This is a genomic window from Variovorax sp. 10N432, from assembly GCF_056394465.1.
This window is the reverse complement of the sequence record NZ_JBFTHX010000044.1, coordinates 1-45,863: the sequence shown is the minus strand read 5'-3', so window position 1 is coordinate 45,863 and position 45,863 is coordinate 1. Positions and strand designations below refer to the sequence as shown.

Below are 45,863 nucleotides of genomic sequence, written 5' to 3'. Positions count from 1 at the left end.
CTGGGTCGTCGAGGTCTGCCATAGCTGGTTCAACCGCTTCCGCAAGCTGCTCGTGCGCTACGRGAAACTCGAGCGCAGCTTCGTCGCCCTCAACCACCTTGCCGCTGCCATCATTGCCTTCCGCAAGGTACCTGCCGACGTCAACATAATTTACGGATAAGTTCTTAATCCACCTGCCCAAACCCAATGAATACGAAGGGACCTCCTCGGGGTAGGTTCGACCGCTGCGCCATCATGTAGTGGCGGCGGCAGGCCGCAAACATGAAAGGAGCCCTTATGAATGCCATCGCACGGGTAGGCGTCGACCTGGCGAAGAATGTGCTGCAGGTGCACGCGGTGGATCTTGGTGGAACGGTCGTTGCGAATCGCGCGTTGGCGCGAGGGAAGTTCATCGAATGGTGCGCGCAGCTGCCAGCCGGTTGCTTGGTTGCAATGGAGGCGTGTTCTGGGGCGCACTTTTGGAGCCGGAAGCTCCTTGCGATGGGCCTGGATCCACGCATCATTCCGGCGCAGCTTGTCGGGCCATACCGCCTGCAGGGTCGCGGGGGCAAGAACGACGCGAACGATGCCGCGGCCATCTGCGAGGCGGCATCCCGCCCCCAGATGCACTTCGTGCCAACCAAGACCGTTGCTCAGCAAGGCATGCTCTGCGTGCACCGACTGCGCGAAGGCCTCAAGGAAGAACGAACAGCCTGCATCAATCGAATCCGAGGACTGTTGGGCGAGTTCGGTGTCGTCCTCCCGCAAACGTCGGCGGTCTTGCGTGCGCGAATCAGCGAAGTCGTTGAGGATGGAACCAACGAGATCGCCGGCGTGGCGCGTCTTGTGCTTCAGCGGGCAGCGGAGCATTGGCGGGAACTCGATGACCATATCATGTGGTGTGATGAGCGCATCGCAGCCCATCGGAAGAATGATGAACAGGTCAGGCGAGCTTCTCAACTCAAGGGCGTTGGCCCTGTCACTGCGTCCGCGCTGATCGCGACGGTTGGGGACTTCAAGCAGTTCCGCAATGGCGCGCAATTTGGTGCTTGGTTGGGACTGACACCCAACCAAAATTCCAGCGGCGGCAAGACGAGATTGGGTGGAATCACGAAGCGAGGCGATATGTACCTCCGAATGCTGTTGATCCAAGCGGCCCGATCGGCAGTTCTCTCGGCCGACAAGCGCAGCGATCCCATCTCAAAATGGGTCCAGCGCCTGCGCGAGCGGTCCGGTTGGCAGAAAGCGGCCGTCGCCCTCGCCAACAAGAATGCGCGGATCCTGTGGGCCGTTCTGGCCAAAAACCAGGTCTTCGACTGCAACCACGTGAGCGTCAAGCCCTGCGCTATGCCACCCGTTGCGTAACGAGGGATGATTGACCGACAAACTGAAATTCCTGACAGACCTGAGCTGAAGATACGTTGAACTGGTTAGACCGTCAGCAGGCAAGCTCGTGTCCATCCCAGTGGACACTCGACACCACGCGCAATGAATGGAGCCCTGCTGAGCGGTTTATATCTGGGCCCGCACCACGTCGTGCAACAAGGCCGCCTGTAGATGGGCAGTCTTCCCTGTTCAATCGTCCCGATGCTCGAGCCTCGAAGGATCGGTACCCAGAGCCAGACACCACGCTTGCCTTGACACAAGCGGAGGTCCCTGTAGGGATGGACGCCCCCACCCGAACCGTCATCGATGTGCCAAAGTGGAAGTGTCACCAACCACTTGAACCGAGAGGGGCGTCCCTCATGAAGATTACGACTGTTGGCATCGACCTGGCAAAGAATGTGTTCCAGGTTCACGTAGTGGATGAGCATGGCAAGTTCGCGCTGCGCAAGCAGTTGCGACGCGACCAGATGACCGCGTTCTTCGTGAACCTGCCTCCGTGCCTCATCGGCATGGAAGCCTGCGGCAGCGCCCACCATTGGGCGCGCCCCCTGCAGGGCTTCGGCCACACGGTGCGCCTGATGTCGCCGCAGTTCGTCAAGCTCGATGTGCCTACAGGAGCTGCGGAGACACTGGCTGCTGCGTCCTGAGTGGCACCAGGGGCGCCCGCGAGCAATGCTCGAGGTCGCCGACCAGCTGCTGCAGGAGGCCGATCAAAGTTTGGCGCTGCGCCGCGTCGAAAGGCGCCATCAGTCGTTCGTAGGCGTCTTCGGCCGGCGCGTCGGTTCGCTGCAGCAAGGCAAGACCTGCTGCCGTGACGGTCAGCACTCGTTTGCGCCGGTTGTCCAGCTGAACTCGTCGGTCCACCAGACCACGGGTCTCCAGCCCCCGCAGCAGCAACGACACCGTGACCTTGTCCAGCCCGATGGCGCGCGCCACCGACGTCTGGTCCAGGGTGCAGTCCGCCCGCAGCGCGGTGAGCACTGCATACTGTCCCGGTGTGATGCCCAGGTCGCTGCACGCCGACTCGAAAATCGACACGGAGATCTGGTGCGCCCGACGCAGCAGGAAGCCCGGCCGCGCGTACAGCAGTTCGTCGATGTCCTGGACCACATTCGTTGAGTCCTCACAGGAATCTTCGGACCGGACCGGAGCTGATAGGGCAGCCGACGGGAAGGACACCGGGGACATCAGGAGGCTTCTTTCGGGAATCGAGGGCACTCAGGCCGACGCACGGTGGCCGCTGAGTTCGCTACCGGAGTCGGCTGCAAGACGCAGGCAGTGCGGCAAGGCGGCCAGTGCAATCAGGGCCACCAAAGCAAAGGCCAGCGCGAAGTCGGCAGCCGACGGGTCGAGACGCGCACCAGCCCGCGCCGCACGGTCAACCACCAAGGCCGACAGGGAGATGCCCAGCATCACCGCGAGCTGCTGGCCCATGGTGTTCAGCGTCGTGGCAGCAGCGACCTTCTGCGGCGGAAGGTCGGCATACGCGATGGCAGCCAGCGCATTGAACTGAATCGAGCGGAAGAACCCCGCCACCGACACGGCCAGCGCGATGGCAGCAAGGCCCCATGACGCCTGGAAGAACGCGCACAGCGCCAGCCCCACCGCGCAGAACACGCCGTTGACGACCAACACGCGCCGGAAACCCCACCGACGCAGCATGCCGGCCGTCTGGGTCTTGGTCACGAACGCCACGGCGCCGCTCGCCAGCAATGCCAGTCCGCTTTGCAAGGCACTGAAACCCAGACCGATCTGCAACATCAATGGCAGTAGGAAGGGCAACGCGCCGTAGCCCACGCGCACCAGCGAGCCGGCCCAGAACGAGGTGCGGAACGTCGGCACTTTCAGCAGGGCGAATTCCAGCAACGGCGTGGCGGCGCGACGGCTGCGGACTTGATAGGCCCAACCCAGCGCGACTATCACCAAGAGGAGCCCGAGTCCGATGGGCCACGTCGCCACGTCCAGTCGTCCATGACGCGCCCACTCCAGCGCCGCGATGCTCCCGGCGAGCACCAGTGCAACAAGGGTCCATGCCAGCCCATCAAAGCGTCCCTGCACCGGATGACGGATCTGCGGCATCGCACGACCGGAAAACCAATAGCCGGCCAGGCCGATCGGCACATTGATCAGGAAGATCCAGTGCCAAGACAACCAGGTCGTGATGAGGCCCCCCAGCGGAGGCCCCAGCAACGGGCCCAACATCGCCGGGGTGATCATCCAGGCCAAAGCCAGAACCAGCGCGGCGCGCGGAGTGGAATGCACGATCGCCATGCGCCCGACAGGGACCATGAGCGCGGCCCCGACACCCTGCAGGGCGCGGGCGGCGGCCAGCGACCCAAGGTTGGGCGCCATCGCACACAACACCGAACTGACCACGAACAGAACCACCGCCGCGCGGAACACCGAGCGCGTGCCCCAGCGCGCGGCCAGGTGGCCGCTGGTCGGAATGAAGGCCACGCTGCACAGCAGGTACAGCGTCATCGTGAGGTTCAGGCTGAGCGAGGAGACTCCGAACGCATTCGCGATTTCGGGAATCGCGGGCGCAATGATGGTCGAGTCGAGCTGCTCCATGAAAAAAGCCAGGCCGACGAGCAGGGAGAGGGGGCGGTATGAGGGGGACGTCTGCATGCGATGGCGCTGCGCTGCCTCGGGGAGCACAGGAGCGTCATTCTCGGACTGCCTGACCGCATTGCTTGCTCGGTAAGCGCATATGCAATCTCGGAATGGTTCTAATGGGCCGCCCTGCTCCGGCCTAGCATTTGCACCTTCCCTCAGCCTTCTGCGGCCCGCACAGTTAGTTTGCTAACCATCACGGTCGTCAGCACCCTTCGCATGACATCCTTCACCCTCGTGGCGCCCGAGCCGGCGAATCTCTCCGACACCGATGCTGTCCTCATCGACACCCGCCCCGCGACAGATTACTGGCCCGCGCACCTGCCGGGCGCCCGTCATCTCGATCCCTCCCTGCTGACACTGCAGCGCACGGACGGCCCGTCCATTGCTCGGTTCCAGGCGCTGCTGACCTGGTCGCTGTCGGCGCTGGGAATCGGCACAGACAGCCGGGTCCTGATCTACGGCGCAGCGGCCGAGGTGAACGTGTCGCGTGTGGCCTGGGCACTGGGTTATGCAGGCGTGGCGCAGATCCGGCTGCTGGATGGCGGGCTCGCCGCGCTCGGGGCCGTTGAGCTGACGTCCGAAGCGCCCTTGTTCCAGGCGAAGCCATTCAAGATTCATGCTGTCACGTCCTTCCTGGCCACCGCCGAACAGGCCCAGGCCGCCGGCGACGCAAGCCAGGCCGGCCAGTTGGTGGATGCACGAGAGCACGACGAGTTTCTCGGGTTGCGCTCAAATGCACGGCGCAATGGCCGCATTCCGGGCGCGGTGTTCTGGGACGCACGCAAGGAGGTCGACGCGCGCGGCCGGTTCCGCGCGGCCAATGACCTTGACCGGGACTTCGCAGCGGTGGCAGCGCGAGACGAACCCCTGGTCGCCTATTGCGGCGGTGGCGGACGGGCGGCGCGCACGTTCGTCGCGCTCCAGTTGGCCGGTTACTCGAAGGCCGCGGTCTATCCCGCCTCCTGGAACGAGTGGGGCAACCAGGACAGCCTGCCAATCGAGACCGGCGCACCCCACGCCGTTGCGGCCTGAGCACCTGCCGGTCAACCCAACAACCTCACCGACGGAAACAAGACACATGGACTCCCTGCTGATTGAAGAAGAGCGCCTGGACGAGACCCAGCCCAAGATCCTCACGATCGACGAGTATGTCGGCGCCCCTGAGACCTTCGAGGGTGTGACCCTCCAACCCTATGCACCGGTCGTCGGCGCCAACGTGCGCGGCTTGCGCCTGGATGGCGTGTCACCGCCGGCCGAGGCCGTGCGCAAGTTCGTCTATGACGGCCTTCTGCGCTACGGCTTCCTGGCGTTCGAGCCCGGCACCGTCGCTGCCGAACACTTCGGCCAGCTGGTCGGACTCTTCGGCGAAGCGCGTCTCATGAACACGCCCTACACGCCGGCGTCGCAGGACGATGCGAAAGTCAACACAATCGACTCGAAGGTCAAGAAGACCCGAATGAACTTCATCTGGCACATCGACCAAGCCTTTCGCACCACCCCGCCCCGCTACACCGCCCTGTTCGGCAAGAAGGTTCCGCCGTTCGGCGGCGACACGCTCTTTGCCAATGCCACGGCGGCTTACGACCTGCTGGACCCGCTGCTGGCGAAATACCTCGAGACCCTCACCGCGGTGCACGACGTCGAGACCCAGGGCTTTCTGACACTGGCCTACCAGGACCGAGAGGAACTCGCGGCCCAGCGCGCAAAAACACCGCCTATCGAAGTGCCCCTCATCCGCGTACATCCGGAGACCGGCCGCAAGCAGATCTTCGTCAATGAGCTCTACACACTGCGCATCCTGGGCCTGTCCCGCACGGCCAGCCAGAGCCTGATCGACCTTCTGCTGGATCTGGTGAAGTCGCCCGACGTGCAGGCGCGTTTCCGCTGGCAAGAAGGCACGACGCTCATCTGGGACAACCGCACCGTGCAGCACCGCGGGGTGGGCGATTACGGCGCGGGCCATCGCGTGCTGCATCGTGCGGTGGTGCAGTAAGACGTCGCTTCTTCCGATTTGCCTTGGCGTCAAACGCCCTTCGAAAGACACATGAATCGCAGAGACCTCCTCCAGGCACTGGCGCTTGCCAGCGTCGCGCCCCTGGGCGTCGGACACGCCGCCTCGCAGGCGCGCCCCGTGCGCATCACCCTCCCTTCGCCCGGCAGCGCCGGCTCGGCGTGGCAGCCGCTGATCGACCAACTCAAGCTCAACACCGACCCGTCCCTGGTTCTGAACTGGGTGGTGGCCGATCCCGGAAAAATGCAGACGCAGCTCAGTGCGGGTGCACTGGACATCGGCGTGTTCGGCGCGGCAGGTCTTGCGACGCTGGCGGCACGCGGAAGCGACATCGTGCTGTTCGGCCCTGCCCTGAACAACCACGGCCGCTGGCTGGTGCCGGCGAACAGCCCCTACAAGACGCCGAAAGACCTGATCGGCAAGACCATCGCGTCCGCGCAAGAAACGACCGAGACCTACCAGCAGGCGCGTATTGCCGCTTCGCTCAGCGGCATCGACCTGAAGAAGGACGTGAAGGTCATCTTCGGTTCACCCACGGCCAATCTGGCGCTGTTCGAACGCGGCGACGTCGATGCCATCATCACGCTCGAGCCCACCGCGAGTCGCCTGGTGGGACGCGGCGCGCGTGAGATCGCCCGCGTCGCCGACATTTGGAAAGAGGCGACCGGGCAGACCGGGGACCCGATCCTGGTAGGGCTGGCAGCCAGCCGCAAGTGGCTCGATGCCAACCGCGAGACCGCCGCCGAAGTGGTGGCACTGTTCAAGCGCGTCAACGCCGCAATCCAGAAACAACCCCAGCTGCTGACCACGATCACCGCGGAGATGGGTCTCAAGCCAGACGAGACCAAGGCGGCTGCCCTGCTGCCGACCCGGCTCGCTACGGCTTATGCGACCGAGTGGAACGGCAAGGTGTTCGCCACCATCGACAAGCAGATCGAAGTGGCCGCGCGTCTGGGCATCATCGACAAGGTCCCGGCTGAAAAGCTCTATCTCCAGCTATGACCCAGCATGCCGCTGACGCGATTGCCGCGCCCTCTTCTGCCCTGACCGAAGGCATTGGCCAACGTGTCCTCGCCGCCATCGTCAGCGTATGGCCACAGGCCTTGTTCTTCGTCTTGCTGGTCGCCTGTTGGGAAGGCATGGCGCTCTGGCTGCACTCTCCGCTTGTGCCGGGCGTGGGGCCGATCTTCCGGGAGCTAGTAAAGATCACGGACAACGGCTTCGCCTTCTCTGAAATCTGGGTCACGTTCGTGCGCATGTCGCTGGGCTTCCTGCTCGCGTTGCTCGTCGCGCTTCCGATCGGCATTGCCGCCGCCGTCTCCCGTACGGCGGCTCGCTTTTTCGAGCCCGGCATCATTCTCGGTCTGACCGTGCCGGGTCTCGTCTGGGCGCTGTTGTGCGTAATCTGGTTCGGCGTGAGCATGTGGTCGCCTGTGATCTCAGTGGCACTGGGCGTATTGCCGTCTCTCGTGATCGCGGTCCAGCAGGGCGTTCGCTCGCTGAGCCTGGAGACTTCCGAAATGGCGCGGGTGTTCCGGCTCAAACGCTCCGCGGTGCTCCGGCGCATTTGGATGCCCTTGCTCTACGCCTTCCTCGTGTCCGGCTGCCGTATCGGCTTCTCGATCGCGTGGAAAGTGATCGTGCTGGTCGAAATCTTCGGCATGTCCAATGGCGTGGGTTACCAGCTCAACGCGCAGTTCAGCACGCAGAACGTGGAAGGGGTCATTGCCTGGACGCTCGCTTTCTGGCTCGCCATGATCGTGGTCGAGCACGGCATCTTCCGGCCGCTCGACCGGCATGCCAACCACTGGAAAAAGGGAGCAGGCCATGAGCAGTGACATCGTGCTGCAAGACCTAAAGAAGTCCTATCCGGGACGGGCGGGTCAACGGGATAAGATCGTTTTCGACGGCCTCGGCATGACGGTACGCGCAGGCGAACTCGTCGCCTTGGTCGGCCCATCGGGTTGTGGCAAGTCTACGCTGCTGAGCCTGGTGGCCGGCCTGGACCTGCCCACGCGCGGGGAGATTGCCTTCGAGCATCCGCGCGACGACATTGATCTGAGTGTTGTGTTCCAGCAGCCGCGTCTGGTCGACTGGCTCACAGTGCAGGAAAACGTGTCGCTGGTCTTTGAGCGGGACCGCCCGCCGGCGGGCAACCCTGCCACGGTCGCGACGCAGCTGCTGGCCAAGGTCCAGTTGCAGGATCTGGCGCAGAGCTATCCGCAGTTCCTGTCGGGCGGTCAGAAGCAGCGCGTGGCCATCGCGCGCGCATTTGCAATCCGCCCAGACGTGCTCCTGCTCGACGAACCGTTCAGCGCGCTCGACGAACTCACAGCCCGTCGGCTTCGCGTGGTGTTGCAGAACCTCTGGATGGACGAAGCGCAGCCGCGACCGACCGGCATTCTCGTGACTCACAACATGATGGAAGCGGCGTTTCTCGCGGACCGCATCTATGTGATGGGAGGACATCCGGCGCATTTCACGGCGGTGATCGATGTGGATCTGCCGCGGCCGCGCGACCCGGACGATCCAGCCGTGTTCGCAGTGCACCGTGCAGTGATGAAGGCGTTGACGCACTGAACATTGCGCCCTTGTTTTTGACAGCTAGCGGCGCGCAGTGCGGAGAGCGCAGAGCCTGCTTCCGGCCGAACAGCGCGAGCCAGGAAGCAAGCGGAATGACCGAGGCGACCCTTCTGATTGGGCGCGTCCAGCAGAAACGCATCTGCAACGGTGAGGCCTCGTATTTGGAATGTCGAGACCTATTGGATCAAGCGATAAAACAATGCGGCTCGCGGCCTCTCAGTTCACGATTGCCACCCTCACCTTCCCAAGAATCACTACGAATGATCCTGGGCAGCGAGCAGCGCTTCGCTGATATCCGCGATTGGTTCCCTCGGGGTTGGGTGATCGGGGGGTCACACCGTCCTCCGCGAGCCTAGCCCTTGCGCCATCAGAACTCCGTCCAGTCGCCCTCCCCGCCTGCGGCCGCCGCCTGCTTCGGCGCTCCCGTCGCCTCGATCCTTCGAGCGGGCTGCGCTGCTGACAGCGGCTGAACGACGGCCCGGTCAACCACGGGCTTCTGGCCGGCCGCGCCGTCGATTCCGAGATTGAACACGCTGACGGCCTGGACCAAGCTCGTCGCCTGCTCCTGGAGCGAACCCGCCGCGGCGGCCGCTTCTTCCACTAGTGCGGCGTTCTGTTGGGTCACCTGGTCCATCTGGGTGATGGCCTGGTTGATCTGCTCGATCCCCTGCGTCTGCTCCTGACTCGCTGCCGTGATCTCGCCCATGATGTCGGTCACGCGCTTCACCCCGTCGACGATTTCCTCCATCGTGCGGCCGGCATCCCCAACGAGCCTCGTGCCGGCGTCGACCTTCTCTACCGAATCGGCGATCAGGCCCTTGATCTCCTTGGCGGCCGAAGCGGAGCGCTGCGCGAGGCTGCGCACTTCCGCGGCGACGACGGCGAAGCCCCTGCCCTGCTCGCCCGCGCGCGCCGCTTCCACGGCGGCATTCAGCGCCAGGATGTTCGTCTGGAATGCGATGCCGTCGATGACGCCAATGATGTCCACGATCTTCTTCGACGAAGCGTCGATCGAGGCCATTGTTCCAACCACCTGCCCCACGACGTCGCCGCCCCTCACCGCGACCTCGGAGGCCGCGACGGCCAGTTGGTTCGCCTGGCGGGCGTTGTCTGCGTTCTGCTTCACCGTGGAGGTCAACTCCTCCATCGACGCGGCCGTCTGCTCGAGCGAGCTGGCCTGCTCCTCGGTGCGCGAGGACAGATCCTGGTTGCCGGTGGCAATTTGGCTCGAGGCCGTCGCAATGGTGTCGGTTCCCTGGCGGACTTCGCTCACGATGCGCAGCAGGTTCTGATTCATGGCCTGCAAGGCCAGCATCAACTTGCCAGTTTCATCCTTCGCGTCCACGGAGATCCTGGACGTCAGGTCGCCGGCGGCCACCTTCTCCGCGATAGTCACGGCCTCACCGAGCGGACGGGTGATGGAGTAGGTGATGGCCCAGGCCACGATCGCGCCTGAGGCAATCGCCAAAAAGCCAAGAACGAACATCATGGCTTGGGCACGGGCGTAGTCGGCCTCCGCCTTTTCAGCGGCGGTCTCGGCCAGATTGATCTGGTGCGCCACGAAGGCATCAATCTTCTTGATAGCGTTGTTGATTGCGGGCCGGGTCTCCCTGGTCAGCACCTCCGTTGCTTCTACATTTTTGTTGACCTTTGCGAGTTCGAACACCTTGTTGCTGAGCGGAACCGCAGCAGCGATCGCCTCGTCAATCTTCGCCATGAGGGCAAGGTCTTCGTCCGTAGCCAATGACTTCGTGATTCGTTCCTTAGCTTCACGGTACATCTTCCGCGCGCTGGCGACCTCCGCCAACTCGGCGTTGATCGCGGCCTCATCGGTCTGCAAGACAATCGTGCCCTGATATGCCTGAATGTCCCTAATCGAGTGGAGCATCTTGTTGGCCAGATTCACCTTGAAGTAGTCTGTGCTCACGATCTTGTCCAACCTCGCTTCGATGTTTCGCATCGAGTAGAGGCCAAGTCCGAGGACCAGGCCGAGAAGGACGAGCCCGGAGGCGAACACGATACCCAGGCGGGCGCCGATCCTGAGGTTGTTGAAGGATTTCATGTACTTTCGAGATTGAAGGTCAGGCGGGGGCGGTTGTCAGCTGCAACTCGTGTCTCAACCGGCACCCCATGCGCATCACTCGGACCATTGGGGCCGAGTACTACTCAGTTGCAAGAATCGCGTGCGGGAGACGCCCAAATTCGCGCTTGAACGCGCGACTGAAATGCGACATATCTGAGAATCCAGAACCGAGCGCTGCATCGGTGACAGTAGCAACCTGCTTCTCTGAAAGCGCCTTGTAGCTCGAGGCCAGACGCTGCTGCCAAAGCCACCGAATAGGCGTCGTTCCTTCGGCGGCAAAAACGCGATTCAATGTTCGCGGTGCGATGCTCTGAGCTCTCGCAATCGATTCCAGATCCAGATCCGTTTCGTGAAGGTGAGCCAGAATGTAGTTCTTTACCTGCGGTAGCAGGCGATGACGCTCTCTCTGCAAATTCTCGTTGCCGACAACTTCCAGGTCCAGCGCGGTCGCCAGAATGTCCATTGCCGATAAGGAAAGGCGATCCGCAACTTTGGTCTGCGTCATCACATCAAAAGTGCTCATGTGTTGCACGAGTGATCCAACGAGCGCTCCCATTTTCGAAGAGCCTGCAATGCGGTGGGCGGTGAAGCGGCGAACCTTTGGAATTCGAGAAACAAGAAGTGGACGCGGCACATTCACAATCACTACGCGCGAGCTATGGAATTCCAGACTGAAAGGCGTCGCTTGGTCATAGATGAACATGTCTCCCGCTGACGCGCTGGTGCGACGACGGTCTTGTTCGAGATCTACTCGCCCACTGAGTATGAGGTAGAGCATGAAATGGTCACGCTGGTCCACTCGGATCTCACCTCGGCCTCGGGTCATCAATATGCTCTCAGCTTGAAGCGACAGGGCCTCGCTCATGACAAGCGGGCCAAATTCCCGACTGGATACCCTTGCTCGAAAAGCTTGACCGACTGGCCTTTTGCAGACGGACAGGGAAAAGTTTTGACAGGTTGCCTGATGCCAATCGTCGAAACCATCCTCAGCGCTCCCGGTGGAGGTGTTGTCCATACTTAGCATTTCTTGCGTTTCCTACTGGAGATAAGGCGCTCTGAAACGGGCGTTCTTTCGCAACGAAAACTCCATCCTCGAGTGCGGGCGATAGGATATGACTCGAAACCTAACAGTGTCAACTTGACTAGGAACATCCCTTCCAGCCAGAGGGGCAGGCCACTGAATGCTGCTGGGTAAGCGACGCAATGCGATCCTGGGTGCGCGCTGCGTACTGCACCGGCTCCCACTGAGTCGCTCAGGAGCCCCTGCCGGGCTGGGCGATGCTTGCAGGCGTGATGCGACCGGCTAGCAAACAGTCCGTCCGCGTGTTCCAGGGCAAGTGGATGCCGCAAAGCGCTCATCCCATCTAACGGTTGATACTGGGCAGATCTCTGCATATCCATCCCCGCCTAACCCAGATCATAGAGGGCGATCTACCGGTGGTGTCAGGCTACTGAACGCCATGCTGTCCGGCGTGGTGGCAGCGACTTCGATCCGGACCTGCACGGGGCCGGGCATGCTGAACGCCTCGATGCCGGCCTCAACCCGGCCCAAAACCTGGATCGCCCCGCTGATCGCTTGCCCGTCGTGTCTGTGGAAGATTGTGAGGTCAGGGCCGGGTGACCAGCAGATCATGTCGCCGACCTCGTAGCTTTTCGTTCGCATCCCACTGCCAGTGATCGACCTGGGCAGCGGACCGAACTTCTCGCGTCCGAACAGATCGTGCATGGTGATCGTCATCGGAAGCATCGCAACGAATTCTCGGGCTGTGTCGTTGTCAGCAAGCGTGGCCGCAACCACCTTGTCATTCAAGATCAGGTGAACCTTCATGGTGAACCTCGACCGCTGATTTGCTGCGATGGGCGCGAAAAGCACTGGCTTTGCGCCTCACCGTGTGAGCCGCGGATGAAGGAGGATGCCTTCAACATCAGCCCACCCGGTCCCGGAAGGCGGCGTATCAACATGACGTCTGGTCTTCGTTCGGGAGTCATGAGCAACGGTCCCCGGGCGAGGTTCGACAACCCATTTCGCGAAAGGGTGCTGGCGAACCTGATCGCCGTAGGATGCGGAAGGGGCGTGACAACAATCGCTAGGTTGTCGGATGTCGGCTTGAACGGTGATGAATCAAGGATCATGTTGAACTCATGTTGCATGTGATGCGTGAAGGGCATCCGGGCCTTGGAACTTGGCAGTTGAGATTTGGGATGATTGGCTGCGCTAGTCCCGCGGTAGCAAGACATCATTGCCGTGCTGTGAGGCGATGGGGTGCACTCCGCAATTTGTTCGCCGACGGAACCCCTCATCGGAGATGACCGCATGCCGAGAAACGCCGCTCGACTTGAGCACGCTTTCGAAGGCGGCGGACCTGCTGTTCAACACGGGCCCATTTGCAGCGCTGGACACATCCTGTCTAGGCGATCGCAGGACTCTGGACTTCGATGTGTGCGCCACCCGTAGTTGTCGTCGTACTGATGCTCAGGGAGCCCTCGGCCGGACGGGGCCTAGGGTCCAAAGCTCGACCGTGCCTGGATCCCCCAACGCCCGTCCACCAGCGTCATGATGTAGAGCGACTCGTACATGCCGATGATGGTGTGGTCGGTCCGAAAACGCGTGTACGACAGCGCCACATGCGCTTTTTCGGCGTTGTGCTGGATGACCCTTCGTGATTCCCAGCGGCTGTAGGACCAGCCATCTTCTGCCTCCAGGCGCGCAAAAAGGTCCATGGGATTGCCACCCGGAGCCTGATAGACCTTAATCGACCGGCCGGCGTAGCGCGTGTGCGGAAAGTGCAGGCACGCATCCATTCCAATTGCATCGTGTGCGTTGAGCGCGGACATGAAATCGTCCAGCACCGCGTTGCACAGTTCCTGGATCGCGTCGCGGTCCGTCGGGTCAGGTGCGTAACTCGTGTGCATGCTCAATCGATAGTGATGCCGGCCTGCTTGATAACCACGCTCCAGATCTTGTCTTCCGCTTCCAGGAAACGTGCGTAGTCGGAGGGCTGGCTCGAGATTAGTTCGAGCCCCTGACTTGCGAATTGCTTCGCTACTGCAGGGTTGTGCGTGAACTCGTCTATTTCCCTTTGCAGGCGATCGATCACTTTTGGCGAAGTCTTGCCGGGCACGTGAATGCCGTACCACGCCATGAAGCTGAAGTTTGGTACCCCTGCCTCGGCGAAGGTCGGCACGTCGGGGAGCAACGGGCTGCGTGTGGGCGAAGTGACGGCAAGCGCACGCAGCTTGCCGGCGCGGATGTGTTGCAACGAAGTGATGAGGCTGTCGAACATGAAGGCGGTTTGCCCGCCGAGCAGATCGTTCATCGCAGGCGCGGCGCCTTTGTAGGGAATGTGCGTGAACTTGGCCCCGGTTCTCTGCATCAGCAGCGCAGCTTGCAGGTGCGGCGACGACCCATTTCCGTAGGATCCGAAGGTGAGCAGTTCCGGCGACTTCTTCGCTGCCGCGAGCAAGTCCGCTACGGATTTGTAGGAACTCGATGCGTTTACGACGAGGACGTTAGGACCTTGTGCGATCAACGACACGGGCGCGAGGTCCGCGTTCGGGTCGTACGGGAGCTTCTTAAACAGATGCTTATTGACGACCGCCTGCCCGATAGCCGCGAGCAGAACCGTGTGGCCGTCCGCCGGCGACTTGGCCACGAGGTCGGTCGCAATGACGCCACCGCCGCCGGGCCGGTTGTCCACAATTATGGGCTGTCCCATGGCCTGCTGGGCATGGTTGGAGAGGCTGCGCGCGATCGCATCTGTGATTCCGCCCGGTGGGAAGGGCACAAGCAGCTTCACCGGCTTTTCCGGGTAGCCCTCGGCCATGACGATGGAAGGCATGCCGATGGCTGCTGCAATTGCACTAGCCGCAATGGCGGTCGAGAGGATCAGTCGTTGAAGTCTCATGATTTTTCTCCACGGGATCAGGATGCAAGCGAAGGGGAAGGAAGGCGAAAGCGCGAGAGCTCCGAGAGCGCCTCGCGCATCTCCTGCTCGATACGCGCGACGATGTCCGCGAGCGGCTCGATGCGATCGGCGAAGGCCACCGCCTGGCCAAGCGACACTGTGCCGCTGCGACTGTCGCCGGTCTCATAGATCTTGCGGCCGAGTTGACCTGAGACATGGGGGCGCAGTACTTCGAAATCGCCGCCGTGCGAGCGCTCGAGTTCGTTCACCAGATCCGTGGTCTCGTTGCGGAGGGCGCGGACTGTGTTGCGCACGCTCTGCATGATCAATGCGGTGTCGGTCTCGCTCGACCGCACCAGCATTTCCTTGTACCGACGATGCGCCCAGATTTCCTCGGCGACCAGAAAGCGCGTGCCGATGGTCACGCCATCGACACCGAGCGCTAACGCCGCCACGACCTGTGCGCCCGTACCGATGCCGCCACCCAACAGGACGGGAATGTCGAGGCTCCTGCCCGCCAGTGCGCCCTGAACCATCGTGCCGACGAGATCGACCCCAGGATGGCCTCCGCACTCGGCACCTACCACGGAAACGGCATCCACACCGATTGCCTGCGCCTTGAGTGCATGGCGCAACGACGGCGCCTTGTGCAGCACCTTGATGCCGGCATGGTGCAGCAGCGGCAAATAGGGTTCGGGATTGCGCCCTGACGTCTCTACGTAGCGAACGCCGGCGCGCACGATTTCCTCAAAGGTCTCCTGCACGCGCTCGCCCGCCGTGGGCGCGGGCAGCATCGAGACGTTTACACCGAAAGGCAGGTCGCCCACCAGGTCCTGGCAGCGCGCGATCTCGTCGCGCAGCCCCGCCGTGGTGGCGTGACTCGACGCGGTGATGAAGCCCATCACGCCGGACTTGGCCGCCGCGGCCACATAACTCGCATCGGCAAGCCACTGAAGACCACCAGCGACGATGGGAAGACGGGTGCCGAAGAGGTCTGTGATTGCGTTGCTTGACTGAAATTGCATGCGGGCTCCGACAGTGTATTTAATGGAACGCCTGTTCCATTGTGCAAGTTTCCTACACTTAAGGCTCGATCGTCAATCCGCACCCTAAGACCCGCACGGCAGTAAGGCCTGGCATCAGCCCTTGCTTTTCCTTGAGTGCTCGCCAATAATGAATCCACTGTTCCATTTTACGCATCATGAAGCCATCTAGGAAACCCACCTCCCAGTCTGCCGATGAGGCGGACAAGGATCAGGTCTCCGCGCTCGCGCGCGGACTCCAACTGCTCGATGCCTTTGGTTCGGCCGAGCGATTCCTGAGCGTGCAGGATCTGGTCGAGCGCAGCAGCCTTCCTAAGGCGACGGTGTCGCGGCTGGCGCACACGCTGGCTGCCAACGGATACCTCGAGTACTCGGAAGATAAAGGCCAGTTCTATTTGGGTGCTCGCGTTATCTCGCTTGGCTTCTCGACACTGGGGGCGCTGCGCGTGCGCCAAGTCGCACGGCCCTTGATGCGGGATCTGGCCGACAGCTGTTCGGCCTCGGTAGGCATCGGCTTGCGCGATCGGCACACGATGCTCTACATTGAGAACGCGGCCAGTGCGGCCAACCAAAATTTCAGGCTCAACATCGGCTCACGGGTCCCGTTGGCCGCCTCCGCGTTAGGGCGGGCCTACTACTGCGGTTTGAACGACGGTGAACGCGAGCAGCTGCTTTCCCAGCTGTCGCAACGCGCCGGTTCCGAATTCGGGCAGATCAAGGCCTCGCTGGATGCCGGGCTGAAGGCTTATTCTGAACTCGGCTTCTGCCTTTCGGTAGGCGAATGGCAAAGCGACGTGAACGCGGTCGGCGTGCCGTTCCGCCCGGCTGACGGCACCGTCGTGCTGGGCTTCAATTGCTGCGGTCCGGCCTTCCAGCTGCCCGAACGTGACCTGCGCGAGACGTGGGGTCCGCGTCTGGTGAACATGGTGCGCAACGTCGAGGCGGCCGCTTCATTCCTCTGACCCGCAACGATCATGACAACCCCTTCATTCCTGCGCCTTCACGACGTGCCCGCATGGTGGGCCATACAGACGCCCGGGGCCATTGCGCTGCTTGAAGGTCGTCGCACCCTGACATACGCGCAACTCCAGCGCGCCGTCGACGACGCGAGGGCTGCCCTCACCGGGCTCGGTGTCATGCCGGCACAGCGCGTGTTGCTCGTAGCCGAGAACAGCATTGCCCTGGTGGCATTTGCACTCGCTGCCAGCAGTCTCGGCGCCTCATTCGTGCTGGTGAACGCGCGACTCTCGGCGCAGGAGATCGACGCCATTATCGAGCACGCGCAGCCGCAGGCGGAGATCTACATCGATGCCGGCTTCAAGGAAGGCGTCGCCCATGGGCTGCGACGTCGCGCGATCCCTCTGAACTGCGGCCAGGCAGGCCACGTGCGAGCGGTTGCCGCGACAAGGAGCTTCGAGCCCCAGCCTAGCGACGTGGCGGCGCTGATCTACACCTCGGGGTCCACTGGCAGGCCCAAGGGGGTCATGCTGACGCATGCGGGGCTGTTGTTCGTGGCGACAACCATGGCGAGCTTTCGGAAGCTCTCGCCCGCGGACCGCAGCTATGGCGTGCTTCCCATGTCGCACACGATGGGCCTGACGAGCGTGTTGCTCAGCACGCTCGCTGCCGGCGGCTCGGTGCTGTTGAGCGCGCGCTTCGAGGTCGAGGCGCTACTCGACGCCATCGAGACGCAAGAGCTCACGCACTTCCAGGGCGTGCAGGCGATGCACACGGCGCTGCTAGCACACCTCCGGCGCGTGGGACGCGCATTGCAGACGGGTCGAATGCGGTACATCTACGCGGGAGGATCGCCGCTCGACCCCACACTGAAAGCCGAGGTCGAGGCGCTCTTCGGACTTCCGTTGCACAACGGCTACGGCCTCACCGAGAGTTCGCCCACGCTCTGCCATTCGCGCTTGGGCGAGCACAGCAAGGAAGCCGCCGTCGGTCCGCCGATCCCGGGAGTCGCCATCCGCATCGTGGATGTCCAAGGCATGGATGTTGCCCCCGGGGAACCCGGTGAACTCTGGGCCAGCAGCCCCGGAGTCATGCTGGGATATTTCCGGGACTTGGAAGCGACCCAGGCCACGCTGTCCGGCCCGTGGCTGCACACTGGCGACATCGCCCGCCAAGATGTGAGCGGCAACGTCTTCCTTGTCGGCCGCATCAAGGACATCATCATTCGCTCGGGCTTCAACGTCTATCCGGCGGAGGTCGAGGCAGCCCTCAACGCGCATCCGGCGGTCGCGCAGTCCGCGGTAGTCGGGCGGGACGTCGAGCGCAACGAGGAGGTGATTGCTTTCGTGCAGCCCAAGCTAGGCCATCCCCTCGATGACGCAACGTTGACCTCCTTCCTCAAGGACCGTATCTCACCCTACAAGCGGCCATCGCAAATCGTGATCGTCGATGCGCTGCCAACCATGACGAACGGCAAAGTGGAGCGAACCGCCCTGAAGAAGATGGCGAGCACCATGCCGCGTCGACCGCACACCGCCGTTCCATCGACCTGATTCCCCACCTCCGGGCAAAGGCCCGGAATCCATGCTCGTGCGGCGTAGCCCACGCGATGCGTCTATCCAAGCCCCTTCAGGAGATTTCTATGCGTCAAGGTTCCTTCAGCATTCCCCCGATGGAGCGCGTCTTCTTCGGCCGTCCTTTCACTGAAGTCGTGATGGAAGAGGTCGAGCGTCTCGGTGCGCAGCGCGTCTTCCTCTTGGTGAGCAACACGCTCAACAACAAGACGAACGAGATCCGCAAAATGCAGGACGCGCTGGGCAGCCGCTTCGCCGCGATCTACGACGACATCCCGGCGCACATCCCGCGCGACGCGGTGCTACGCGCCTCCGCCATTGCGCGTGCGGCAGATGCCGACCTGATCGTCACGATCGGCGGCGGCTCCATCACCGACGCCGGCAAAAACGTGCAGTTGTGCCTCGAACACGACATCACCGAGTTGGACCAATTCGAGCCTTTCAGGCTCAAGACCGATCCCACTACCGGCGTCGTCGAGGCGCCAGTGTTCCGCGGACCCAAGGTGCGGCAGATCGCGGTCCCTACAACGCTGTCGGGCGGCGAGTTCCACCAGAGCGGTGGCTCCAACGATCCTGTGAAGAAGCTCAAACAGAGCATCCGCAATCCGCTGATGATTCCGCGCACCGTTGTCTTCGATCCGGCCCTCACCATGCACACGCCGCTCGGCCTCTGGTTGTCCACTGGCATGCGCGCCGTTGATCATGCAGTGGAGTCTTTCTACTCGCCCTATGGGAGTCCATTTGTCGACGGCACCTCTCTTCAGGCCCTGCGCGTACTTCCCAATGCCCTGAAGCGCACGAAGCGCGACCCGGACGACCTGGAAGCGCGCGCCGATGCGCAAGCCGGCATGTGGCTTTCGCAGATGGGTATGTGGTCGCTGGTGCCGATGGGAGCGAGCCACGGCATCGGCCATGTGCTCGCAGGCACCTTCCATGTGCCGCATGGGCATTGCACCTGCGTCACCCTGCCTGCGGTGCTGCGCTTCAACAAGCCGGTGACTGAAGCAAAGCAGAAGCTGTTGAGCGAGGCACTCGGCGACGCGCGGCGCGAGACCGGCGATCTCGTCGCCGAACTCATCGGCCAACTGGAGATGCCCGATCGGCTGCACAAGGTCGGCGTACAGCGCTCCGACTTCGAACTCGTGGCCAGGAACGCGCGGCTCGATCGATGGACGCACAGCAATCCGCGCAAGTTCACGAGCGAACAGGAGATCGTTGAATTGCTCGAGACGGTTGCCTGATCAAGGAAACGTGCTATGGCGCAATACGAGACCCTGCGGCTTGAGATTGAAAACGGCCTTGCTTGGCTAACTTTGTCTCGGCCAGAGAGCCTGAATGCCATGAGCCAGCAGATGCTGAAGGAGTTGCGCTCAGCACTCAAGGCAGTGATCGCATCGCCGGCGCGTTGCCTAGTGTTGACTGGCGAAGGTCGTGCGTTTGGCAGCGGCGCCGATCTTCAGGCGCCGCGCGTCGGGTTGGATTCGAACGACCCTGACGAGTTCCTCCGCGACTGGTTCGCACCGCCATTCCGCCTTCTGGCGGATTTGGAGATCCCCACGATCGCGGCCGTCAACGGCGCCTGTGTCGGCGCCAGCATGAGTCTCGCACTCACGTGCGACATCGTGATCGCTTCGCAGTCGGCATACTTCCTTCAACCATTCGTCAATATAGGGCTGGTTCCGGACCTCGGATCGAGCTGGCTCCTACCCCAAGCGCTCGGGCGCGCCCGGGCAACGGGACTGATGCTGCTGGGCGAGAAACTGCCTGCGGAAGATGCCGCCGCCTGGGGCCTGATCTGGAAGGCCGTCCCCGATAGCGACCTTCCCGCCGTCGTTCGCACAACGGCGCGCAGGCTCGCCGATGGCCCGGGGCAGAGCCCCGGTATGATCAAGAAACTCATGGCGCTCGCGCCACGCAATGGCCTCGAGGAACAGATGCGCGTCGAGATCGAAATGCAGCGCGTCGCTCTGCGAAGCCCCGATCACATCGAGGCGCGTGCGGCATTCCGGGAAAAGCGTCCGCCGCAATTTGTCCGTTAAACCGTGGTCTGACCAGTATGGCGCTGCACTGCGTAGAGCGTCTCGTCGTATGCCAGGGTTCAGGCACTCATCGGCCGAGATCTGCTGCGAAGACTTCGCGGGAGAGTGTGCACTTGCGCGGGTGTGACAAACGAGGCGCTCGGTGTCTCGCGAAGCGGCTTCTACGCGTGGCTGTCAAGCGACATCAGGAACAACCCCTAGGCCAAGAAGCCAACGAAGTCTGAAACGACGAGGTGCTCGGCGGCTAGGGAACATTGGGAGGGTAATTAGTCATCCGCCTGAACCGGTCCCGCGATCGGAACGCTGCGAGCGATCAAGCCGATGCACCAGGCTCGTCCACCTGCCTCCTGAGAAAGGCTATGAGCTCACTCCCCGAACGAAGAACGGTCCCGCGCTGGCCGGCTACGGCATCGTCATCATGGCCAACGCACTTAATAGGACGGTGACCACACTACCCGCCGACCTGTGGAACATTGACGTGGGATCGTTGCAAGGAGCTATCTGACACGCTCGGTTCACGATCGAATCCGAGGTGAAGGCCTTCTGCGGCAGTACTTCCTAAAGGGCACCAACCTGTCCGGATGGAGCGCCCAAGAGATCCAGGCTGTAGCGCGCGCTGAACACCACACGCAGGAAGGCGCTTGGGTGGAAGACATCAGCCGAAACCCCAGGGTGAGTACCATAAATCTGTTCAACAACCCCGTCCTGCGACGGCCGGTTGAATTCGCCCAGTACGGCAGCGAGCACTTCTACACCGCGCGCGCATGCACACGGCACGCTGTCGAAAGGAAGTTCAGCCTCTTGGCTGCGTGACTTGGTGTGCATGGAAACGAGGCAGGGTCACTTCAGGATGCCCCGTCTCAGGAGCGCACCGGTCGAAGCCGCACCGGCGACCGCGTAACTCCGTGATCCGCTATGCGACGTCCTGCCATGTGTGAAGTAAGTATCGCCAGCAAAAAAATCCCCACGCTAAGGAAGCTCAGGTAGTGGGCCCCGAACAGGTAGATCCCGAATGCTCCAAGAACGCCTGCTATCGTGACGCCCAAATAGGTCGCGGCGGTGTTCAAGCCGAGCAGGATGGGGGCGATATCTGGTGCCACAGTCACCAATCGAAACTGTTGCGGGCTCTGAATGCCCCATCCAGCGGCGCCCCACACCGCGATTGCCAAAACAGAGAGCCAGAGCGACGCGCTGGCCCAAGGTAGCAGCGTCATGACAGCGGCTTGCACCGTCAGCACCACCAGCATTACATGGGATGCACTGACTGTATCCAGAACGCGAGAAAGAGCAATGTTCGTCACGGTGCCACACGTGCCCCAGACTACCAGCAGTAATCCGAATACGACGGCATTGGCCAGAACGCGATCGAAAACCACCGAGAAGTAGATGTAAACCAGGAAGTTTCCGGCCATGCCCAGAAACGTTGTGAGCAACGTCCATCCAACGCGCGAGTCTCGCAAGGGACTCAGACGTGCACTGAGACTAATCTTCGGCGGCAGCGGCACGTTCCTCAGCAGGCCTATGATGCCGAGAGCCGCAGCAAGACCCATGGCGGAGACGAAATACATCGTCCAACGCCAGTCGGCGAGACCTCCGATGACCGTGCCGATTGGCGAGCCCAAAGCTGTCGCCGCAGTGAGGCCCGCAACTATGACTCCGATGGCCTGGCCTCGACGCTCCGGCGCAACGATGGTGGCACCTGTCCCGGTGGCGATTGGCGCGTACATTGCCGCGCCAAGCCCGGCGAAAACTCGCGAAATCAGGGCAATAGTGAAGGTCGGAGCAATTGCAGTCGCCAGGTTAGCGAGTACAAAAATGCCCAGCCCCGACAGCATCAACTGCTTGCGCGAAACGTTCGCCGCGATGGCTGCGACAGTCGGCGCAAGCAGCGCATACGCAATCGCGTAGACGGTCGTCAGCTGACCAGCAACGCCAATATCTACATTGAAGCCCTTCGCAATCTCCGGTAGCACCCCTGCCACCACGAACGTACCCGTCCCCAACGCAAACATCCCGAGAGCTAGAACTAACAGTCGCTTATCCAACGTCTTCTCCACCGCAATATTGAAAGGTCTTCACGCAACTGCTTGGTTGCATCATGCAACTTTACTCGGAATAGTTGTTTGATGCAACGTAATCGGCCAACCGCCCCACCTTGGGATCTGAAGCCGAGCCGGAGACCATGCTGTCCATCTAAATCGGCTGGACACCTATGGACGTCAATCCGAAGCAATGCCACTGTCACAGCGCAGCGTTCAAGACGCAGGGTTCTGCGGCATGCGCGGAACCTGGCGCTTCCGTTGCGGCGGTCGCGTTGTCGTTTGGGCTGAACGACAACTCTCGTGCATCAATGGCGTCGCGGCCGCGGGGCGAGTCCCGCGCCATCTCCAGCAAGTGCCGCGGTCGAGCGTGCGCGGGAGTTTGTCGAGTTGTCGCTGCCTGCGCCGCCGCCGGCTCCGGCGCCAGCGTTCGCAGCGGCCAGTACCGAGACGATCCGACTCAGATTCAAGCGCGAGGCCCTCGGCGTCAGCAATGTGTGGCCGGTCTCGGCGGCGGTCGCCTGTGCAGCATGGCTGCGCGAGTTGTTGCGATGATCCGATGATCCGCATCGACGCCTTTTGGCTTCGCACCATGCGTGCCGGCGCCGAGCGCTTGAAGGCTCATGTCGTGCATGCCTTAGGCAGTGCCCGGGCGCATTGGCCAACGTGCGAGCCGCCGGCCGCTTTGTTTGGCCGAGCGACAGCAGCGCAGCGACCCCGCTGACATTGACGCAGGCGCAGTTCGATGCGCTATTCGTGCGACCACCCTGGGCGCGCCTGCGAAGGATGACAGTGATCACCCGTCTATTGCCCTTCGCAGGGAGCGCGTTCCGAGCGCAACTCGCAATGACGCGAAGCAGCGGGGCTTGAATGATGGGAACCCAATGCAGGACCAGCGCAACCTCAAGGACAAAGACCTCCAAGTCTGAGCCCCAAGGCGGTCACGGGCGCTCGCGCAGCAGATGCTGCAGCAGGTCCAGCGCCAGGCTCAGGTCATTCGCCTGAAGGACGCTACGCTCGAGAAGCCCAGGTGCGAACTGGCACGTCACAAGGCCTGGGAGTTTGTTGCGAAGTCCGAGGCGATGAGCGCGGTAGCAGCGCCGGCTGTTCGAGGAGACACTGGCCGAGGACTGCGCCCACACAGTTGAACAGCCGCATCGAAGAACTGCTTCCCCACATCCCGCGCGCTAAGCACGCCACCGCTACCGCGGCGATGCTCGCCCGCCCGTCAACCATGGGACGGCCAGCCGCCTACGATGCAACAGATGGGGGTGAAGTGTCGAAGAGGGCGCTCCAACAATGAGGTAGACGTGCGCTACTGGACGCCGGAATATCCTGGGCCGGGCTGTCAACCACCGCAACAGTGGTCAGGCTTCTGTGTTGTGCAGGCCGACCTTCGGTCGGATGGTTCCGAGCACCCTCTCGTTTCGCCCGGTGATGACGTCGCGAGTAGTCTTCGTGGCGCCTGGGCCGGGCGCGTAGCGCACCTCGCGGAACGCCAGAGGCTTGCCCCCTTTCGCTTGGACTGTCATTGTCTCAATCGGGCGGCCTGTTCGATGCTCAACCAGCTCCGTTGGAGGCTTGCCATGAGGGCACAACCACCGATCGCCCCACTGCATCAGTGCAACGATGACCGGATGCAGGTCCTCCCCCTTCTGTGTCAACCGATAGCCGTCTGTGTTCGCACGGTCCGCAAGCGGGTATCGCTCGATAATCCCCAGCGCTGATAGCCTCTCCAGTCGAGCCGTGAGGATGTTTCGAGCGATGCCAAGCTCTTTTTGGAACTGATCAAAGCGACACATCCCGTGCATCATTTCGCGCACAAGAAGCAGGGACCACCACTCGCCAACCTCCTCCAAGGAACGAGCGATAGAACAGTTCATGCCGGTGAAGCTCTTTCGTTGCATTGGAAATTTTACAAATAAGTTTCATGGAGCAACAGTTCAGTCGACCGAAGCCGGCGTCGCCGAGTTGCATTATGCAACCACGATAGCATGATCGTCAGCTCGCGGTCGCAACATCGTGCGTATCGGCACTCCAACGCATGGCCCCAGGCAATGGATGGCAGCTGTGGAACTGCCCGGGAGGGCCTATTGGCCCGGGCTTGCGCCGATACAGGCGCACCTACGGGGCGTCCAGTAGTGGTCGCCTGACGGTGAGAAGGTTGGCCAGGTCTGCGGCCACGCTGAGGAAGCGCCTTCTCATCGTCGATGGTGCCGGTACTCAGCCGAAAGCCTTGCGCCTGCCCACTGGTTGCTTTTCTTGGACTGCTTCCTCTCTGGGTCGCGCGCGCCCGAGGCATTCCTGGTGGAACTGGGCGCGGCGATGACCGTGGCATCCACGGGTCCTTCGGCATGAAGGCCACGTGGCGGTCGCTATGCGCGTAGCAAGCTGATCCACCGGGTGGTGACCACCTCGGGCAACGTGCATCTCCACGGGCGGATCGCTCAGGTTGCAGAGTGCTGCAGGAAGTGGATGCGCAGCATCCGCTCCAGGCCCCCCGGGTGGCGACCGCGACCAGCCTTGGGGTAGTGCGGCTCGCGATCAACGCACACAACTGCGCCCACGCTCATACTCAGCCGCCGCCCGGTCGCTATCGCAAAGCCATATGTCGGGGGGCAGAGGTCTAGTTCAGGCCGCCGGTGGAGCAACGGTTCCGATGAGCCGCTCCAAGCGAAGTGCGATCTCGAGCAACTTCTTGTCATTTCCAGCTCTAGCATCCAGCTCCAGACCGATTGGAAGCCCGTTGCCCAGGATGCCCATTGGCAGGCTGATTCCTGGCAACCCAACGATGTTGCCTGGGTGGGTGTTCTTCGCCAAGAAGGTATCGATGACTTCATTGCCCGCGACCTTGAACTTCCATTGGTTCTCGATTGCCGGCGCCGTGCAGCCGGTGGTCGGGAAGATCAAGGCATCCGCGCGAGCGAACGCGAGCGTGTTGTAGCGGCGCTGCAATTCGGGGCGATTTCGCTCCATGACTGCGCTGTAGGTGGCGTCAGAAGTGAAGTCTGGAGCACCGGTCACCACGAAGCGCCCCCAGCGCGCCTTCAAAACGGGGTTGATCTGAGCATAGATCTGCTCAAAAGTGACCGGTACATCGTTCTTCGCGAGGAAGTCCCGGATCTCGGGCATTGTCTCGTGAAAGAAAACAGGCCATGTGGAACTCTCGACCAGCGGCCTGAAGTCGCTACCGAGATCCACCTCAACGATCTCAGCGCCGGCATCCTTGATCTGGCGCAGTCGCTCTCGGAACAGGCGTTCGACATCCTGATCCACGGAATCCAGGTACTGTCTCGGCGCGTAAGCCAGCTTAACCCCCTTAAGGCCGCGTTGTTCCTTAGATACAGCGGTGCTTGTCTTGGTGACGATTCCATCGACCAAAATGCAGTCTTCAACGGCGCGAGCCAGTAGTCCGATTGCATCAAGCGTGCCGGAGATTGGTGCGGTTCCCTCCGCCGGCCAACGTCCAGGCGTGGGCTTGAATCCGACGACACCGCACAGCGACGCTGGAACCCGGATCGAGCCAACCGTATCGCCGCCCATTGCCGCGGGCACAATGCGCGCGGCCACAGATGCGCCAGCGCCACTCGAGGAGCCGCCAGTGATGTGCGCTTGGTTGTAAGGATTTTTTACCTGCCCGTGGTGTTGGTTGTATCCCGTCAGGTTGTAAGACATCTCTGCGAGATTGTTCTTTCCGAACACAATTCCGCCAGAGTCCTTCAACAAGGTCACGGCAACCGCATCGCGCCCCGGCCTGAAGCCATCGAGCACTTTCGTCCCGATCGTCGTCGGCAAGTCGCGGGTCAGGTAACTGTCCTTGACACCAATCGGGACGCCAAGCAGCGGCCCCGTCTTACCAGCTGCCCGATCCTTGTCCGCTGCGCGCGCTGCCGCGAGGACTGCGGCCTCGTCAATCGTAATGAACGCGTTCAGTCCGGCATTGGCACGTGCGCGGCCAAGCAGCGCTCCAGCATAGGCCTCCGAACTGATCGCCCCTTCTCGGATCAAGCGTGCGGCTGCGACCAAGCTGAGCTCGTGCAGTTCCGAGCTGGCGCCACCCTGCGCTGCCTGGCCCAAAGAAATACCGGAACCCAAAAACGCCGTAGCGGCCGCGCCCTTGAGCAGTTGACGGCGGTTCACAAAGTCGGTCTCAACTGGTGGCCCGTCGGGGTTGATCGAAGCTTGCTTCAACTTGTGGCTCATAGAAATCCTCACTACTTTTCACTGGGATGCCGACCAAGAAAGGCCGACGCTCTATCGACAGGACACTTTCTGTGACCTGGGATCTATTTGACGGCCCTCACGACCGGGGGGCCTCTCGAGTCGCTGCGGGGATAAGACGCGACGGCTTGATCTACGGCAGTTCATAACGCAGCGTGGTCCGGTATAGCAGCCAAACTGACACCAACATGCGCCAAGACTTTCCAGTTCGTGCAGCACCAACTCCGCGGTAGTCGTCTGAAGAATGATCGACCGAGGACCGCCATTAACTTAACAGCGTTATAGTGACATGAAATCTCTGAGATTTCAAGGCGAGAGCCGTTAGTGATCTTCCCTATGAGTGATTCTGTAACTTCTAGCTCAACCACCCTTAACGTTGTTATGTAGCCTTTACAGCACGGCGAAGACCGGACACGCGAAACGCGACGCCTTTCGCAGCCCACAGGTTCACCACCATTGCACCGTGGAAGGGACTCCTCGTCCTCTACTCCACAGCCTTGACCATGTCCTCCACGACCTTCTTGGCATCACCGAAGACCATCATGGTCCTGTCCATATAGAAGAGCTCGTTGTCCAAGCCGGCGTAGCCGGCTGCCATGGATCGCTTGTTCACGATGATGGTTTTGGCCTTGTAGGCCTCCAAGATAGGCATACCATAGATCGGGCTGCCCTTGATATGCGCCGCAGGGTTCACAACGTCGTTGGCCCCCAGGATCATGGCCACGTCCGCCTGCCCGAACTCTCCGTTGATGTCCTCCATCTCGAACACTTGGTCATACGGCACCTCGGCTTCCGCGAGCAACACGTTCATGTGCCCCGGCATGCGGCCGGCCACCGGGTGGATCGCGTATTTCACGGTGATGCCCTTCTCCGTCAGCTTCTGGGCCAGTTCCTTCACGGCATGCTGGGCGCGCGCGACGGCCAGCCCGTAACCCGGGACGATCACCACGGTTTCGGCATTGCCCAGGACGAAGGCCGCGTCGTCGGCGCTGCCGCTCTTGACCGGGCGCTGCTCCTTGGCGCCGCTGGCCGCCGTGGTCGTCTCCCCACCAAACCCGCCCAGGATCACGTTGAAGAAGGACCGGTTCATAGCCTTGCACATGATGTAGCTCAGGATGGCTCCAGAGCTCCCGACCAGCGATCCGGCAATGATCAGCATGCTGTTGTTCAAGCTGAACCCAATGCCGGCGGCCGCCCAGCCAGAGTAGCTGTTGAGCATGGACACCACTACCGGCATGTCCGCCCCGCCGATGGGAATGATGATCAATACCCCGATGACGAAGGCCAAGGCCAGCATGGAAACGAAGGCGCTCCAACTGCCGGTAGCCATGAAGGCCAAGCCCAAGCCGACGGTGGCGAGACCCAGCACCAGGTTGAGCAGGTGCTGGTACCGAAACTGGACGGGAGCACCCTGGAACAGACGGAACTTGTATTTGCCCGAGAGCTTGCCAAAGGCGATGACAGAGCCGCTGAAAGTGATGGCACCGATGGCCGCGCCCAGAAACAGCTCCAAGCGGTTGCCGACCGGGATAGGGTCGCCCACCGCAGCGATGCCAAAAGCACGGGGCTCAGCAACCGCCGCCACGGCGATGAAGACCGCGGCCAGGCCGATCATGCTGTGCATGAAAGCCACGAGTTCGGGCATCTTGGTCATCTCGACCTTGCTAGCCATGTATGCGCCCAGGCCGCCGCCTATCACCAGTGCGACTAGCACGTAGGCGAGGCCTGCCGGGTTGCCGTTGGCTAACTTGTAGATCAGCGTAGTGGTGGTCAGCACGGCGATCGCCATGCCGACCATGCCAAAGATGTTGCCCCGGATCGAGGTGGTCGGATGGGAGAGGCCTTTAAGCGCCTGGATGAAGCAAGCACTGGCAACGAGGTACAGCAGCGTGACGAAGTTCATCGACATGTCAGTGGCCCTCCGCCTTGCCCACGCTACCGGCCGGCTTCTTGTCCTTCTTCTTGAACATCTCCAGCATGCGCCGGGTGACTAGGAAGCCGCCGAAGACGTTCACCGCCGCCAGCGCCACGGCGAGCACGCCCATGGCCTTGCCGAGCGTAGATTCGGTGAGAGCCGCGGCCAGCATCGCGCCGACGATGACGATCGCGGAAATGGCGTTGGTCACGGCCATCAGCGGCGTGTGCAGCGCCGGGGTGACGGTCCAGACGACGTGATAGCCGACGTAGATGGCCAGCACGAAGATGGTCAGGTTGATGAGGGTGTGGGAGGTTTCCATGTCCGTGGTTCCTGTTATTTGCGCTTGACTTCACCGCCCTGGGCGACCAAGCAGGCGGCGACGATGTCGTCTTCGAGGTCGATCTTGAGTCCACCCTCTTTGGGCAGCACGAGCTTGAGGAAGTCAAGCACGTTGCGCGCGTAGAGCGAGGAGGCATCGGCCGCCACCAGCGCAGGCAGATTGGTCTCGCCCACGAGGGTGACGTCGTGTTTGACGACGGTACGGTCGGTTTCGGTCAGGGGGCAGTTGCCGCCACCGTCGGGGCCACGGCCCGCCGCTATATCAACGATGACCGATCCGGGCTTCATTGACCGGACCATCTCGACCGTAATCAGGGTTGGCGCGGGGCGGCCGGGGATCAAGGCGGTGCTGATGACGATGTCGGCCTGGGCGATGCGTTTGGCGACTTCTATCCTCTGGCGGTCGAGCCAGTTGGGGGGCATGGGGCGCGCATACCCCCCTGTGCCCTGGGCGGCCTCTCGTTCTTCGTCGTTTTCGTAGGGAACGTCGATGAACTTGGCGCCTAGGGATTCAACCTGCTCCTTGACACTGGGGCGCACGTCCGATGCTTCGATGACCGCGCCCAGCCGTTTGGCAGTGGCGATGGCCTGTAGCCCGGCCACGCCTACGCCGAGGATGACCACGCGCGCAGCCTTTACCGTGCCGGCTGCCGTCATGAGCATGGGAAAGAAGCGCTGGTACTTGTCCGCCGCGACCATGACTGCCTTGTAGCCCGCGATATTGCCCTGCGAACTCAACACATCCATGCTCTGGGCGCGGGTGGTTCGCGGGGCAGCCTCCAAGGCGAAGGCAGTTAGGCCTGCGGCCGCCAAGCGGTCTAGGCCCGACCGGTCGAAGGGGTCGAGCATGCCCACCAAGGCAGCGCCGGGCCGCATGAGGGACAACTCGGGCTCGGTGGGTGGGCGGACCTTGAGCACGATCTCACTGCCGTACGCGACGGCGACGTCGACAATCTCGCAGCCCACCGCGGCATATGCTGCATCGGGAACGCTGGCGGCCAGGCCGGCACCGGACTGCACTCGTACGACGTGACCTTGCGCAATCAGTTTCTTGGCCGTCTCCGGCGTCGCTGACACGCGAGTCTCTCCCGATACGGTCTCCAAGGGAACAGCTATTTGCATGGGAGTCTCCTCCCGGCGGTGATGGATTGGATGGGGGGCTTCATACTGGGTTGACGAAAACTGTCGTGGTGAACAGTCATAACCTTACACTGTTAATATTGGCTTTGCAACTGTCGCAGGTGGTTTTGAGCACCGCTACGGGCGAGGTGCCGCTGCAAACGCTCTCCTTGCCGCGACTTCCTAGTCGCGTTCAGCGTCTAGGACTACGCGGTTTCGCACGGAGGTTCGCTCGCTATGGCATGTCCGTAAACCCCCACGTCCACATATCTTGACACTGTTATGTTTATGAAAGGATAATTCCTCGAAATCGCGCAGGCGCATCCTCATGACCACTGGAAAGGGCTGGAGCGCTGCACGCTCTGCTCATGCTTACCGAGGTTGCCGTGCAGTGAGATTGCTCTGCCCTTCATTCCTACTAGCTTGGGTTCTCATCAACGCGTATTCGCAATTTGAAACGAAGGGAACAACTCATGTTCAGCAACGACCTCTTGAAGGGAAAACGTATCCTCATCACCGGCGGCGGCACCGGCCTGGGCCGCGAGATGGCGACCCGCTTCGCCGAACTCGGCGCCGACCTCTACCTGTGCGGTCGCCGTCGCGACGTAGTCGAAACTACCGCCCGCGAAATCGCCGCGGCCCATGGTGTGCAGGTGAAGGCTGCCGCGCTTGACATCCGCGACGCCGAGGCTGTGGACCGGTATATCGCCTCCATCTGGGAGGATGGCGGTCCGCTGGACGGGCTGCTCAACAATGCTGCTGGCAACTTCATAAGCCGCACGGAGGATCTGTCGCACCGCGGGTTCGATGCGGTCGCCAATATCGTCATGCATGGCACCTTCTACGTGACCCACAGCGTAGGCAAGCGCTGGGTCACCGACGCCCGCGCTGCAATCGTCCGCGGCGAAGCGCCGCCCATGCGAAGTGTGATGTCCATCTTGGTCACCTGGGTGTTCAACGGCGGGCCCTTCGTTGTGCCCTCAGCGATGGCCAAGTCGGCCATCGCCAACATGACGAAGTCCCTGGCTGCAGAATGGGGCCGCTATGGCGTGCGGCTCAATGCCGTGGCGCCGGGAGAGTTCCCCACCGAAGGCATGAACGCTCGGCTGTCTCCCGGACAGAAGACCATCGGCCGAGAGGAACTCAACCCTATGAAACGCGTCGGCCGTATGAGCGAGTTGCAGAATTTGGCCACCTTTCTGATGGCCGACGGCGTTGACTGGATGACCGGCCAGATCATCACTATTGACGGTGGCAACGCATTGGCCACTGGCGGCAACTTTTACGCCTACCGCAGCTACGAAGACGAGGACTGGGCCCGCATCCGCGAAACCATCCGTACGCAGGACCAGAAGGACAAGCAAGTGGCTCGCGCCGCTTAAACCATCCGAGGAGAAGCCATGCAATCTATCGCCAGCCCTGCACCCGGTGTGCACAACTTTGCGCCCATCGACCGGGTTCTCTTCAACCAGGACGCGGCTGAAGCCGTACGGGCGGAAGCTCAACGTTGGGACTGCCAGCGAGTCTTGCTGATGGTCAGCACCTCCCTGAATCGACAGACGGATGAGATCCGTCGCATCGAGGCAGCCCTGGGACCGCGCCACGCCGAAACTCTCGATGGTGTGCCGCAACACACGACCCGCACTGCCATTTCGAAGGCCACCCGCGCTGCACTGGCCGCGAGGGCCGACTTGATCGTGGCGGTAGGCGGCGGCTCGGTTATCGACGCAGCGAAGATGACTCTCCTCTGTATGGAGCGCGGCATGACCGACGACCACCTGCAGGGACTAGACCCACTGGAAGTGAAACGTGACGAAAAGGGCGCCCTAGTGCGCCCCGTCTATCCGGGACCGAGCGTGCGCATGATCGCGGTTCCAAGCACCCTTAACGGTGGTGAATTCAATGGCGGTTGCCTAGTGACGGACGAACGTCACCACCATAAGCAAACCTTCTACCATCCGCTGCTTATGCCGCGCGCAATCGTCCTGTCTCCGGCTCTCACCGTACACACGCCTGAGGCGCTGTGGCTGGGCTCGGCGACCCGCGCCATGGACCACGCCATTGAGGCGCTGTTGTCTGTAAATGCCACGCCACTAGCAGACGCCGTGGTACTCGATGGCATCGGCCGCATGGTCGAAGCGCTACGCCGCTGGCGTGAGGCGCCATCGGATCTGGCGCGCCGCGCTGACTGCCAGCTTGCGTCTTGGCTGTGCTCCTTCGGCCTGTCCAGTCATGGCGGCGGTGGGCGACTGATGATGGGCCCAAGCCATGCCATCGGGCACGTGCTGGGAGGCACATGCAACGTGCCGCATTACTTTTGCACCCCGGTCCTGATGTCAGCCATCTTGCGCTGGAGCGAGCCGGCCACGTCGGCCAAGCAGCAACGCCTCGCGGTCGCACTTGGACATCCGGAACTGCCAGCGCACAAGGCTTTCGCTCAGCTGGTCCAGGAACTGAAACTTCCGGGGAATCTGGGTGCAGTAGGCGTCGATGCATCCCAGTTCCAGACCATCGCAGACATCGCAATGCGCGAGATCTTCATCCATGGCTCCGCCATGAGTATCCAGGGTAAGGCCGATGTCATCAAGATTCTTGAGTTGGCGTGTTAGCCGCCCCTGAACAGAATGGCGCGTAAAGCGCCGGCGGATACTATTTGCGGATACTGGCTAGTCATTGCCGGCGCCTCTCATGGGCACCGGTTCAAGCCCGCAAACACAAGGTCCAACGTGCAGGCGGTGAGCTGCTCGCGGCTGACCTTGGGTGATCCCAGCGGATTGATGCGGTTCTCGATGATCAGCGTCGCCACGCCATGCATGCACGTCCAGGTCAGGCGGCCGATTTCGTTAGCAGAAAGAATGTGCCCAGGCGGCACGCGCGCAGCGAGGTAGTCCGCCGCCGCGCGCGCCACCACCTGGTAAGACTGGCTAGCCGCCTCGTTCAGCTCGGCATGCGTTTCAGGTTCGCGGAACTGCGGCGCGAACATGAGATGGAACAATGTGGGATGTTTGGTGGCGAACGCCACATAGGCCGACAACAGGGTGCGCAGCCGCTGCTCCGGCGACATTCCGGGTCGCAACCGCGCGAAGCGGAACTCGGTGAGGTCGCGAAAACCGCTGGCGGCGATGGCGGCCAACAACCCTTCCTTGTTGCCGAAATGGTGCTTGGGCGCGACCTGCGACACCCCCACCTCGGCCGCGATGCGGCGCAGGCTTAGGTCGGCCAACCCTACGACGCGCAGTTGCTCCTTGCCGCAGCGCACCAATTCCTCACGCAGGTTGCCGTGGTGGTAGCGACGCGGAGCGGCTTCACACTCAGAGGCCGCGGCCGAAGTCGCAGCTGTCTCACACGGGGCCCGCTTGCGAGCGGCTGACGTTGGGTTTGACGCTGCAGCTGCAGGCTTCGCGTTGGCGGGGCTGTGATCCGTTCTGGCCATGACTTTATCTTAACAGTGGCAACGCTGGTTCCCCGCGCTTCATTGACAATAGTATTACCACTGTTAATATCACGGCCGACGAAGCGTCGCACATGAAAGAGACCGCATGCCCTCCTACGAAGCACCGCTACCGGAATTTCGCTTCCTATTGCACGAAGTGCTCGGCTACGAAGCCCGTGTCGCTGACTTGCCGGGCTACAGTGATGCCACCTTGGATCTGGTTCTGCCAATCCTCGACAGCGCAGGTGAGTTCGCGCGCGACAAGCTGCTGCCCCTCAACCTGGCGGGCGACATGGAAGGCTGCACCCGCCAAGGCCGGACCGTACGCACGCCGCGCGGCTACCGCGAGGCCTATGCCGGCTACTGCGATGCCGGCTGGCCGTCGCTGGGCGGCGACCCGGCCCACGGCGGCCAGGGGCTGCCGGCCACCGTGGCGACACTTGTGCGCGAGGTGGTGGCCGCCGGCTCCATGGCTTTCGGCATGTACTCTGGCCTGTCGCAGGGCGCGTACCGCGCCCTGCTCGCCCACGGCAGCGAGGAACTGCGTAACAAGCTGCTGGCACCGCTGATTGAGGGCCGCTGGACCGGCACCATGTGCCTGACCGAGGCCGAGAGCGGCTCCGACCTGTCGCGCTTGCGAGTCCGAGCCGTGCCGGCCGGCGACGGCAGCTACCGAATCACCGGCAACAAGATATTCATCTCCGGCGGCGACCACGATTTGACTGAGAACATTCTGCATCTGGTGCTAGCGCGCATTCCCGATGCGCCAGCTGGCATCCGCGGCATCAGCCTGTTCGTGGTGCCCAAGAAACTGCCGCGCGACGACGGCAGCCTCCTGCCGACGGATAGCGACAACGGCGTGATCTGCACCGCGGTGGAACACAAGATGGGCATCCGCGGGTCCGCAACCGCCGCGCTGGCCTTCGAGGATTCCGTGGGCTGGCTGGTGGGCGAGCCGCACGGCGGGCTGCGCGCCATGTTCACCATGATGAACTCCTCGCGCATTGGTGTGTCGGTCCAGAGCGTGGGGGTGGCGGAACTTGCGCTGCAGAATGCGCGCGCCTACGCACTCGATCGCCGCCAGGGGCGCGCCCCGGCCTCCACCGATGAGGGGCAGGACACCATCGTGCGCCATCCCGATGTGCGCCGTATCCTGCTCACGATGAAAGCGCTGACCGAGGGCGCCCGTGCCCTTTACGCAGACGCCGCCATTGGTCTCGACGAGCGCAGCCGCCACCCCGACGCGGCCCGACGCCGCCAAGCCGACGACCGGCTGGCTCTTCTCACGCCGGTGCTCAAGAGCTTCCTGAGCGATTGCGCGGTGGAAGTGACGCGGCTGGGCATCACCATCTTCGGCGGGCACGGCTACATCCACGAAAACGGCATGGAGCAGCTGCTGCGCGATGCGCAGATCGTGCCGCTGTACGAAGGCACCAACGCCATCCAGGCGCTCGACCTGGTGCACCGCAAGCTCGGACTGGAGGATGGCGCCGTTGCCAACGCCTGGCTGGCCGACATTGAGGCCCTGGTGGCGCAACACCAGCCGACACCCGTCCTGCAAAGCGTGGCCGCCGCACTGGGCACCGCGCTCAGCCACCTGCAGCAGGCCACTGGGCTTATGCGCTCGCGATGCGCGCCGGGCGGCGATGCGGTTGCCGCGGCCGCGGCCGCCAGCGACTATTTGCGCCTGTTCGGCTTGGTGGCACTGGGTGCCGCGTGGCTGCACATGGCAGTGGCTGCCGCAGCTGGCGCAGGCAACGAATCGCCGGCTTTCTACGCCGGCAAGCTGAAGACGGCACGTTTTTTCGCCGAGCGCCTGCTGCCGCAGACCGCGGCGCTTCTGGCCACGGTGCAGGCCGATGCCGACAACCTGATGGCGCATACCGAGGACGAACTATGACGACTGCCGACAACTCGCAGAACCCTGCTCCATCCGCCAATGCCGGCTTGCCGCTCGCTGGCATCCGAATCATCGATCTGACTTCCATCGTATTGGGACCACTGGCTACCCTTACTTTGGCCGGCATGGGTGCCGAAATCATTAAGGTGGAGGCGCCGGAAGGCGACAATGTACGGGTTGCAGGCAGTGCCATACACGACGACATGGGCCATGTTTTCCTGCACGGCAACCGTGGCAAGCAGAGCGTCGTGCTCAATCTTAAGCGCGCTGAAGCGCGTGAAGCTCTCCTACGTCTGGTGCAAGACGCGGATGTTTTCCTTTGCAACGTGCGGCCTGCGGCGATGCGCCGCCTTGGTCTGGGGCCGGAGGCCCTGGCCGCGGCCAATCCGCGCCTGGTGCAGATCACCGCATGCGGCTTCGGCTCGCGCGGCCCGCACGCCGACAAGCCGGCCTACGATGACCTAATCCAGGGCGCAGTGGGCATTCCGGGTCTAGTACAACGCTACAGCGGCGGCGAGCCCGGCTTCGTGCCGCTGTCGCTGGTGGATCGCGTCACTGGCTTGCATGTGGTGTACGCCGTAACCGGTGCACTGTTCGCGCGCGAACGCACCGGGCGGGGCCAGCAAGTTGAGGTGCCCATGTTCGAGAGCCTTGCCCACTTCGTCCTAGCCGACCACATGGCCGGGGCCAGCTTCGAGCCGCCGATAGGCCCCGCTGGATACGACCGGCTGTTGTCCAGCCACCGACGACCCTACCGCACTGCTGACGGCTATCTGTGCGTGCTGGTCTACAACGACAAGCACTGGCGCGCCTTCTTCAAAGCCATCGGGCGGTCGGAATTGATGGCCGACCCGCGCTTCTGCACCCAGCGCAACCGGTCGCTCAACATCCACGAGGTCTACGGTTTCGTGGCCAGCGTATTGCCGACACGTAGCACCGCCGAATGGCAGGCACTGCTGGACACCATTGACATTCCCAACCAGGTGCCGCAGACCATGGACGAACTGCTGGCCGATCCGCAGTTGCGCGCCAGCGGCATGTTGACCGAGACCGTGCACCCGACGGAGGGGCCGATGCTAGCCCTCGGGTCGCCCACACTTTGGAACGACCAGCCCGCACCTGCGTTGTCGCCTACACCAGGCCTGGGTGAACACACCCGCAATGTACTACGCCGCCTCGGATACGCCGAAATTGAAATCGACGCGATGGCGCGCGATGGCGCAATCGTCGACGGCGCAATGGCTGCTGACTAGTCGGACGCCTTGCGTATGCTGGCCGGGGTCGCCGCCAGCACCTCTGCCGGAGGCGTCGGGAGATACAGCTTCTCGATCTCGGCGGAGCGATGCTGCATCACTGCACGCTGGTTGACGCTGCCCTTGTCCGTGAGCTCGTAGCTGTCCAACGACAGCGGCTCAGTCTGTAGCATCATGCGTTCGACCCTCAAGGAACTTGCCGCCTTTCCGTCGTTTAGTCGGTCAAGCGCATTCTCAAGCAACACTCGCACGGCAGGGTGACTGGCCACGGCCGCCTCGTCCAATGCAGCATCCAAGCCAGCCGCGAGGCGGCTTGCCTCGATGTCCAGCCAGGCCAAAGCAGTGACCTCCTCACGCCCCTCACCAACAATGACTGCTTCGCGCAGCAATGACGCGCTCGCCGCAAGAAGCTTGGAGCGAAGGTCGGCGGTTCGTACCCACGTGCCACTGCCCAACTTGAAGTCCTCCGCGAAGCGGCCACCAAAAAGCAATCCAGCGTTGGGGCGTTCCGGGTCCACAAAGCGCGCCGCATCGCCGAGGCGATAGTACCCTTCCTCATCACGAGCTGCTGCCGAAGCCCCGGGTGCCTTCAAGTACTTGCCGGAGATATGTGGTCCCCGCGACCTCATTTCATATCGCCCGGGCATTCCCGGGTCCGGTATCAGCTTGACTTCACAACCGGGCAGCGGGACGCCAATGCAGGAAGGGTTTTCGCTCTCCCAGGTCCGGATGAGTACGGCAGCCGTCGTTTCCGTGGCGGCGTAGGCCGTCCCTATCACGATACGCCGGCCCACAGCATCGAGCGCCACCTGTTGAAACCGCTCATACATCGAGGCAGGCATCGCCGCCCCAGAAAAATACGCAAACTCCATTTCCCCAAGGACATGCTTGGCGAAGGCAGGATCGCGCTCCATCTCTGCCACGAGCATGCCGTAGCCGGCGGGCACATTGAAATAGTACGTGGGGGCGACTTCCCGCAGGTTCCTCAACGTGCGTTCAAAGCGCCCTGGCAGCGGCCGGCCGTCGTCAATGTACAGCGTCCCGCCGAATCTGAGCAGTCGACCGAGTACGACGTTGCCCCCCATCACGTGGTGCCAGGGCAGCCAATCCACCTGCACCATGGTCTTGCTTGGGCGCTCGAGCACGATCTGGGCTGTCATCTCCTGCGCAGCAACCAGTTGCGCGTGCGTCGTTACCACCGCCTTCGGGATACCGGTGGAACCCGATGTGAACATGTACTTGGCCGTCGTATTGGTGTCGCGCGCATGGTGTTGCACATCGATCTCGGGGGCAGCAGGCGTGAGAGCCAACTCGTCGAAGACGCATGCACTCTCCGAAGCGTTTGACACGATGATGTGGCGCTCGGACGGAACGTGAGACATCTCCAGTCCCCGCGCGAAGCGCGCCCCATCCTGTGCGAAGACAATCCATGGCTGCACGAGTTCCACCACGGCTCGGAATCGCTCCAGTGCGCCAGCCGCAAGCGAGTACGCCGGGGAAACTGGCGCGACGGGAACGCCGGCCCAGTGAGCCGCCCAGGTCATCAACGCCTGTTCGATCGAATTCTCCGACAAGATCGCCAGTGGGCGCTCGGGCCCGGCCCCGGCCGCTATCAGCGCGGTAGCCAGTGATCGGACCTTGGCGAAGGCATCGGAATAGGATATGCGCCGCCACGCTCCAGCGGCATCGCGTTCCGCCAGCACCGTCTGCTCGGGCCTTTCCGCTGCCCAGTGCGCCAACCAATCCACGATAGTACGCGGGTGATTGGCCAGACCCCGCGTAGATCGCAGCACCACAACCCCGCCCTCGCGGTGCTCAATCTCAACCAACGGCTCCTCAAATCTTGCAAGCGCCTGACCCATATCCATCTCCGTTTAGAACTTAACGCCGTTATGTTAGGCCGTTTTTTCTCGGCGGGCAAGCCCAGTCAGGCATCCCACATTTGAAACCTAGACAGCGTCTCATCGTTACTGCAAACATGAACTTGACACCGTTAGGTTAGCTGCTCTATGCTGCGGGCTTCTTTCCATCGCAAATCATTTCGGGGGACATTTCTCATGCACTTTTCGGGTACGCACCTCTTCTCCGCGATGGACCGCGTCGTCTTCGGCAAACCCATGGCCAAGGCGGTGGCCAGCGAAGCGACACGGCTGAACCGCAAGCGCGTCTTTCTGGTCGTCAGTCACACACTCGACACGAAGACCGACGAGATCTCCAAACTGCGTAATGCACTTGGCGACCGGTATGCAGGGACGTTCAGCGGTGTGCCTCAACACACGTCCCGAAACGTGGTCGCGGAAGCGACGCGGTCGGCACTGGCGGCAGAAGCGGATCTGCTTGTCGCAGTCGGCGGCGGGTCTGTCGTTGATGCGGCGAAGATCATTTCGCTGTGCATGGAGCATCAGTTCATCGATGCACAGTTGACTGGCCTTGACGCTTTCGAAACCAAGCCCGGCCCGGACGGGCGGCCCGTACGGGCGGAATTCCGCGGCCCGACAGTTCGCATCATTGCTGTCCCAAGCACGCTGAACGGCGGCGAATATAACGCCGCTTGCCTGGTCACAGACACGGTGCGGAGCATCAAGCAAACGTTCTTCCACCCATTGATGTCCCCACTCGCCATCGTGCTGGATCCAGCGCTCACGCTGCATTGCCCGGATACCCTATGGGTAGGATCTGCTACCCGGGCGATGGACCACGCGATTGAGGCGCTGTGCAGCCCGGCCGGGAATCCCTTCGTTGACGCGGTAGTCCTCGATGGAATCCGCCGCATGGTTGACGCGCTGCCACGCAGTCGCGCCAACCCGCAGGACGTTGATGCACGTCGCGATTGCCAGATCGCGTCCTGGCTTTGCTCATACGGTCTCCAATCCCGGGTTCCCATGGGTGCCAGCCACGCCATTGGGCACGTGCTGGGCGGCACCTGTGGCGTGCCGCACTACCTGTGCACCCCGGCAATGATGCCCGGCATCCTTGAATACAACCGGCCCTCGAGCGAGGAGGCTCAGCGTCTTCTCGCGGGTGCGCTGGGACGCCCGGACTTGTCAGCAGCGGACGCTTTCCGCGAGTTCGTGGCATCGATCGGGCTCAAGACGGGGCTGGCTTCCGTTGGCGTGGGGCCGGACCAGTACGACCTCATTGCGAAGCACACGATGAAAGAGTTCTTCATCTACAGCAATCCCCGCAAGGCAGGCACGCCCGAAGAAGTCAAGCAGATCCTGGCTTTGGCGGCCCGGCACTGAGTCGCCCTGGGTCCCTTGCCTTTCCTCTTCTCCCTCACAGAGACCACACTATGAATCACACAGTCGGCAACCTGACCCGCCGCACCGTGCTGGCATCAGCAGCACTCCTAGGCACGTCTTTGCGGGCGCAAACGCGCGCCTTCCCAAGCAAGCCGATTACCGTCATCTGCCCATTCGGCCCTGGGGGCACGGTGGACGTGCAACTGCGTCTCCTCGTCGCCGCGGCGGCACGCGAGATCGGTCAGCCTATGATTGTTGAGAACCGCGCTGGGGCAGCTGGCACTCTGGGCCCATCCGTCCTCGTGAATGCGCAGCCGGACGGCTACACCCTTTCCTTCGCCACCACCGTCGCGCTGATCCGCCAGCCCTTTATGCAGCCAACGCGGTACGACCCGGCCAAGGACTTCACCTACATCATCGGCGTGAGCAAGCTGGAAAATGGCTTGGTGGTGCGCGCCGACGCGCCCTGGAAGACGGCTGAGGAATTCTTTCAGGACGCCAAGCGCAACCCCGGCAAGATCTCCTACGGCACTGCCGGTTTCGGCACGGCGCAACACACGGCGATGCTGCGGGTGGCGGACAAGCTCGGTATCGAGTGGACCAACATTCCCTACAAGAGCTCTGCGGAGGTTTTTAACGCGCTTTTGGGCGGGCAGGTAAATGCCATATCTGAGACGTCGGGCTGGGCCAATTTTGTCGACGCTGGCAAATTCCGCATCCTGGCCCTGTACGGCGACCGGCGGCTGAAGCGTTGGCCTGAGGTTCCCACGCTCAAGGACCTGGGCCACGACATTGTGGAATCCACACCCTGGGGCATCATCGGCCCGGCGGGCATGGACCCAGCGGTGGTACGCACGTTGTACGCCGCCTTCCACAAGGCCATCCCCGACGTCGCATTCCAAAAGAACCTGCAGACCATCGGCCAGGAGGATTGGGACATTGATTCCAAGGCCTTCCATGACTACGCGATCTCGCGCATTCCCGTCGAGCGGGCCGCGGTGACCCGCTATAAGCTCAAGCAGCAGTAGCTGAGAAGAGGTGAATGGATGGACAATCCCGCTCCTCATGACAAGCCGATACTGGTGACCGGCGCCGCTGGCGACGTCGGCGGCATTGGCCGGAATGTCACTGCAGCCTTGCTCCAGCAGGGACACAAGGTTCGCGCTATGGTGCGCCGCGAAGATGAACGAGCCGAAGCGCTGCGACAGATGGGTGCGGAGGTAGTTCAGGGCGACCTGACCGACCTCGAGTCCATGCACCGTGCCATTGCGGGCTGCGGTCGGCTCTACTTCGGCATGTCGGTCTCACCCGGATACCTCGAGGCCACTGTAAACACGGCTGCGGTGGCAAAGCATCATGGCGTGGAGGCCTTCGTCAACATGTCGCAGATGACGGTGACGCAAATGAGCATCACCCAAAGCACTCCCAGTCCACAACACAAGCTGCACTGGCTGGCCGAGCAGGCGCTCGAGTGGTCTGGCCTGCCGGTGGTGACCATCCGGCCGACGGTGTTCCTGGAGGGCTTCTTCCTCCGCTTCGCTGCAGCTGCCGTTCGTCGCAATGACGAACTTGTCTTGCCCATGGGCAAGGGCAAGACGTCCCCAATTTCTGCTGTGGACGTAGCGCGGGTGGTAGCGGTCGTTCTGGCGAACCCAGCGCCGCATATCGGAAAGATTTACAACCTCACTGGCCCGCAGTCCGAGGACCTGGACTTCTACGCGGGCGAGTTCTCTGCCGCTCTCGGCAGGACTATCCGCTACCTTGACGTTCCAGTGACTGCTTGGAAACAGAAGCTCAGTGAAGCCGGCCTTCCAGAGCACCTGCTGAACCACGTAGCCGCCATGGCCGAATTGAACGCCCAGATGCGCTACGACCGCATAACCGACGATTTCCGGACACTCATCGGGTCGCCCGCCGAGAGTATGCGTAGCTTCGTCAAGCGGCATGCCAGCGCATTCACGCCGCGTCCGACGACCACACCCGCCTAAGCAATTCGACCCAAGGTTAGCGGATCCGGCCAGCGTTGCCTGGCGTGTCCTGTCACAGAGATTCATTCATGGTGCGATCTACGCGAACGGGAAAGATGTACGTTCGTCTGTCTCAGACGACACCCCGCTGCTTTTGGGTCCTGCGCGATGAAACGGCACTTACTGGCCCAATCCAACTATCACCACTATCCGATGTCGCGAATGGCAGACATGCCGCCGCTTGAAGTGGCGATCGTGTCGACCGGCGCAGTGGGCTTTCCGCCCGCTTCGCCCGCCATAGCCAGCACCGTTGCCAGCCTGCCTGGAGCACGTCCGCCCCATCCTCCGATGACTACGGAGCACGTTCTGGAGACGACCCTCAAAGCCGTCTAGCCCCCGCGCCCCACCATCTTTTCGCTACGTTTAAGCACGGACTGGTCGACTCCCCCCAAACCCTTCGCAAGGGAAAGCTAGCCGCCGCCCACTGCAATGACGGCCAGCCTCCCACATCCACTGTTTTCGAAACCAAAAGCTCCCGCATGTCCGTTCTTGCCAACCCTGAATCCACGTCTGCCGTTGCTTATCGGGTACAGGCCTCAGTAGCCGTCGTTACCATATCCAACCCGCCGGTAAACGCATTGTCCTCCGCGGTGCGTCGCGGTCTGGCGGACGCCGTCATGGCAGCGCAGGCCGATGACGAGTGCGGTGCGATACTGATTGTCGGGGAGGGCAACAATTTTATCGCCGGCGCCGATATCCGTGAGTTCGGCAAACCGCCGGTCCCTCCCACGCTGCCGTCGGTATGCGATGTGATCGAAGCATCGGCTAAACCCGTCATTGCGGCCATCCACGGGGCCGCCTTGGGCGGTGGGCTGGAAGTGGCCCTGTCCGCGCACTATCGCATCGCCACCGAAGGCGCCAAGCTTGGGCTGCCTGAGGTCACGCTAGGCCTGTTGCCCGGCGCCGGCGGCACCCAGCGCACGCCGCGCTTGGCGGGCGCAAAGGCCACGCTGGAACTGGCTCTGTCAGGCCGGCATGTAAATGCCCAGGAGGCGCTGGCCATGGGCCTGGTGGACCGCGTGGTGCCGAATCGGGACATCTCCGCCGCAGGCATGGCCTACGCGCAGGAACTGGTGGCCGCCCGCGCACCGGTGCGCCGCACTCGCGAGGCCATCATCGGACTGGAAGACGACCCGGCCAACCGAGCAGCGATCGCTTCCGCCCGGGGAGACGCACAGAAGAAGTCGCGCGGGCTGTTCTCGCCCTTCAAGATCATTGACGCAGTCGAGGCCGCGCTCGACAAGTCCTTCGACGAAGGCATGGCGTTCGAGCGTGCCGCCTTTCTGGCCGCGCTGGACAGCCCGCAGCGAGCCGGCCTGGTCCACGCCTTCTTCGCCGAGCGCGAAGCAGCCAAAGTGCCCGAGGCGCGCTGCGCCCAGCCACGGTCGGTGGCCTCGGTTGGTATTGTCGGCGGTGGCACCATGGGCGCGGGCATCGCGGTGGCGGTGCTCGACGCCGGCCTGCCGATCACCATGGTTGAACGCGACGAGGCATCGCTGGCGCGCGGCCGCGGCTATGTGGAAAAGGTCTATGACGGTTTGATCGCCAAGGGCCGCATGGACGCCGTCGGCAAGGGCGAGGTCATGGCCCGCTTCAACGGCTCCACCTCGTACGAGGCCTTCGCCCAGGTGGACATGGTCATCGAGGCGGTGTTCGAGGACATGGGCGTGAAGAAGCAGGTCTTTGCCGAGCTCGACCGCGTCTGCAAACCTGGCTGCGTGCTGGCCACCAACACCTCCTACCTCGACATCGACGAAATTGCCACCAGCGTCTCGCGCCCGCAGGATGTGCTCGGCCTGCACTTTTTTTCACCGGCCAACATCATGAAGCTGCTGGAAATCGTGGTGCCCGCCAAAGTCAGCGCAGACGTGGTCGCTACCGCCTTCGAACTCGCTAAGAAGCTGAAGAAGGTCCCGGTGCGCGCCGGGGTGTGCGACGGGTTTATTGGCAATCGCATCTTGGCGGCCTATCGTCTGGCGATCGACTACATGGTCGAGGATGGCGCATCGCCCTACCAGATCGACAAGGCAATGCGCGACTTCGGCTATCCCATGGGTCCGCTCCAGGTCTCCGACTTGTCAGGAGGCGATATTGGCTGGGCCACACGCAAGCGAAAAGCTCCCACGCGGGATCCGCGTCAGCGCTACGTCCACATCGCCGACCAGTTGTGTGAGAGGGGTTGGTTCGGACAAAAGACGGGGCGCGGCTGGTATCGGTACCCCGACGGCTCGCGCATCGGTATTCCCGATGCCGACGTGGAGGCAATCATTGCCCAGGAGCGTGCCAAGGCTGGCGCAACACCGCGCAGCTTCACAGATGAGGAAATCGTGCGCCGAATCATCGCCGCGATGGTCAACGAGGGCTGCCGCATCCTGGAAGAGAAAGTCGCCCTGCGCCCGCTCGACATCGACGTCGTGTTCCTGTACGGCTACGGCTTTCCCCGCCACCGCGGTGGCCCGATGAAATATGCCGACATGGTGGGCCTGGACCGTGTGCTGGCCGATGTCCGCGAGTTCGCTCGGGAGGACGACTTCTTCTGGAACCCCTCCCCCCTGCTCGTGAAGCTGGTGCAGGGCACCGGCTTCGAGGGATTGAACCGCGCGACAGAGCCCGCCGTCCCCCGGAAACCGCAGTAAAAACTTTATACCTGAAAGAGATCGACTATGACCCGTGAAGCCGTCATCGTTTCCACCGCGCGTACGCCCTTGGCCAAGTCGCACCGTGGAGCCTTCAATATCACCAGCGGCCCTGAATTGGCCGCCTTCGCGGTGCGCGCTGCGGTGGACCGCGCTGGCATAGACCCCGCCCTGATCGAGGATCTGGTGCTTGGGAACGGCTACCCCGAAGGCACAACCGGCCGCAATATCGGCCGCCAGACCGTGATCCGCGCCGGTCTGCCCATCAGCATGACGGGATCGACCATCAGCCGCTTCTGTGCCTCCGGACTGAACGCGATCGCCATCGCCGCCGGCCGCATCGTTGCGGAGGGCGTTCCAGCCATGATCGCCGGCGGGGTGGAGAGCATCTCACGCATCCGCACTCGGGAAGACGGCGAAAGCGGTATCGATCCTTGGATCAATGAGCGCAAGCCGGAGCTCTATATGTCCATGATCGAGACCGGCGATAACGTCGCGCGCCGCTACAACATTAGCCGCGACGCGCAGGATCGCTTCTCGCTGCAGAGCCAGCAGCGCACTGCCGCCGCCCAAGCCGAAGGGCGTTACGTCGCCGAGATCGTTCCTTGCACAGCCACCATGGCGGTCACCGACAAGGACACTGGCGTGGTGGTTCGCGAGCAGGTCACCATCTCGATGGACAGCTGCAATCGTCCTACGACCACCCTTGAAGGCCTTGCAAAACTAACGCCGGTCCGCGGCGGCGAAGAGTATGTCACCGCCGGCAACTCTTCACAGCTCTCCGACGGCGCCTCTGCCTGCGTCCTGATGGAAGCGGGCGAGGCCGCTCGCGCCGGCATCACGCCGTTGGGTGCCTTCCGAGGTTTTGCCACCGCCGGCTGCGAGCCCGACGAGATGGGCATCGGTCCGGTTTTCGCCGTGCCCAAGCTGCTGGCCCGCCATGGCCTCAAGATCAAGGACATCGGTCTGTGGGAACTCAACGAGGCCTTCGCCTCGCAGGCGATTTACTGCCGTGATCGCCTGGGCATCCCCGACGAAATTCTGAACGTGGACGGTGGCTCTATCTCGATCGGCCACCCGTTCGGCATGACAGGCGCGCGCCTGGTTGGTCACGCGCTGATCGAAGGCAAGCGCCGAGGCGTCAAGTATGCGGTGGTCACCATGTGCATCGCCGGCGGCATGGGTGCGGCCGGGCTATTTGAAATTTTCTGAAGCGAGTTCACCCGGATTATCAACGGCCGAGTGGGGGCGGCTTCGAAGGGTCTAACAGAAGCTCGTGCGTCCATGTGGCAGATGATCGACATGCTGCAAAGCGGGATCCAGCAGCAGGAAGCCATTGAGAGTCGCTGCGCCACGTTCCAGTGGTGAAGATCGACTCCCGACGGCGACCCCTTCAAATTTTGGAGAACAAATGAAGATTCACGAGTACCAAGGCAAGGAAATTCTTGCCAAGTTCGGCGTGCCCGTACCCCGCGGCATCCCGGCGTACACAGTTCAGGAGGCGGTCGAGGCCGCCCAGAAGCTCGGCGGCCCGGTCTGGGTCGTCAAGGCCCAGATCCA

The 45,863-nt window shown here is 62.5% G+C and carries 37 protein-coding genes and 4 pseudogenes; 23 read left to right on the top strand and 18 right to left on the bottom strand.

Going from position 1 to position 45,863, the window contains the following annotated elements; all coding sequences use genetic code 11:
- The 3 genes and pseudogenes from AC1DF3_RS31480 to AC1DF3_RS31470 all read left to right on the top strand — a co-directional run.
- The coding region (locus AC1DF3_RS31480) for a transposase (RefSeq protein ID WP_478142006.1) at positions 1 to 160 on the top strand (160 nt) is incomplete at its 5' end.
- Between the two features lie 116 nt (positions 161 to 276).
- Positions 277 to 1,344, top strand: a complete 1,068-nt coding sequence (locus AC1DF3_RS31475; RefSeq protein WP_478142004.1) for an IS110 family RNA-guided transposase — start codon at positions 277 to 279, stop codon at positions 1,342 to 1,344.
- A gap of 380 nt (positions 1,345 to 1,724) precedes the next feature.
- A pseudogene (locus AC1DF3_RS31470) lies at positions 1,725 to 1,979 on the top strand (IS110 family transposase); the annotation flags it as partial.
- On the opposite strand, the gene AC1DF3_RS31465 reads toward AC1DF3_RS31470, so the two are convergent.
- Together AC1DF3_RS31465 and AC1DF3_RS31460 are read right to left on the bottom strand one after the other, a co-directional pair.
- Positions 1,975 to 2,475, bottom strand: a complete 501-nt coding sequence (locus AC1DF3_RS31465; RefSeq protein ID WP_478142003.1) for a MarR family winged helix-turn-helix transcriptional regulator — start codon at positions 2,473 to 2,475, stop codon at positions 1,975 to 1,977. The pseudogene AC1DF3_RS31470 and the gene AC1DF3_RS31465 sit on opposite strands and share 5 nt — an antisense overlap.
- 108 nt (positions 2,476 to 2,583) lie before the next feature.
- A complete protein-coding gene (locus tag AC1DF3_RS31460; RefSeq protein ID WP_478142002.1) occupies positions 2,584 to 3,993 on the bottom strand; it encodes an MFS transporter in 1,410 nt (469 codons plus the stop codon).
- A 204-nt stretch (positions 3,994 to 4,197) separates the two neighbouring features.
- Here AC1DF3_RS31460 and AC1DF3_RS31455 point away from each other — a divergent pair, with 204 nt between their 5' ends.
- Genes AC1DF3_RS31455 through AC1DF3_RS31435 form a run of 5 tightly spaced genes read left to right on the top strand, consistent with a single transcriptional unit; the run spans position 4,198 to position 8,572 of the window.
- A complete protein-coding gene (locus tag AC1DF3_RS31455; protein ID WP_478142001.1) occupies positions 4,198 to 5,013 on the top strand; it encodes a sulfurtransferase in 816 nt (271 codons plus the stop codon).
- A 46-nt stretch (positions 5,014 to 5,059) separates the two neighbouring features.
- Positions 5,060 to 5,974, top strand: a complete 915-nt coding sequence (locus AC1DF3_RS31450) for a TauD/TfdA dioxygenase family protein (RefSeq protein ID WP_478142000.1) — start codon at positions 5,060 to 5,062, stop codon at positions 5,972 to 5,974.
- A gap of 51 nt (positions 5,975 to 6,025) precedes the next feature.
- A complete protein-coding gene (locus AC1DF3_RS31445; protein WP_478141999.1) occupies positions 6,026 to 6,994 on the top strand; it encodes an ABC transporter substrate-binding protein in 969 nt (322 codons plus the stop codon).
- Entirely contained in the window at positions 6,991 to 7,830 is an 840-nt protein-coding gene (locus AC1DF3_RS31440; RefSeq protein WP_478141998.1) for an ABC transporter permease, read from the top strand. The genes AC1DF3_RS31445 and AC1DF3_RS31440 overlap by 4 nt, the downstream gene beginning before the upstream one ends.
- The gene (locus AC1DF3_RS31435; protein WP_478141997.1) at positions 7,820 to 8,572 is read left to right on the top strand and encodes an ABC transporter ATP-binding protein; all 753 of its coding nucleotides are present in this window, start codon (positions 7,820 to 7,822) and stop codon (positions 8,570 to 8,572) included. The genes AC1DF3_RS31440 and AC1DF3_RS31435 overlap by 11 nt, the downstream gene beginning before the upstream one ends.
- Positions 8,573 to 8,942: 370 nt before the next feature.
- On the opposite strand, the gene AC1DF3_RS31430 is transcribed toward AC1DF3_RS31435, so the two are convergent.
- The 6 genes from AC1DF3_RS31430 to AC1DF3_RS31405 all read right to left on the bottom strand — a co-directional run bounded on the left by AC1DF3_RS31430 (position 8,943) and on the right by AC1DF3_RS31405 (position 15,588).
- Positions 8,943 to 10,637: a methyl-accepting chemotaxis protein gene (locus AC1DF3_RS31430; protein ID WP_478141996.1), complete on the bottom strand. Its 1,695-nt coding sequence runs from the start codon at positions 10,635 to 10,637 to the stop codon at positions 8,943 to 8,945.
- A gap of 100 nt (positions 10,638 to 10,737) precedes the next feature.
- Positions 10,738 to 11,673 (bottom strand): helix-turn-helix domain-containing protein, encoded by a 936-nt coding sequence (locus AC1DF3_RS31425; RefSeq protein ID WP_478141995.1) that lies wholly within the window; start codon positions 11,671 to 11,673, stop codon positions 10,738 to 10,740.
- Between the two features lie 402 nt (positions 11,674 to 12,075).
- Positions 12,076 to 12,486, bottom strand: a complete 411-nt coding sequence (locus AC1DF3_RS31420; protein WP_478141994.1) for a cyclophilin-like fold protein — start codon at positions 12,484 to 12,486, stop codon at positions 12,076 to 12,078.
- Positions 12,487 to 13,157: 671 nt separating this feature from the next.
- Positions 13,158 to 13,571 carry a hypothetical protein gene (locus AC1DF3_RS31415; RefSeq protein WP_478141993.1) on the bottom strand — a complete coding sequence of 138 codons (414 nt, stop codon included), beginning with the start codon at positions 13,569 to 13,571 and terminating at the stop codon, positions 13,158 to 13,160.
- A 2-nt stretch (positions 13,572 to 13,573) separates the two neighbouring features.
- Positions 13,574 to 14,563 carry a Bug family tripartite tricarboxylate transporter substrate binding protein gene (locus tag AC1DF3_RS31410; RefSeq protein WP_478141992.1) on the bottom strand — a complete coding sequence of 330 codons (990 nt, stop codon included), beginning with the start codon at positions 14,561 to 14,563 and terminating at the stop codon, positions 13,574 to 13,576.
- 17 nt (positions 14,564 to 14,580) lie between these two features.
- Positions 14,581 to 15,588, bottom strand: coding sequence for an NAD(P)H-dependent flavin oxidoreductase (locus tag AC1DF3_RS31405; protein ID WP_478141991.1), 1,008 nt, complete (start codon positions 15,586 to 15,588; stop codon positions 14,581 to 14,583).
- 176 nt (positions 15,589 to 15,764) lie between these two features.
- Here AC1DF3_RS31405 and AC1DF3_RS31400 point away from each other — a divergent pair, with 176 nt between their 5' ends.
- The 5 genes and pseudogenes from AC1DF3_RS31400 to AC1DF3_RS31380 all read left to right on the top strand — a co-directional run.
- Positions 15,765 to 16,568 carry an IclR family transcriptional regulator gene (locus AC1DF3_RS31400; RefSeq protein WP_478141990.1) on the top strand — a complete coding sequence of 268 codons (804 nt, stop codon included), beginning with the start codon at positions 15,765 to 15,767 and terminating at the stop codon, positions 16,566 to 16,568.
- Positions 16,569 to 16,580: 12 nt separating this feature from the next.
- Complete coding sequence (locus tag AC1DF3_RS31395) at positions 16,581 to 18,116, top strand: class I adenylate-forming enzyme family protein (RefSeq protein ID WP_478141989.1); 1,536 nt, start codon at positions 16,581 to 16,583, stop codon at positions 18,114 to 18,116.
- Between the two features lie 89 nt (positions 18,117 to 18,205).
- A complete protein-coding gene (locus tag AC1DF3_RS31390; protein WP_478141988.1) occupies positions 18,206 to 19,378 on the top strand; it encodes an iron-containing alcohol dehydrogenase in 1,173 nt (390 codons plus the stop codon).
- A gap of 15 nt (positions 19,379 to 19,393) precedes the next feature.
- Entirely contained in the window at positions 19,394 to 20,176 is a 783-nt protein-coding gene (locus tag AC1DF3_RS31385) for an enoyl-CoA hydratase-related protein (RefSeq protein ID WP_478141987.1), read from the top strand.
- A gap of 252 nt (positions 20,177 to 20,428) precedes the next feature.
- A pseudogene (locus AC1DF3_RS31380) lies at positions 20,429 to 20,898 on the top strand (transposase); the annotation flags it as partial.
- A 138-nt stretch (positions 20,899 to 21,036) separates the two neighbouring features.
- On the opposite strand, the gene AC1DF3_RS31375 reads toward AC1DF3_RS31380, so the two are convergent.
- The 8 genes and pseudogenes from AC1DF3_RS31375 to AC1DF3_RS31340 all read right to left on the bottom strand — a co-directional run bounded on the left by AC1DF3_RS31375 (position 21,037) and on the right by AC1DF3_RS31340 (position 29,815).
- The gene (locus tag AC1DF3_RS31375; protein WP_478141986.1) at positions 21,037 to 22,233 is read right to left on the bottom strand and encodes an MFS transporter; all 1,197 of its coding nucleotides are present in this window, start codon (positions 22,231 to 22,233) and stop codon (positions 21,037 to 21,039) included.
- A gap of 1,349 nt (positions 22,234 to 23,582) precedes the next feature.
- Complete coding sequence (locus AC1DF3_RS31370) at positions 23,583 to 24,122, bottom strand: winged helix-turn-helix transcriptional regulator (protein ID WP_478141985.1); 540 nt, start codon at positions 24,120 to 24,122, stop codon at positions 23,583 to 23,585.
- Positions 24,123 to 24,461: 339 nt separating this feature from the next.
- Positions 24,462 to 24,560: pseudogene (locus tag AC1DF3_RS31365) on the bottom strand (IS5/IS1182 family transposase); the annotation flags it as partial.
- A 93-nt stretch (positions 24,561 to 24,653) separates the two neighbouring features.
- Positions 24,654 to 24,755 (bottom strand): annotated as a pseudogene (locus tag AC1DF3_RS31360) (transposase); the annotation flags it as partial.
- Positions 24,756 to 24,846: 91 nt separating this feature from the next.
- A complete protein-coding gene (locus tag AC1DF3_RS31355; RefSeq protein ID WP_478141984.1) occupies positions 24,847 to 26,418 on the bottom strand; it encodes an amidase family protein in 1,572 nt (523 codons plus the stop codon).
- A 502-nt stretch (positions 26,419 to 26,920) separates the two neighbouring features.
- The gene (locus AC1DF3_RS31350) at positions 26,921 to 28,345 is read right to left on the bottom strand and encodes an NAD(P)(+) transhydrogenase (Re/Si-specific) subunit beta (RefSeq protein ID WP_478141983.1); all 1,425 of its coding nucleotides are present in this window, start codon (positions 28,343 to 28,345) and stop codon (positions 26,921 to 26,923) included.
- A 1-nt stretch (position 28,346) separates the two neighbouring features.
- The gene (locus tag AC1DF3_RS31345) at positions 28,347 to 28,673 is read right to left on the bottom strand and encodes an NAD(P) transhydrogenase subunit alpha part 2 (RefSeq protein ID WP_478141982.1); all 327 of its coding nucleotides are present in this window, start codon (positions 28,671 to 28,673) and stop codon (positions 28,347 to 28,349) included.
- Positions 28,674 to 28,687: 14 nt separating this feature from the next.
- Positions 28,688 to 29,815, bottom strand: coding sequence for a Re/Si-specific NAD(P)(+) transhydrogenase subunit alpha (locus tag AC1DF3_RS31340; RefSeq protein ID WP_478141981.1), 1,128 nt, complete (start codon positions 29,813 to 29,815; stop codon positions 28,688 to 28,690).
- Between the two features lie 470 nt (positions 29,816 to 30,285).
- Here AC1DF3_RS31340 and AC1DF3_RS31335 point away from each other — a divergent pair, with 470 nt between their 5' ends.
- Both AC1DF3_RS31335 and AC1DF3_RS31330 read left to right on the top strand, forming a co-directional pair.
- On the top strand, positions 30,286 to 31,194 hold the full coding sequence (locus tag AC1DF3_RS31335) for an SDR family oxidoreductase (RefSeq protein WP_478141980.1): 909 nt from the start codon (positions 30,286 to 30,288) through the stop codon (positions 31,192 to 31,194).
- Between the two features lie 18 nt (positions 31,195 to 31,212).
- A complete protein-coding gene (locus tag AC1DF3_RS31330; protein ID WP_478141979.1) occupies positions 31,213 to 32,421 on the top strand; it encodes an iron-containing alcohol dehydrogenase in 1,209 nt (402 codons plus the stop codon).
- Between the two features lie 77 nt (positions 32,422 to 32,498).
- Here the strand turns inward: AC1DF3_RS31330 and AC1DF3_RS31325 are convergent, their stop codons facing one another.
- Complete coding sequence (locus AC1DF3_RS31325) at positions 32,499 to 33,245, bottom strand: TetR/AcrR family transcriptional regulator (protein WP_478141978.1); 747 nt, start codon at positions 33,243 to 33,245, stop codon at positions 32,499 to 32,501.
- A gap of 106 nt (positions 33,246 to 33,351) precedes the next feature.
- Between AC1DF3_RS31325 and AC1DF3_RS31320 the strand changes: the two genes are divergently transcribed.
- Both AC1DF3_RS31320 and AC1DF3_RS31315 read left to right on the top strand, forming a co-directional pair.
- The gene (locus AC1DF3_RS31320) at positions 33,352 to 35,145 is read left to right on the top strand and encodes an acyl-CoA dehydrogenase C-terminal domain-containing protein (protein WP_478141977.1); all 1,794 of its coding nucleotides are present in this window, start codon (positions 33,352 to 33,354) and stop codon (positions 35,143 to 35,145) included.
- Positions 35,142 to 36,398, top strand: a complete 1,257-nt coding sequence (locus AC1DF3_RS31315) for a CaiB/BaiF CoA transferase family protein (RefSeq protein WP_478141976.1) — start codon at positions 35,142 to 35,144, stop codon at positions 36,396 to 36,398. The genes AC1DF3_RS31320 and AC1DF3_RS31315 overlap by 4 nt, the downstream gene beginning before the upstream one ends.
- Here the strand turns inward: AC1DF3_RS31315 and AC1DF3_RS31310 are convergent.
- Positions 36,395 to 38,260 carry an AMP-binding protein gene (locus tag AC1DF3_RS31310; RefSeq protein ID WP_478141975.1) on the bottom strand — a complete coding sequence of 622 codons (1,866 nt, stop codon included), beginning with the start codon at positions 38,258 to 38,260 and terminating at the stop codon, positions 36,395 to 36,397. The two genes, AC1DF3_RS31315 and AC1DF3_RS31310, sit on opposite strands and share 4 nt — an antisense overlap.
- A gap of 228 nt (positions 38,261 to 38,488) precedes the next feature.
- Between AC1DF3_RS31310 and AC1DF3_RS31305 the strand changes: the two genes are divergently transcribed.
- The 6 genes from AC1DF3_RS31305 to AC1DF3_RS31280 form a co-directional block, all read left to right on the top strand.
- Positions 38,489 to 39,640, top strand: a complete 1,152-nt coding sequence (locus tag AC1DF3_RS31305; RefSeq protein ID WP_478141974.1) for an iron-containing alcohol dehydrogenase — start codon at positions 38,489 to 38,491, stop codon at positions 39,638 to 39,640.
- Positions 39,641 to 39,690: 50 nt separating this feature from the next.
- The gene (locus tag AC1DF3_RS31300) at positions 39,691 to 40,668 is read left to right on the top strand and encodes a tripartite tricarboxylate transporter substrate binding protein (protein WP_478141973.1); all 978 of its coding nucleotides are present in this window, start codon (positions 39,691 to 39,693) and stop codon (positions 40,666 to 40,668) included.
- A gap of 18 nt (positions 40,669 to 40,686) precedes the next feature.
- The gene (locus tag AC1DF3_RS31295) at positions 40,687 to 41,628 is read left to right on the top strand and encodes an SDR family NAD(P)-dependent oxidoreductase (RefSeq protein WP_478141972.1); all 942 of its coding nucleotides are present in this window, start codon (positions 40,687 to 40,689) and stop codon (positions 41,626 to 41,628) included.
- Between the two features lie 518 nt (positions 41,629 to 42,146).
- Positions 42,147 to 44,303 carry a 3-hydroxyacyl-CoA dehydrogenase NAD-binding domain-containing protein gene (locus tag AC1DF3_RS31290; RefSeq protein WP_478141971.1) on the top strand — a complete coding sequence of 719 codons (2,157 nt, stop codon included), beginning with the start codon at positions 42,147 to 42,149 and terminating at the stop codon, positions 44,301 to 44,303.
- A 27-nt stretch (positions 44,304 to 44,330) separates the two neighbouring features.
- Entirely contained in the window at positions 44,331 to 45,515 is a 1,185-nt protein-coding gene (locus AC1DF3_RS31285) for an acetyl-CoA C-acyltransferase (protein WP_478141970.1), read from the top strand.
- Positions 45,516 to 45,714: 199 nt separating this feature from the next.
- On the top strand, positions 45,715 to 45,863 hold a 149-nt coding region (locus AC1DF3_RS31280), incomplete at its 3' end, for an ATP-grasp domain-containing protein (RefSeq protein ID WP_478142005.1).

What these genes read in the sequence shown, in the direction of transcription:
- AC1DF3_RS31475 (WP_478142004.1), top strand. Translation starts at nt 277, where the DNA reads ATGAATGCCATCGCACGGGTAGGCGTCGACCTGGCGAAGAATGTGCTG.
- AC1DF3_RS31460 (WP_478142002.1), bottom strand. Translation starts at nt 3,993, where the DNA reads ATGCAGACGTCCCCCTCATACCGCCCCCTCTCCCTGCTCGTCGGCCTG.
- AC1DF3_RS31455 (WP_478142001.1), top strand. Translation starts at nt 4,198, where the DNA reads ATGACATCCTTCACCCTCGTGGCGCCCGAGCCGGCGAATCTCTCCGAC.
- AC1DF3_RS31450 (WP_478142000.1), top strand. Translation starts at nt 5,060, where the DNA reads ATGGACTCCCTGCTGATTGAAGAAGAGCGCCTGGACGAGACCCAGCCC.
- AC1DF3_RS31445 (WP_478141999.1), top strand. Translation starts at nt 6,026, where the DNA reads ATGAATCGCAGAGACCTCCTCCAGGCACTGGCGCTTGCCAGCGTCGCG.
- AC1DF3_RS31440 (WP_478141998.1), top strand. Translation starts at nt 6,991, where the DNA reads ATGACCCAGCATGCCGCTGACGCGATTGCCGCGCCCTCTTCTGCCCTG.
- AC1DF3_RS31435 (WP_478141997.1), top strand. Translation starts at nt 7,820, where the DNA reads ATGAGCAGTGACATCGTGCTGCAAGACCTAAAGAAGTCCTATCCGGGA.
- AC1DF3_RS31430 (WP_478141996.1), bottom strand. Translation starts at nt 10,637, where the DNA reads ATGAAATCCTTCAACAACCTCAGGATCGGCGCCCGCCTGGGTATCGTG.
- AC1DF3_RS31425 (WP_478141995.1), bottom strand. Translation starts at nt 11,673, where the DNA reads ATGGACAACACCTCCACCGGGAGCGCTGAGGATGGTTTCGACGATTGG.
- AC1DF3_RS31420 (WP_478141994.1), bottom strand. Translation starts at nt 12,486, where the DNA reads ATGAAGGTTCACCTGATCTTGAATGACAAGGTGGTTGCGGCCACGCTT.
- AC1DF3_RS31415 (WP_478141993.1), bottom strand. Translation starts at nt 13,571, where the DNA reads ATGCACACGAGTTACGCACCTGACCCGACGGACCGCGACGCGATCCAG.
- AC1DF3_RS31410 (WP_478141992.1), bottom strand. Translation starts at nt 14,563, where the DNA reads ATGAGACTTCAACGACTGATCCTCTCGACCGCCATTGCGGCTAGTGCA.
- AC1DF3_RS31405 (WP_478141991.1), bottom strand. Translation starts at nt 15,588, where the DNA reads ATGCAATTTCAGTCAAGCAACGCAATCACAGACCTCTTCGGCACCCGT.
- AC1DF3_RS31400 (WP_478141990.1), top strand. Translation starts at nt 15,765, where the DNA reads ATGAAGCCATCTAGGAAACCCACCTCCCAGTCTGCCGATGAGGCGGAC.
- AC1DF3_RS31395 (WP_478141989.1), top strand. Translation starts at nt 16,581, where the DNA reads ATGACAACCCCTTCATTCCTGCGCCTTCACGACGTGCCCGCATGGTGG.
- AC1DF3_RS31390 (WP_478141988.1), top strand. Translation starts at nt 18,206, where the DNA reads ATGCGTCAAGGTTCCTTCAGCATTCCCCCGATGGAGCGCGTCTTCTTC.
- AC1DF3_RS31385 (WP_478141987.1), top strand. Translation starts at nt 19,394, where the DNA reads ATGGCGCAATACGAGACCCTGCGGCTTGAGATTGAAAACGGCCTTGCT.
- AC1DF3_RS31370 (WP_478141985.1), bottom strand. Translation starts at nt 24,122, where the DNA reads ATGCAACGAAAGAGCTTCACCGGCATGAACTGTTCTATCGCTCGTTCC.
- AC1DF3_RS31355 (WP_478141984.1), bottom strand. Translation starts at nt 26,418, where the DNA reads ATGAGCCACAAGTTGAAGCAAGCTTCGATCAACCCCGACGGGCCACCA.
- AC1DF3_RS31350 (WP_478141983.1), bottom strand. Translation starts at nt 28,345, where the DNA reads ATGTCGATGAACTTCGTCACGCTGCTGTACCTCGTTGCCAGTGCTTGC.
- AC1DF3_RS31345 (WP_478141982.1), bottom strand. Translation starts at nt 28,673, where the DNA reads ATGGAAACCTCCCACACCCTCATCAACCTGACCATCTTCGTGCTGGCC.
- AC1DF3_RS31340 (WP_478141981.1), bottom strand. Translation starts at nt 29,815, where the DNA reads ATGCAAATAGCTGTTCCCTTGGAGACCGTATCGGGAGAGACTCGCGTG.
- AC1DF3_RS31335 (WP_478141980.1), top strand. Translation starts at nt 30,286, where the DNA reads ATGTTCAGCAACGACCTCTTGAAGGGAAAACGTATCCTCATCACCGGC.
- AC1DF3_RS31330 (WP_478141979.1), top strand. Translation starts at nt 31,213, where the DNA reads ATGCAATCTATCGCCAGCCCTGCACCCGGTGTGCACAACTTTGCGCCC.
- AC1DF3_RS31325 (WP_478141978.1), bottom strand. Translation starts at nt 33,245, where the DNA reads ATGGCCAGAACGGATCACAGCCCCGCCAACGCGAAGCCTGCAGCTGCA.
- AC1DF3_RS31320 (WP_478141977.1), top strand. Translation starts at nt 33,352, where the DNA reads ATGCCCTCCTACGAAGCACCGCTACCGGAATTTCGCTTCCTATTGCAC.
- AC1DF3_RS31315 (WP_478141976.1), top strand. Translation starts at nt 35,142, where the DNA reads ATGACGACTGCCGACAACTCGCAGAACCCTGCTCCATCCGCCAATGCC.
- AC1DF3_RS31310 (WP_478141975.1), bottom strand. Translation starts at nt 38,260, where the DNA reads ATGGGTCAGGCGCTTGCAAGATTTGAGGAGCCGTTGGTTGAGATTGAG.
- AC1DF3_RS31305 (WP_478141974.1), top strand. Translation starts at nt 38,489, where the DNA reads ATGGACCGCGTCGTCTTCGGCAAACCCATGGCCAAGGCGGTGGCCAGC.
- AC1DF3_RS31300 (WP_478141973.1), top strand. Translation starts at nt 39,691, where the DNA reads ATGAATCACACAGTCGGCAACCTGACCCGCCGCACCGTGCTGGCATCA.
- AC1DF3_RS31295 (WP_478141972.1), top strand. Translation starts at nt 40,687, where the DNA reads ATGGACAATCCCGCTCCTCATGACAAGCCGATACTGGTGACCGGCGCC.
- AC1DF3_RS31290 (WP_478141971.1), top strand. Translation starts at nt 42,147, where the DNA reads ATGTCCGTTCTTGCCAACCCTGAATCCACGTCTGCCGTTGCTTATCGG.
- AC1DF3_RS31285 (WP_478141970.1), top strand. Translation starts at nt 44,331, where the DNA reads ATGACCCGTGAAGCCGTCATCGTTTCCACCGCGCGTACGCCCTTGGCC.